The organism is Curvibacter soli, assembly GCF_029211125.1.
GTDB classification, from domain to species: domain Bacteria; phylum Pseudomonadota; class Gammaproteobacteria; order Burkholderiales; family Burkholderiaceae_C; genus Curvibacter_A; species Curvibacter_A soli.
Genome location: NZ_JARGEN010000018.1, coordinates 1 through 57671 on the forward strand (window position 1 = coordinate 1; position 57671 = coordinate 57671).

General features: G+C 69.0%; 45 protein-coding genes, 1 tRNA gene and 4 pseudogenes (1 of these 50 running past the window's edge). 23 read left to right on the forward strand and 27 right to left on the reverse strand.

Annotated features, from left to right (window positions below; translation table 11 throughout):
• Positions 1 to 44: 44 nt before the first annotated feature.
• The 6 genes from PY257_RS04105 to tolB form a co-directional block, all read right to left on the reverse strand.
• A complete protein-coding gene (locus tag PY257_RS04105) occupies positions 45 to 596 on the reverse strand; it encodes a hypothetical protein (protein WP_275739143.1) in 552 nt (183 codons plus the stop codon).
• Positions 597 to 732: 136 nt separating this feature from the next.
• Positions 733 to 808: transfer RNA gene (locus PY257_RS04110), tRNA-Lys, on the reverse strand.
• Positions 809 to 845: 37 nt separating this feature from the next.
• Entirely contained in the window at positions 846 to 1595 is a 750-nt protein-coding gene (locus tag PY257_RS04115) for a tRNA threonylcarbamoyladenosine dehydratase (protein WP_275739293.1), read from the reverse strand.
• Between the two features lie 68 nt (positions 1596 to 1663).
• The gene (gene ybgF, locus PY257_RS04120) at positions 1664 to 2452 is read right to left on the reverse strand and encodes a tol-pal system protein YbgF (protein ID WP_275739145.1); all 789 of its coding nucleotides are present in this window, start codon (positions 2450 to 2452) and stop codon (positions 1664 to 1666) included.
• Positions 2453 to 2460: 8 nt separating this feature from the next.
• Positions 2461 to 3003 carry a peptidoglycan-associated lipoprotein Pal gene (gene pal, locus PY257_RS04125; RefSeq protein ID WP_275739147.1) on the reverse strand — a complete coding sequence of 181 codons (543 nt, stop codon included), beginning with the start codon at positions 3001 to 3003 and terminating at the stop codon, positions 2461 to 2463.
• A 65-nt stretch (positions 3004 to 3068) separates the two neighbouring features.
• Complete coding sequence (tolB, locus tag PY257_RS04130) at positions 3069 to 4391, reverse strand: Tol-Pal system beta propeller repeat protein TolB (protein ID WP_275739149.1); 1323 nt, start codon at positions 4389 to 4391, stop codon at positions 3069 to 3071.
• Positions 4392 to 4504: 113 nt separating this feature from the next.
• Here tolB and msbA point away from each other — a divergent pair, with 113 nt between their 5' ends.
• On the forward strand, positions 4505 to 6286 hold the full coding sequence (msbA, locus tag PY257_RS04135) for a lipid A export permease/ATP-binding protein MsbA (protein WP_275739151.1): 1782 nt from the start codon (positions 4505 to 4507) through the stop codon (positions 6284 to 6286).
• A 163-nt stretch (positions 6287 to 6449) separates the two neighbouring features.
• Here the strand turns inward: msbA and PY257_RS04140 are convergent, their stop codons facing one another.
• From PY257_RS04140 to PY257_RS04175, 9 genes and pseudogenes are all read right to left on the reverse strand, one after another.
• A complete protein-coding gene (locus PY257_RS04140; RefSeq protein ID WP_275739153.1) occupies positions 6450 to 7664 on the reverse strand; it encodes an MFS transporter in 1215 nt (404 codons plus the stop codon).
• Between the two features lie 308 nt (positions 7665 to 7972).
• Positions 7973 to 8173: a hypothetical protein gene (locus PY257_RS04145; RefSeq protein ID WP_275739155.1), complete on the reverse strand. Its 201-nt coding sequence runs from the start codon at positions 8171 to 8173 to the stop codon at positions 7973 to 7975.
• 39 nt (positions 8174 to 8212) lie between these two features.
• Positions 8213 to 8407: pseudogene (locus PY257_RS16320) on the reverse strand (methyl-accepting chemotaxis protein); the annotation flags it as partial.
• 77 nt (positions 8408 to 8484) lie between these two features.
• A pseudogene (locus PY257_RS04150) lies at positions 8485 to 10041 on the reverse strand (methyl-accepting chemotaxis protein); the annotation flags it as partial.
• A gap of 125 nt (positions 10042 to 10166) precedes the next feature.
• Positions 10167 to 11645: a ribonuclease G gene (rng, locus tag PY257_RS04155; protein WP_275739159.1), complete on the reverse strand. Its 1479-nt coding sequence runs from the start codon at positions 11643 to 11645 to the stop codon at positions 10167 to 10169.
• 25 nt (positions 11646 to 11670) lie between these two features.
• Positions 11671 to 12141: a universal stress protein gene (locus PY257_RS04160; RefSeq protein WP_419095655.1), complete on the reverse strand. Its 471-nt coding sequence runs from the start codon at positions 12139 to 12141 to the stop codon at positions 11671 to 11673.
• Between the two features lie 44 nt (positions 12142 to 12185).
• Complete coding sequence (locus tag PY257_RS04165) at positions 12186 to 12959, reverse strand: 2OG-Fe dioxygenase family protein (protein WP_275739163.1); 774 nt, start codon at positions 12957 to 12959, stop codon at positions 12186 to 12188.
• A 66-nt stretch (positions 12960 to 13025) separates the two neighbouring features.
• Positions 13026 to 13739: a glycine zipper 2TM domain-containing protein gene (locus PY257_RS04170; RefSeq protein ID WP_275739165.1), complete on the reverse strand. Its 714-nt coding sequence runs from the start codon at positions 13737 to 13739 to the stop codon at positions 13026 to 13028.
• 568 nt (positions 13740 to 14307) lie between these two features.
• Positions 14308 to 15294, reverse strand: coding sequence for an asparaginase (locus PY257_RS04175; RefSeq protein WP_275739166.1), 987 nt, complete (start codon positions 15292 to 15294; stop codon positions 14308 to 14310).
• A 70-nt stretch (positions 15295 to 15364) separates the two neighbouring features.
• Between PY257_RS04175 and lexA the strand changes: the two genes are divergently transcribed.
• The 3 genes from lexA to PY257_RS04190 all read left to right on the forward strand — a co-directional run bounded on the left by lexA (position 15365) and on the right by PY257_RS04190 (position 17625).
• Positions 15365 to 16039, forward strand: a complete 675-nt coding sequence (lexA, locus tag PY257_RS04180; protein WP_275739168.1) for a transcriptional repressor LexA — start codon at positions 15365 to 15367, stop codon at positions 16037 to 16039.
• 351 nt (positions 16040 to 16390) lie between these two features.
• Positions 16391 to 16516, forward strand: a complete 126-nt coding sequence (locus tag PY257_RS04185; RefSeq protein WP_275739170.1) for a hypothetical protein — start codon at positions 16391 to 16393, stop codon at positions 16514 to 16516.
• Positions 16517 to 16617: 101 nt separating this feature from the next.
• Positions 16618 to 17625 (forward strand): D-2-hydroxyacid dehydrogenase family protein, encoded by a 1008-nt coding sequence (locus PY257_RS04190; protein ID WP_275739172.1) that lies wholly within the window; start codon positions 16618 to 16620, stop codon positions 17623 to 17625.
• Between the two features lie 112 nt (positions 17626 to 17737).
• Here the strand turns inward: PY257_RS04190 and PY257_RS04195 are convergent, their stop codons facing one another.
• Positions 17738 to 19708 (reverse strand): type IV pilus assembly protein FimV, encoded by a 1971-nt coding sequence (locus PY257_RS04195; protein ID WP_275739174.1) that lies wholly within the window; start codon positions 19706 to 19708, stop codon positions 17738 to 17740.
• A 77-nt stretch (positions 19709 to 19785) separates the two neighbouring features.
• Between PY257_RS04195 and PY257_RS04200 the strand changes: the two are divergent.
• A pseudogene (locus tag PY257_RS04200) lies at positions 19786 to 19911 on the forward strand (acyl-CoA dehydrogenase); the annotation flags it as partial.
• Between the two features lie 21 nt (positions 19912 to 19932).
• On the opposite strand, the gene PY257_RS04205 reads toward PY257_RS04200, so the two are convergent.
• The gene (locus PY257_RS04205) at positions 19933 to 20631 is read right to left on the reverse strand and encodes a hypothetical protein (protein ID WP_275739175.1); all 699 of its coding nucleotides are present in this window, start codon (positions 20629 to 20631) and stop codon (positions 19933 to 19935) included.
• A 130-nt stretch (positions 20632 to 20761) separates the two neighbouring features.
• On the opposite strand from PY257_RS04205, the gene PY257_RS04210 reads away from it, so the two are divergent.
• The 7 genes from PY257_RS04210 to PY257_RS04240 all read left to right on the forward strand — a co-directional run bounded on the left by PY257_RS04210 (position 20762) and on the right by PY257_RS04240 (position 28979).
• Complete coding sequence (locus PY257_RS04210) at positions 20762 to 21463, forward strand: glutathione binding-like protein (RefSeq protein WP_275739176.1); 702 nt, start codon at positions 20762 to 20764, stop codon at positions 21461 to 21463.
• Positions 21464 to 21589: 126 nt separating this feature from the next.
• Positions 21590 to 22894: a succinyldiaminopimelate transaminase gene (dapC, locus tag PY257_RS04215; protein ID WP_275739179.1), complete on the forward strand. Its 1305-nt coding sequence runs from the start codon at positions 21590 to 21592 to the stop codon at positions 22892 to 22894.
• On the forward strand, positions 22891 to 23715 hold the full coding sequence (gene dapD / locus PY257_RS04220; protein WP_275739181.1) for a 2,3,4,5-tetrahydropyridine-2,6-dicarboxylate N-succinyltransferase: 825 nt from the start codon (positions 22891 to 22893) through the stop codon (positions 23713 to 23715). Before dapC ends, dapD begins: the two co-directional genes overlap by 4 nt.
• Positions 23716 to 23760: 45 nt before the next feature.
• The gene (locus PY257_RS04225) at positions 23761 to 24924 is read left to right on the forward strand and encodes a PilT/PilU family type 4a pilus ATPase (protein ID WP_275739184.1); all 1164 of its coding nucleotides are present in this window, start codon (positions 23761 to 23763) and stop codon (positions 24922 to 24924) included.
• Entirely contained in the window at positions 24924 to 26114 is a 1191-nt protein-coding gene (gene dapE, locus PY257_RS04230) for a succinyl-diaminopimelate desuccinylase (RefSeq protein ID WP_275739186.1), read from the forward strand. Before PY257_RS04225 ends, dapE begins: the two co-directional genes overlap by 1 nt.
• Positions 26111 to 26998, forward strand: a complete 888-nt coding sequence (gene prmB, locus PY257_RS04235; RefSeq protein ID WP_275739188.1) for a 50S ribosomal protein L3 N(5)-glutamine methyltransferase — start codon at positions 26111 to 26113, stop codon at positions 26996 to 26998. The genes dapE and prmB overlap by 4 nt, the downstream gene beginning before the upstream one ends.
• Positions 26985 to 28979 carry an ABC-F family ATP-binding cassette domain-containing protein gene (locus PY257_RS04240; protein ID WP_275739190.1) on the forward strand — a complete coding sequence of 665 codons (1995 nt, stop codon included), beginning with the start codon at positions 26985 to 26987 and terminating at the stop codon, positions 28977 to 28979. The genes prmB and PY257_RS04240 overlap by 14 nt, the downstream gene beginning before the upstream one ends.
• A gap of 19 nt (positions 28980 to 28998) precedes the next feature.
• Here PY257_RS04240 and PY257_RS04245 read toward each other — a convergent pair whose 3' ends face one another.
• On the reverse strand, positions 28999 to 29901 hold the full coding sequence (locus PY257_RS04245) for a helix-turn-helix transcriptional regulator (RefSeq protein ID WP_275739192.1): 903 nt from the start codon (positions 29899 to 29901) through the stop codon (positions 28999 to 29001).
• Between the two features lie 352 nt (positions 29902 to 30253).
• Here PY257_RS04245 and PY257_RS04250 point away from each other — a divergent pair, with 352 nt between their 5' ends.
• Entirely contained in the window at positions 30254 to 31801 is a 1548-nt protein-coding gene (locus tag PY257_RS04250) for an IPTL-CTERM sorting domain-containing protein (RefSeq protein WP_275739194.1), read from the forward strand.
• Between the two features lie 74 nt (positions 31802 to 31875).
• On the opposite strand, the gene PY257_RS04255 is transcribed toward PY257_RS04250, so the two are convergent.
• From PY257_RS04255 to PY257_RS04265, 3 genes are all read right to left on the reverse strand, one after another.
• Entirely contained in the window at positions 31876 to 33195 is a 1320-nt protein-coding gene (locus tag PY257_RS04255) for an HD-GYP domain-containing protein (RefSeq protein ID WP_275739196.1), read from the reverse strand.
• A 172-nt stretch (positions 33196 to 33367) separates the two neighbouring features.
• Positions 33368 to 34009, reverse strand: coding sequence for a CoA transferase subunit B (locus PY257_RS04260; RefSeq protein WP_275739198.1), 642 nt, complete (start codon positions 34007 to 34009; stop codon positions 33368 to 33370).
• Between the two features lie 16 nt (positions 34010 to 34025).
• Positions 34026 to 34724, reverse strand: a complete 699-nt coding sequence (locus PY257_RS04265; protein ID WP_275739200.1) for a CoA transferase subunit A — start codon at positions 34722 to 34724, stop codon at positions 34026 to 34028.
• A 90-nt stretch (positions 34725 to 34814) separates the two neighbouring features.
• Here PY257_RS04265 and PY257_RS04270 point away from each other — a divergent pair, with 90 nt between their 5' ends.
• Complete coding sequence (locus PY257_RS04270; protein ID WP_275739202.1) at positions 34815 to 35387, forward strand: PAS and helix-turn-helix domain-containing protein; 573 nt, start codon at positions 34815 to 34817, stop codon at positions 35385 to 35387.
• A gap of 103 nt (positions 35388 to 35490) precedes the next feature.
• Here the strand turns inward: PY257_RS04270 and ligA are convergent, their stop codons facing one another.
• The 4 genes from ligA to PY257_RS04290 all read right to left on the reverse strand — a co-directional run bounded on the left by ligA (position 35491) and on the right by PY257_RS04290 (position 42704).
• Positions 35491 to 37650: an NAD-dependent DNA ligase LigA gene (ligA, locus tag PY257_RS04275; protein ID WP_275739204.1), complete on the reverse strand. Its 2160-nt coding sequence runs from the start codon at positions 37648 to 37650 to the stop codon at positions 35491 to 35493.
• Between the two features lie 8 nt (positions 37651 to 37658).
• Complete coding sequence (locus PY257_RS04280; RefSeq protein WP_275739206.1) at positions 37659 to 38753, reverse strand: cell division protein ZipA C-terminal FtsZ-binding domain-containing protein; 1095 nt, start codon at positions 38751 to 38753, stop codon at positions 37659 to 37661.
• Positions 38754 to 38772: 19 nt separating this feature from the next.
• A complete protein-coding gene (gene smc / locus PY257_RS04285) occupies positions 38773 to 42303 on the reverse strand; it encodes a chromosome segregation protein SMC (RefSeq protein WP_275739208.1) in 3531 nt (1176 codons plus the stop codon).
• A gap of 158 nt (positions 42304 to 42461) precedes the next feature.
• Positions 42462 to 42704, reverse strand: a complete 243-nt coding sequence (locus tag PY257_RS04290; protein ID WP_275739210.1) for a hypothetical protein — start codon at positions 42702 to 42704, stop codon at positions 42462 to 42464.
• Between the two features lie 340 nt (positions 42705 to 43044).
• On the opposite strand from PY257_RS04290, the pseudogene prpD reads away from it, so the two are divergent.
• The 3 genes and pseudogenes from prpD to PY257_RS04305 all read left to right on the forward strand — a co-directional run.
• Positions 43045 to 43260, forward strand: a pseudogene (gene prpD / locus PY257_RS04295) (2-methylcitrate dehydratase); the annotation flags it as partial.
• Positions 43261 to 43431: 171 nt separating this feature from the next.
• A complete protein-coding gene (gene glsA, locus PY257_RS04300) occupies positions 43432 to 44412 on the forward strand; it encodes a glutaminase A (protein ID WP_275739211.1) in 981 nt (326 codons plus the stop codon).
• Between the two features lie 167 nt (positions 44413 to 44579).
• Positions 44580 to 46226, forward strand: coding sequence for an acyl-CoA synthetase (locus PY257_RS04305; RefSeq protein WP_275739213.1), 1647 nt, complete (start codon positions 44580 to 44582; stop codon positions 46224 to 46226).
• A gap of 145 nt (positions 46227 to 46371) precedes the next feature.
• Here the strand turns inward: PY257_RS04305 and PY257_RS04310 are convergent, their stop codons facing one another.
• Entirely contained in the window at positions 46372 to 47265 is an 894-nt protein-coding gene (locus tag PY257_RS04310; RefSeq protein WP_275739216.1) for a LysR family transcriptional regulator, read from the reverse strand.
• Positions 47266 to 47409: 144 nt separating this feature from the next.
• Here PY257_RS04310 and PY257_RS04315 point away from each other — a divergent pair, with 144 nt between their 5' ends.
• The 3 genes from PY257_RS04315 to mmsB all read left to right on the forward strand — a co-directional run bounded on the left by PY257_RS04315 (position 47410) and on the right by mmsB (position 51145).
• On the forward strand, positions 47410 to 48933 hold the full coding sequence (locus tag PY257_RS04315; RefSeq protein WP_275739218.1) for a CoA-acylating methylmalonate-semialdehyde dehydrogenase: 1524 nt from the start codon (positions 47410 to 47412) through the stop codon (positions 48931 to 48933).
• 3 nt (positions 48934 to 48936) lie between these two features.
• Positions 48937 to 50103, forward strand: a complete 1167-nt coding sequence (locus PY257_RS04320; RefSeq protein WP_275739220.1) for an acyl-CoA dehydrogenase family protein — start codon at positions 48937 to 48939, stop codon at positions 50101 to 50103.
• 148 nt (positions 50104 to 50251) lie between these two features.
• Positions 50252 to 51145, forward strand: coding sequence for a 3-hydroxyisobutyrate dehydrogenase (gene mmsB, locus PY257_RS04325; RefSeq protein ID WP_275739222.1), 894 nt, complete (start codon positions 50252 to 50254; stop codon positions 51143 to 51145).
• A gap of 429 nt (positions 51146 to 51574) precedes the next feature.
• Here mmsB and aptA read toward each other — a convergent pair whose 3' ends face one another.
• A complete protein-coding gene (gene aptA / locus PY257_RS04330) occupies positions 51575 to 52933 on the reverse strand; it encodes an omega-aminotransferase AptA (RefSeq protein WP_275739224.1) in 1359 nt (452 codons plus the stop codon).
• Positions 52934 to 53021: 88 nt separating this feature from the next.
• On the opposite strand from aptA, the gene PY257_RS04335 reads away from it, so the two are divergent.
• The 3 genes from PY257_RS04335 to PY257_RS04345 form a co-directional block, all read left to right on the forward strand.
• Positions 53022 to 53969, forward strand: a complete 948-nt coding sequence (locus tag PY257_RS04335) for a LysR family transcriptional regulator (protein ID WP_275739226.1) — start codon at positions 53022 to 53024, stop codon at positions 53967 to 53969.
• Positions 53970 to 54021: 52 nt separating this feature from the next.
• Positions 54022 to 55851, forward strand: coding sequence for a M14 family metallopeptidase (locus PY257_RS04340; RefSeq protein ID WP_275739295.1), 1830 nt, complete (start codon positions 54022 to 54024; stop codon positions 55849 to 55851).
• 79 nt (positions 55852 to 55930) lie between these two features.
• Positions 55931 to 57671 carry the 5' portion of a heavy metal translocating P-type ATPase gene (locus tag PY257_RS04345; protein WP_275739228.1) on the forward strand. It continues 722 nt past the right edge of the window, so the window shows 1741 of its 2463 coding nt (coding positions 1–1741); its start codon is at positions 55931 to 55933; its stop codon lies off the right edge, out of view.

Here is a 57671-nt window from a genome sequence, read left to right on the forward strand (position 1 = left end):
CAGAAAAATAAACTTAATTAAATCAAGCAGTTACAGCATGTATTTTATCTTAACTTCGGTGGATTGCAGCAATGCCGCAGAACCAGGATTGGCATAGCGATCACGGCGTGAATACCGTTAGTTCGGCAATGCCCCATGTAGTCGCCTATCGTTCGCTGTCCGGCCAACGGAGCTGGGTTACAAAGCACATGCTCAAGTAAGTCATCGGCTTCGGGTTCTTCTCTTAGTCTGATTCCATCAGGCAGACCGTTCATCCACGTTGCAAGCAGTGCGTATTGCTCGTTGCGGCGCAAAAATTCCCAGGCCCAACGCCGCCAGTTTTGTTCACCAGGGACAGGATAGTCATCGGAGACTGCCCACTTCGCCCAGTATTCGATGCGACGCAGCCCCTCTTCAAAGTCAAAGTCTTCGTTGGCATCGTCTCCAACAAAGTCTTCCGACGCAGCACTGGGATCATTCATCGCCACTGTGGGCGCAGTACCCCTGGAGACGATCACTTGGCCGTCTGGCGCATAAGCTACCGACAAGTCCAGGCTAAGCGCATGGCGCAAAAGTTGGACGGCAAGTGGGGATGACTCCGGTTCAGCGTGCTTCATGCAGGCATGGTAGCAACTACGTGCGAAGTCATTGGCCGTCACTCCAGCCGGTAGCAATAGAGTAGCAATGGCGTTTAGACAAGAAAAAAGCACCTAGGCATTTCTGCGCTAAGTGCTTGATTCATAACCAAAATTTTGGTGGGACGTGCGGGGGTCGAACCCACGACAAACGGATTAAAAGTCCGCTGCTCTACCAACTGAGCTAACGTCCCCCTTGCCAACTAGGGGCCTAGCCAGCGAAGCCTGCGATTATATATTGCCGGCAAGCGCTTTCCGCCCGCGCGCAGCCAGCCCGTCTATCACCCACCCTGCTGCGCACAGCCCGAACGTGGCCGTCACGCTGACCACCGAACCATAGCCATGGCAGTTAAGCGTGCCATCCCCTTCCACGGCGCACGCAGCGTCGGGCGCGGCAACGGCTTCCCGGCTGAAAACGCATGCAATGCCGATCCTGCGACCTTCGCGCGGTGCACCATGGTGCTTGCGGAGTTGGTAGCGCAGTTGCGCCAGCAAGGGGTCGTGCGTGGTGTGCGCCAGATCGTCAATGTCCACCTTGTGCGCCAGGCGCTTGCCGCCTGCCGCGCCCACGGCCATGAAAAGCGCCCGCTCCGCGCGGGCCCATGCGGCCATGGCCGTCTTGGCCTGTGCCTGGTCGCAGGCGTCGATCACGGCGTCCACGGGATGGGCTGTGACCGTCGCACGCCAGTTGGCCGGGCTCACAAAGTCCTCCACAACGGCAACCTCACAGGCCGGATTGATCTGCGCGATGCGCTCGCGCATGGCCACCACCTTGGCTTGGCCGACGGTGGATGTGAGCGCATGGACCTGCCGGTTGATGTTGGACTCGGAAACGTGATCCAGGTCTACCAGCGTCAGGCGTCCTACGCCGCTGCGCGCAAGCGCCTCCGCGGACCAGGAACCAACACCGCCGATGCCGACGACCATGACGTGGGCATCGCGGACCGCCCGGGCGCCCTGCATGCCGTAGAGACGCTCCATGCCGCCGAAACGGCGCTGCAGGTCGGGCGCATCGTCGGTGTATGCATCCACGCCGGCGGCCTCGCACGTCACTTCAAGCGCGCCAGGCGCTCCTTGGCTGCGCCCGCGGCTTCCGACTGCGGATAAGCCTTGACCAGGTCTTCCAGTGTCTTGCGCGCGGCACGTACGTACTTGAGTTCGATCTGGCAGTTGGCGATCGACAAGGCCGCCTCGGGCGCGCGCGCATGGTCGGGCGCGGCGGAGAGCAGCGAGCGGAAGTTTGTGACGGCTTCCTTGTAGTCGCGCGTGGCGTACTGCGAGTTGCCGAGCCAGAACAGGGCTGACGGCCCATAGCCGCTCTTCGGGTAGCGGCGCAGGAAGTCGGCGAAGCCGGTCTGCGCGCCAGCGAAGTTGCCGCCGCGAAACAGCGCAAGCGCGGCTTCGTAGTCGCGCTTCTCGGCAGGGTTGGCCTGGAAGGCGCGACCGTCCACCGATACCGACACGGGCTCGAACTGCTTGAGCCGATCGTCCACGCCCTGCGCGATGTCCTTCTGGCGCTGCTGCAGCTCGCTCACGTCGCGCTGCAACTGTTCGTTCTGGCCGCGCAGCGTGGCCATGTCCGAGCGCAGCGTCTCGATCTGGGACTGCAGGTCGAGCAGGCTGCGGCGCAGTTGCGAGCTGTCATCGCCGGAGCGGCGCAGATCGTCGCTGGCCCGCTGGTTGGCAGACTGCAAGACATCGACGCGCTGGCGCAATTCGAGGATGGCGCGGCGCGCCTCGTCGTCCTCGAACAGCGCCGCCCGCGCCTGGGATGCGCACAGGCCCGCAGCCGCTACGGCCAGGGCAAGACAGGTATGCCGCAGAGAGGCTGCACGCATCGCTGGCATCAGCGGTAGGAGATTTCGGCACGGCGGTTCTGCGCCATCGCCTCTTCATCATGGCCGGGATTGGCGGGCTTTTCCTTGCCGAAGCTCACCGATTCGACCTGCGCCGCGCTCACGCCCAGCAGAGTCAGCGAACGCTGCACGGCTTCGGCGCGGCGCTGGCCCAGGGCCAGGTTGTATTCGCGCCCGCCGCGCTCGTCGGTGTGGCCTTCGATCACGACCTTGCGATTGGCGTTGGCCTTGAGGAAGCGGGCATGGGCTTCGACGACCGACTGGAACTCGGGCTTGACAACATAGCTGTCGAAGTCGAAGTACACGACGCGCGCCACGCCGATGGGCCCTTGGGCGTTGGCAACCGACTGGTCGAGGTTGACGCCGGCCACGTTGCTCTGCGCAGTGTTGCCGGGATTGGCGCCGCTCGTCGCGGTGGTGGCGGTGGCGGACCTGTCTTCCACGGGTACGTCGTTGAGCTTCACGCCCGAGCTGCAGCCGGCGAGCAGCGCCGTCAGAAGCAAGGCCGCGACTGTGCGTTGGCGGGTCATCATGATTGAAATTTCTCCTGGATGCCGGGTATGGCAAGTGATGTTGCAAAACGAGGAAAACAAAGCGCTTATTTCTGGAACGGGCCCCAATCGGGCTCGCGTATGTCTCCGCCCTGCCCAGCGAGGCGGGCCTTGATTTTTCCGTCCAGCGTGGTCGTCACGAGGGTCTCGCGCCCGCCCTGCTGGGTGGCGTAGACGATCAGGCGTCCGTTGGGCGCGAAACTTGGGCTCTCGTCGGCGGACGTGTCGGTGATGGAGTTGGCGGCCCCCGTGCCGAGTTCCATCACCTGGAGCTTGAACGCCCCGCCGATGCGCGAGATATAGGCCAGCCAACGGCCATCGGGACTGACCGCGGGGGAAATGTTGTAGCTGCCGGCGAAGGTCACGCGCTCCGCGTTGCCGCCGCTGGCGGGCATGCGGTAGATCTGCGGTGCGCCGCCACGGTCGCTGACGAAATAGATGCTGCGGCCATCGGCGGAATACACGGGCTCGGTGTCGATGCCCGCGCTCTGGATCAGCCGGCGCGGTTCGCCGCCGTTGGCATCGATGGTATAGAGCTGCGAGCCGCCGTCGCGACTCAGCGTCACGGCCAGCGAACGCCCGTCGGGCGACCAGGCCGGCGCGCTGTTGGAGCCGCGGAAGTTGGCCACCAGGCGGCGGCGGCCGCTGACCACGTCGTGCACATACACCACGGGCTTGCGCGACTCGAAAGACACGTAGGCCAACTGCCCGCCCGAGGGCGACCAGGCCGGCGAAATGATCGGCTCGGGGCTCGTCAGCGCCGCCTGTGCATTCTCGCCGTCGGCATCGGCCACCCACAGGCTGTAGCGTGTGCCGGCCTTGGTCACGTAGGCGATGCGGGTGGAAAAGACGCCCTTTTCGCCCGTGAGCTTTTCATAGATGAAGTCGGATACGCGATGCGCCACGAGCCGCAAGTCGCCCTGGGGTATCACGTAGCTCTGGCCACCCAGATCCTGCCCGCGCACCACATCCCACAGGCGAAAGCGCACGTCGTAGCGGCCATCGGCCAGACGCGTCACGCTGCCTGAAGCCAGCGCGTCGGCGGTCTTCTGGCGCCACTGCGCGAGGTCCGGGCGCGATGTTTCGTCGAGCGCCGCGCCCGCCGCGTCCACGCTGCGGAACTGACCGCTGCGCTCCAGATCGGCCTGCACGATGGCAGCGATTTTCTGCGGGGATTGGGCTTCGCCCTTGAACGGCGCGATCGCGATGGGGATCTGCGTCAGCCCCACACCCGTTACTTCGACCCGGAACTGCGCCAGGGCAGGTGCGAAAGGGGTGCAGGCCAGGGCGGCGGCAAGAATACGGCGGCGCCATTGCGGAGCGACCGCGGAAGAAGACAAGGCGCTGAGGCGGTCGGAGGAAATAGTCATCGGCAAGCGTGAACTGTGCTAACTCGCGAAAGCCCTGAATGTTACACACCGGGCATTCCACGCTGTGACAATCTGTAGGCTGCAGCGTTTCGCGCGCCTAGAATCTGCGCTTCATGCAAGCATCCGGCCTCCTTGAACCAACGGCTCATGTGCCCGTCGCATCGCGCTCCCTCTGGTCCCGCCTGAAGCGGCTTTCCACCTATTTCGCCAGCCAGCGCGCGGCCTGGGCCGTCGCCGTGCTGGCCGCGCTGGTGGCAGCGGTAACCGAGCCGCTGATACCAGCCTTCCTCAAGCCCCTGCTCGACCACGGGTTTACCGACGGCAGCATGCGCTTGTGGCAGGTGCCCGCGGCGCTGATCAGCCTGTTCGCGGTGCGCGGGATCGCGCAGTTCGCGTCGCAGTACGCGCTGGCGCGCATCGCCAACGAAGGCATGCTGGTGCTGCGCCGCGCGATGTTCCAGCGCCTGCTGTCGGCGGAGATGGGGCTGTTCTCACGCCAGTCGGCCAGTGCGCTGTCCAACACCGTGGTGTATGAAGTGCAAACCGGCGCCACGCTGCTGGTGCATGCGCTGCTGGGCATCTCGCGCGATGGTTTCACGCTGGTCGCGCTGCTGGGCTACCTGCTGTACCTGAACTGGCAGTTGACGCTGATCGTCGCGGTGCTCGTGCCGGGCGTGGCGTGGATCATGAAAGTACTCTCGCGCCGCCTCTATAAGCTCACCAAGACCAGCCAGCAGGCCACCGACGACCTCGCCTACGTGGTGGAAGAAAACGTGCTGGCGCACCGCATGGTGCGGCTGCACGACGCGCAGGAGAGCCAGGCCGCGCGCTTCGACCGCCTGAGCCGCAGCCTGCGGCAACTGGCCGTCAAGGCCACCATCGCCTCTGCCGCCATGACGCCGCTCACGCAGTTGCTGGCCGCGGTGGCGCTGTCCGCCGTGATCTGCGTGGCCCTGTGGCAAAGCCGCGGCACGGCGGGCGTGGCCGGCGTGACGGTGGGCAGCTTCGTGGCCTTCATCACGGCCATGCTGATGCTCATCGCCCCCATCCGCCGCATGGCCGAGATCGCCAACCCGCTGACGCGCGGCGTGGCGGCGCTCGAACGCGGCCTTTCGCTGATCGAGGACGTGAATCCCGAGGCCGATGGCCCGCTGGTGCCCGCCTCGGGTGGCACGGGCATCGAGCTGCGCGACGTGAGCGTGGTCTACAGGGAAGGCGCCGCGTCGGCGCTCGACCACGTGAGCCTCGCCATCCGCCCTGGCGAAGTGGTGGCGCTGGTGGGCGCATCGGGCTCGGGCAAGACCACCCTCGCCAACCTGCTGCCGCGCTTCGTGCTGCCCACGGGCGGGCAGGTGCTGCTCGATGGGCAGGACATCGCGCAATGGCAGTTGCGCCACCTGCGGGCCCAGTTCGCCATGGTGAGCCAGGACGTGGTGATGCTCAACGACACCATTGCCGCCAACGTCGCCATGGGCCAGGCGGTGGACGAAGCACGCGTGGCCCATGCACTGCAGGCCGCCAACCTGGGCGACTACGTGGGCGCGCAGCCGCAGGGCATGCACACCGTGGTGGGCCACAACGCCGCGCAGTTGTCGGGCGGCCAGCGCCAGCGGCTGGCGATCGCGCGGGCACTCTACAAGGACGCACCGATCCTGATCCTCGACGAAGCCACGTCAGCGCTCGACACGGTCTCCGAGCGGCTGGTGCAGGACGCGCTGCAGCGGCTCATGCATGGCCGCACCACGCTGGTCATCGCCCACCGCCTGTCCACCATCGAGCATGCGGACCGCGTGGTAGTCATGGAACGGGGCCGCATTGTCGAGGCCGGCACGCATGAAGAGCTGATGCGCCAGGGCGGCATGTACGCCTACCTGCATGCGAAATCAGCCGTCTGAGATGGAACACTCCCCCAGGCTCGCCCACTGCGTGTGGCCGCCAACCCCCTCGCCGGGGGCGATACCAGCGGCCCGGCAAAGCCGGTTGCGCGGTATCCCTGGCATTGGGCTGCGCCAGTTTCATGCGATACGGGTGGCGCGCGAGCGCCATGGATAACTGAAATCACTTGCGCGCTGCGAACTCCGTCGCATAGAACGCCAACGCCACGGCGATGAACGCCGCGCCCATGGCCGCCAGCGCGGGCCAGCCAGCCAGCGTGTACACGGCAGTCGACAGCCCCGATGCCACCGCACCGCACACGAACACCATGGTCATGAACAGGCCGTTGAGCCGTCCGCGCAGCTCTGGCGCCAGCATGTAGATGCTGCGCAGGCTCAGCACCTGGCAGACCTGCACCGCCGCGTCCAGCACCAGCGCGGCCGCCACCAGGCCCGGCAGCGAGCGGCTGTAGCCGGCCCAGCCCGCCAGCCCGAACGCCAGCACGGCGCAGGCGAGCGCCCAGCCTGTGGCGGCGCGCGTCAGCCCCCGGTCGGCCAGCCGGCCCGCCCATGGCGCGACCAGCGCACCCGCAGCACCGGCCAGCGCGAAGGCGGCGATGCCGTGCTGGCCCATGCCGAAGGCATGCGCCAGCAGCAGCGGCACGCCGGTCCAGAACGCGTTGAAGCCCGCAAACATCGCCCCCTGGTACGCGGCGCGGCGGCGCAGCAGCGGCGTGCGCCGCACGATGGAAGGCAGCGATGCCAGGATGCGCCCGTAGCTCTGCGCCGCCATGGGTCGCCGCTGCGGCAGCATGCGGTGCAGCACGGCCATCAGCACCAGCATGAGCGCCGCCGAGATGGCGAACACTGTCCGCCAGCCCCACAGCGCCGCCACGCTGCTGGCGAAAGGGCGCGCGAGCATGATGCCCGCCAGCAGCCCGCCCAAGATGTTGCCCACCACCTTGCCGCGCGTGGCGTCGGGCGCCAGCAGCGATGCGAACGGCACCATGATCTGCGTGGCCACCGTGCTCACGCCCACCAGCAGCGCGGCGGCCATGAAAGTGGCAGCCGACGTGGAGCACGCCACGCCCACCAGCCCCAGCACCACGCCGCCGAGCGCCACCACGATGAGGCGGCGGTTCTCCACCACGTCGGCCAGCGGCACGACCAGCAGCAGCCCGAGGCCGTAGCCGAGCTGTGTGAGCGTCATGATCAGCCCCGCCAGGCTGGCGGGCAGCGACAGCGCCTGGGCGATCGGCGCGATCAGCGGCTGGGCGTAGTAGATGTTGGCCACCGACAGCCCGCAGGCGGCGGCGAACAGGAGGGTCAGGCCCGCCGAGATGCCGGGGTGCAATGGAGCCGAGGCAGGCAATGGGGAAGAGGAGGAAGAAGACGCCATGTGGTGCATGCAGGGCGGCGCCAGAGCGCATCGCAGCTCGGGGCGCGCAGTTCACGAGAGGAAACGCAAGCCGCGAAAACTACCACGCACGGCAAACACCACGCTGTGGCGGGGGCTCCATTTCTTATGCATGAAAAATGGCTCCAGCGCCCGTATTTACTTGGGTAATAGCTATTATATTGATAGTAAAATCAGTGCAACACGATGGCAAAGCGGCCTGGGTGTGCCTTTTCCCCTTCACCGCGCAGAAGCAGCGGTCAACCGCCTCTGCCAAGTCGGTGCAGTGCAAGCCGGGCGTCCCGACCCCGTCATGCCTCATTGAGCAGGCGCGTCTGGATTGCCCGTGCCCGGTGTTCCGGGGCCGGAGCGCCGCCGTCGGCCTCCTCCAGCCGGAAGCTGCCGACCAGCTCGGCCAGCTGCCGAGCTTCCACGCTGAGTTCGCGCGTGGTCTGGGCGGCGTCGTTGACCATCGCGGCGTTCTGCTGGACGACGCCGTCTATCTGGGACACCGCGTCTGTCACCTCCGAGAGGCCCTTCTTCTGCTCGTCGCCCGCCAGGCGGATTTCGGCGATGGCCGTCCGCGTCTTGTGCACATTGGCTTGCAACTGCCCCATGTTCTGTTCCGCTGCGCGCACCAGTTGACCGCCGGTGCGCACGCTGTCCACGGATTCGCCGATGAGCGTCTTGATCTCCGCGGCGGCGGCGGCGCTGCGCTGGGCGAGCGCCCGGACCTCGGTGGCCACGACGGCGAAGCCGCGGGGCCCTGTTCGCCGGCGCGGGCCGCTTCCACTGCGGCGTTGAGCGCCAGGATGTTGGTCTGGAAGGCGATGCTGTTGATGACGCCGATGATTTCCGAGACTTTCCGCGAAGAGGTCTCGATCTCGTTCATCACGCCGACGACCTTGCGCATGGCCATGCCGTTTTCTTCGACGAATTCGACGGTCTCGTTGACCATCTTGTCGGCCACGTGGATGTTCTCGGCATTCTGCTGCACCGAGGACATGAGCTGCTCCAGGGCCGCCGCGCTTTCCTCCATGGCGGTAGCCTGCTGGCTCGTGCGCGACGCGAGGTTCTGGTTGTCCGCGTCCAGGCGGGAGACGGCCTGGGCCACAAAATCGCTGCTGCCGCGCACGCTGAGCAGGACCCTGGACAGCTTGTCGACGAAGCGGTTGAAGGCCAGCGCGACGCCGGCGATCTCGTCGCGCTGGGGGTCCACTAGGCGGCGGGCCAAGTCGCCGTCGCCATGGGAGATTTCGTCCAGGGCCTGCCGGGTCGCGTCCAGCCGCCGGATGACGTGCCGCCCCCAAAGCCAAGCGAAGGCCAGCACCGCGGCCAGCAGCGGCAGCAGGAAGACGAGGATGTCCCGCATGGTGGCGTTGGCAAGGTAGATATAGCGTTCCTCGGGCGTCGCCAACCCGATGACCCAGCCTGTTTCAGGCATGCGGAACAGCGCCACCTTGGAGGCGCCGCCCAGGCGCTCGTCATGGTCCAGGTCGACGGTGACCTTGTCCGAAAGTGACGGCAGCCGGGCCGCGACGGGTTGCAGCCATGTCTGTGCGCCGGCCAGCTTTTCCAGGGTGGTCATTTCCTTGGAGGCCAAGCCGGGAAACCACAGCAACTGCCCCGTGGCATCCACCGCGAAGGCATAGCCGCCCGTGGTGCTGCCGCGCTGCTCCAGAAAGCGCGCGATGCCGTCCAGCGCCATGTCGGTGGTGGCCACGCCGGCGAAGCTGCCGGACAACTGGTAGGGAACGCTGCACGTGACCATGGCGACATGCGAAACCGGGTCCTGGTAGGCATCCGACCAGACGCAAGCGTTGCCGGGCTTGCCACGGGCGCCCGTGTACCAGCCCTCGCCGTGGTAGCCGGCTCCGGAGGGTGCGTTGTAGTCGTCGCTGAAGACCAGGCGGCTCGAGGCGTCCCGCGCCCAGAAGAAACTGCGGCGCTCGACGCCTTGCGTGAACCTGCCGGGTTCCGGCCATATGCCGCCGCCCGCCAGCGCCGTGTTGCCCTGGTCGTCGATGATGGCGGGTGCCACGGTCTTGTAGACCTGCTCGTCAGGCGGCAAGGATTCCGCCAGCCGCGCGACGCTGACCGTCACGCCCTGGGTGCGGGCCAACTGCCGGGACATTTCCCCGACGATGGCGGTACCCGTCTGCTCGATGAGTTCGCCGCTGACCTGGATGACACGGGGCTGCACGCGCAGCGACATGACGCCCACGACCACCACCGTCGTCAGAAGCAGGAGAAAAACAACGCCATAGGTCATTTTTCTGGACAAACTTTTGGGGGTCTGGGTGAGGGTCATCGTCATGATTTCCTTCTTGAGAGAACGCGCGGAGCGAGATGGGGACGGGCCCGCGCCGGGCCCGCGCATCCATTCTTTACCAGCGGCGTGACAAAACCATCACGGAACCATCGGCGGCCCTCGAAGCCTGCCGCAAGGCCCGGTCCGGTTGTTCCAGCCGCTTGAGGCCCGCGTGTCCGACCGTGCCGATGCGCTCAGTGCAACACGATGTCGTACTGCTCCTGCCCCATGGCCGTTTCGGCCTGCAGCGAGATCGGCTTGCCGATAAAGTCCGACAGCGCCGCGAGGTGCTGGCTTTCCTCGTCGAGGAACAGTTCCACCACCTTGGGCGAGGCCACGATGCGGAACTCGCGCGGATTGAACTGCCGCGCTTCGCGCAGTATCTCGCGCAGGATGTCGTAGGTCACGCTGCGCGCGGTCTTCACCTGGCCCGAGCCGCGGCATACCTCGCAGGGCTCGCAGAGCATGTGGGCCAGCGACTCGCGCGTGCGCTTGCGCGTCATCTCCACCAGGCCGAGCTGCGAAAAGCCGCCCGCCGTGGTCTTCACGCGGTCGCGCGCGAGCTGCTTGCGCAGCTCCGCCAGCACGGCCTGCTGGTGGTCCTCGCGCCCCATGTCGATGAAGTCCACGATGATGATGCCCCCCAGGTTGCGCAGGCGCAGTTGGCGCGCGATGGCCTGCGCGGCCTCCAGGTTGGTCTTGAAGATCGTGTCGTCGAAGTTGCGGGCGCCCACATAGGCGCCGGTGTTCACGTCGAAGGTGGTCAGCGCCTCGGTCTGGTCCACGATGAGGTAGCCGCCGGATTTCAAATCCACGCGCCGCCCCAGGGCGCGGGCGGTTTCCTCGTCGATCGCGTAGAGGTCGAAGATGGGTCGCTCGCCCTTGTAGTGCTGCAGCCGCGCCGCCGCCGCGGGCATGAACTCGCGGCCGAACTCGCGCAGGGCCTCGAACTGTTCGCGCGAATCGATGCGGATGGTCTGCGTCTCCTCGCTCACCAGGTCGCGCAGCACGCGCTGCAGCAGGCTGAGGTCCTGGTGCAGCAGCGACGCGGCGGGCTGGCGCTGCGCGGCGTCCTTGATGCGCGCCCAGGTCTTGCGCAGGTAGGCGATGTCCTCGGAGAGTTCGGCATCGCTCGCATCCTCGGCATTGGTGCGCAGGATGAAGCCCCCGCCCCCGCCCCCGCCCGCCAGAGCCTGCAGGCGCGCGCGCAGCGCCTCGCGTTCTGCCGCCGGGATCTTCTGCGACACGCCCACGTGGTCGTCCTGCGGCAGGAAGACCAGCAGCCGCCCGGCCACGCTGATCTGGGTGGACAGCCGCGCGCCCTTGGTGCCGATGGGCTCCTTGATGACCTGCACCATGAGCGGCTGGCCTTCGAACACCTGCTTCTCGATTGGCACTTGCGGCTCGTTGCGGCGCGCCATCGCGGGCGGCTCTCCACCATCGTGGCGGTGCCACACGTCCGCCACGTGCAGGAAGGCCGCGCGCTCCAGGCCGATGTCGACGAAGGCCGATTGCATGCCCGGCAGCACGCGCGAAACCCGGCCCAGATAGACGTTGCCCACCAGGCCGCGCTCCAGCGTGCGCTCCAGGTGCAGCTCCTGCACGGCACCGTATTCCACCACGGCCACGCGCGTTTCCTGCGGCGACCAGTTGATGAGGATGTCGTGCTGCATGGGCCGGCTACTGCGCCATGTCCGGTCAGTCGCGCACCACCAGCACTGGCAGGTGGACGGCGGCCAGCACGCGCTGCGTGACGCTGCCGAGCACCAGCTTCTCCAGCCCGCGGCGGCCATGCGAGCCCATGACGATCAGGTCCGCGCCCACGGCGCTTGCGGTTTCCAGGATGCCCTGCTGCACGGCGTGGCCCTCGATCACGGTGGTGGTGATGGATACGCCGGCGTCCTCGAACTGCTTGCGCGTCTGCGCCAGCGCCTCGTTGGCCTCTGCCGTGGCGGCGCTCAGGTACTGCGCCTGGCCGTAGGCGAAATCGGTGCCCACGCCCGTGAACGGATAGGGATCGATGACGTAGATGGCCGTCACCGCGCTGCCGAACGCCTTGGCCAGACCCGCGGCCTTGCCGACTGCCAGAAGGGATGTTGGCGAACCATCGACCGGAACCAGGATGTGCTTGAACATGGAATGCTCCTTAGTGCTGCGTTGAAAACGAATCCAGTGTGGCGGCTTTCACGCGGCGAATCTTGATGCGCGTCAAATCAGATTCCCGCCACGCCGTCACCCTGGAAGCCGCCGGCGCGACAGGTGAGCACCAGCGTGTCGCGGTGGCCGCCGGCCTCGGTGGGCTGGATGGGGGTGGACTCGTGGATCATGCGCGCATCGTCGAGCAGCATGAGCGACCAGGGCTCGGTGAGCGTGAAGCGCTGTCCATGCGGGCCGTCGGCCTCGAACACGCGCGTCTCCCCGCCCTTGATGTCTGTGCGCGCCACCAGGAACACGGCCACCAGGTCCACGCCGTCGCGGTGGGCGCCCTCGGGCGTGGGCCTGCCGATGCCGTCGGTGGTATCGATGCGGAACTGGTGCGCTTCCACGAACCACGGGCCCGGGTTGCCGCGCCCTTGCGCCGCAGCCAGCGCGCCTGCCGTGCGCGCCAGCGCCTGCATGAGCCGCGTCCAGACGGGCCGGGCCACGAACTCGGCATGTATGGAGGCGAACCAGCGCTGCATGCCGCCATGCAGTGCGTTGTATTCCACGGGCTGCCAGTGCGCGCGGTGCGGCGCCTGCCGCACCGCGCCGCCTTGCGCGACGACGAAGCACGCGTGCCGCCGCCGCCGGTAGCGCCCGCCGTCGCGCAGATAGGCGTCGGGCGGCAGATCGTCCCAGCCGGGGCGCAGGGCATCGAGTTCCGCGATGCTGCAACCGGCCCACGCAGCCGCCGATGCCGGGTCGAGCACGGCGAAACCGGTGCCGCGCAAGGCGGCATCGAGCTTGTCAGGCGCAGTGAATGGCGGGGAGAACGTCGCGGCGGTCATGCGCGAAGCTTAACTCCGTCCGCCCTGCCCCGCCGACTCTCACTCAGACTTCAGCGGCGGATGTGGTCAGCGCTGCGCCGGCTCTGGCGCCACCCGGATGCGCGGGCCTTCCACCAGCACAGGCGTGCCGACCGCGAAGGCGCCCGCGCGCTCGAAAGTGCGCAGCGTGCCGTCCTGCATGCGCACGCGCGTCACGTAGACCGTCTGCCGCTTGATGTTGCGCTCGACGGCATTGCCGGCAAAGCCGCCGCCCACGGCGCCGAGCACGGTCATCGCCGTCCGCCCGCCACCGCCGCCGAACTGGTTGCCCAGCAGGCCGCCCGCCACGCCGCCGGCCACCGCGCCGACACCCGACGTGGGCACGGCACGCTGCTCGGGCGTGACGGACTCCACCGTGCCGCAGATGCTGCAGAGCGGTGCCGCGGCGGGCATGGGCGCAGCCGCCGCTACCGTGGCCGCAGGTGGCGCGGCGGCGCGGGCCGCTGCCGCAGTGCCGACCTGGGCGGGCGGGCTGGTGCGCACCGCGGGCCTGGTCGCGCCCACACCAGGCGGCGCGGTGACGACCGCCGCGCCATCGGGCACATCGAGTACAGCCTCGGGCTCCACCGCGGCCTGGGCCATGGCCGCCGCCTCGCCCGCAGGGCGCACATGGCTGAGCACCAGCGCCGCCGCCAACGCAACGACCGCAATGCCCAGGATGCCCAGCAGGGGGATCAGCAGCGGGCTGTGGCGCAGCCTTTCGGCAAAACCGCGCATGCCTGCATGGGACACTGCAGGCATGGGATGGAAAACCCCTGGGTGGTTGGTTTGCATGGCCTAGCTCCTATCCGTTTTCGGTATCGCCTATTTGTAGCCACTGCAGCCGATACATGCTGTAGGACGTTGTGAGACTTGTAAGAAGGTCCGCGTCGCATACGCCGCCCCGCTGCCGCCGCACCCCGTCCGTGCCGCGCATCATCCCAAGCCGGCAGAGCCGCAACCAAACAGGTTGGAAATGCGAACGCGACCATACCCCTCGGTCGCACGCAAGAGTTTGGGTGCGTTCCACCGATTCGCGCCCACTTGCGCACCTGCTCCTGGCAAGGCCAGGAAATGTTGTAACCCATTGGGTTGCAAGGCAATTTGCCTATCGCGTCATCGACGCGAAATGTACTTTCGTACATCGGAAATCCTCCACAATCTGTCAAGACTGACTTGGCCGCTCTTGGGTTGATCGGCTTGTGCCGCCACCGCCGCCTGTGCCGCATCTGCATCGTCCTTCGCCCAACTTGCGGACACTGGGGTGGTATTTCGCGGCGCTTGCGCGTTTCAAAAAGACTCCCGTGCGCCTTGCCTCAACTCTGCCGGATCAACAGTCCGGCGCAGCCAGTTCCAGCATCAGCGCGATGCGGGCCTTTACGGCGGACAGCCCGCGCGAATCCTGCCATGCCCCCTGCGCGCGCGGCGCGGGAATGACGCGCCCCTCCGCGCAGCGCGTGGCGCGCACCACGCGCACGCCTGCTGCCGCAGCGCGTGCGAGCGCCTGGTTCAGCAGATGGTGGATGGTGCCGTTGCCGGTGGCCGCGACAACGATGCCCTGCGGCGGCTGCGGTGCGGCCAGCAGCGCATCGACGATCCGCCCATCCGCGCCGGCATGGCTCGTGATGACCTCCACGCGCGGCTGCTCCAGCGTGCCTTCTTGCAGCCGCGCCAACAGCGCCGCGCGGCGCAGCAGCGGCAGCCCCTGCGCGACCGCAGGCCAGTCCCGCACCATGCGCACCTGCCCCGCCTCCACATAGCCCAGGGGCCCCGCATCGCCCGAACCGAAGGCGTCGAGCCGGTAGGTGTGCACCTTCTGCACGTCCACCGCGCCGTGGATGCGGCCCGCGCACACCGCCGTCACGCCGCAGGCGCCCGGTGCGCGCGCGGCGGCAAATGCGTCGGCCAGGTTCTGCGGCCCGTCCGGAGCCAGCGCGTCCGATGGCCGCATGGCGCAGGCCAGCACCACGGGCGTAGGCGGAGCCAGCAGCATCTGCAGGAAGAACGCCGTTTCCTCCAGCGTATCGGTGCCGTGGGTGATGACGATGCCCGCCACGCCCGCATCGCCGAGCCAATGGGCGCAGCGCAGGGCCAGGCTGCGCCAGACCTGCCAGTCCATGTCCTTGCTGTCGATCTGGGCCACCTGCTCGGCGACCCATTGCTGCGGCGCCGTTGCCAGCCCCGGCACCGCGCGCAGCAACTGCGCGACGGCGACCTGTCCCGCTGCGTAGCCGATCTCGTCGCCGCGCGTCTGCGAAGCCCCCGCAATGGTGCCGCCAGTGCCTAAAACAACGATTTTTCCAGAACCCACTTGCAATTCCCCAAATGCTGTTGAAAAATACAGTTACTGTGTTTAGGCACAGCTTTCGGACTTTTTGGAGCCCACCATGCGCGAAACGCCCAAACTCACGGCACGCCAGCAACAGATTCTGGACCTGATCCAGACCGCCATCACGCAAACCGGCGCCCCTCCCACGCGCGCCGAAATCGCCACGGCGCTGGGCTTCAAGTCGGCCAACGCCGCCGAGGAGCATCTCCAGGCGCTGGCGCGCAAGGGCGTGATCGATCTGGTCAGCGGCACCTCGCGCGGCATCCGCCTGCGCGCATCGGCCCTGCAGTCCCTGCATGCCTCGCGCGATTCGCAGTTCAGCCTGCCCATCCCCGGCCTGTCCCAGCTTGCGTTGCCGCTCATCGGGCGGGTCGCCGCCGGCTCGCCCATTCTGGCCCAGGAGCACGTGGACCAGACCTACTACGTCGAGAACAGCCTGTTCCAGCAAAAGCCCGACTACCTGCTCAAGGTGCGCGGCATGTCCATGCGCGACGCCGGCATCATGGACGGCGACCTGCTCGCTGTGCAGGCCACGCAGGACGCCCGGAACGGTCAGATCGTGGTGGCCCGGCTCGGCGACGAGGTCACCGTCAAGCGGCTGCGCCGCACGGGCAGCAGCATCGAGTTGCTGCCCGAAAACCCCGACTACCCCGTCATCGTCGTACACCCCGGCGAACCCTTCGCCATCGAAGGACTGGCGGTGGGCCTGATCCGCAACACCATGCTGATGTAGCCGCCCGAGCCACCCACTGCGCTGCTGCAGGTGGCGGGCGTACGGCAGCCGCGGCGGCTGCCGACCCTGCGGCAGCGCGGCCCACCCAGCAATCCTGCCTGTGTCCAACCTCTGAACCATTTGGAGATTCGCATGGGATTTGCCTTGCCCGTCCTACCTTTCGTCCCCTTTCTGCTGGGCCGCTTCCTCCTTCGCCAGCGCGCCTGCAAGCCGGTGCCATCCGTCGCCGCATCCATCCATTCAGCATCCCCGGCCAGGTGGAACCCTGCCTGCGGCAGGCTGGACGTCCCTCTGCATACTGTTGCCTCCCGCCCTGCCGCGCCGGCCCAGGCCAGCGCCCGCATCAGGATCGTGCGCATCCTCGAAGCCGGCAGCCTGCCCGCGCGGCCCGGTGGCCGCATGCTCATATCGGGACGCATGGCCGATGTGTGCTCCGCGCTGGACCGCCTGGCCGCCGCGGAAGCACTTGCGGAATAGCGCGGCACGCACGCCGCCCTGCCGCCTGCCAGACCCAGCGGCGGCGCAGCTAATGCCCTCGGCCACCGCGTGCGCGCAAGGGGCAAGGCACAATGCGGCCCATGAACATAGTGATCCTCGACGACTATCAGGATGCGGTTCGCAAGCTCCATTGCGCGTCGCGGCTGGACGCATATTCAGCGAAGGTCTACACCAACACCGTCAAGGGACTGGGCCAGTTGTCCGTCAGGCTCAAGGACGCCGACGTCATCGTGCTGATCCGCGAGCGCACCCACATCAATCGCCCGCTCATCGAAAAACTACCCCGGCTCAAGCTGATCGCGCAGACGGGCAAGGTCGGCCCGCACGTCGACGTAGCCGCCTGCACCGAGCACGGAGTCGCGGTGGCCGAAGGCGTAGGCTCGCCCGTCGCCCCGGCGGAACTGACCTGGGCCCTCATCATGGCTGCGATGCGCCGGCTGCCCCAGTACATCTCCAGCCTCAAGCACGGTGCCTGGCAGCAGTCGGGGCTCAAGACCGCGTCCATGCCGGCCAACTTCGGCATCGGCACGGTGCTGCGCGGCAAGACCATGGGCATCTGGGGCTATGGCAAGATCGGGCAACTGGTCGCGGGCTACGCCAGGGCTTTCGGCATGCATGTGAAGGTGTGGGGCCGCGAGGCCTCGCGCATGCAGGCGCTCAACGACGGACTGCAGGCCGCCATGAGCCGGCAGGAGTTCTTCGAGCAGTGCGACGTGGTGTCGCTGCACCTGCGGCTCAACGACGAAACGCGCGGCATCGTCACGGCCGAAGACCTGCAGCGCATGAAACCCACGTCCCTGCTGGTCAACACCTCGCGCGCCGAGTTGATCGAGCCCGATGCGCTGATCGCCGGGCTCAACCGGGGCCGCCCCGGCATGGCCGCTGTCGACGTCTTCGAGAGCGAGCCCATCCTGCAGGGCCACGCCTTGCTGCGGCTGGAGAACTGCATCTGCACGCCGCACATCGGCTATGTCGAGCAAGACAGCTACGAGCTGTATTTCGGCGCGGCGTTCGAGAACGTGGTCAATTACATCAAGGGCACGCCCAGCAACATCGTGAACCCCGGCGCGCTCCAGGTGCGGCGCTGACGCCCGCGCCTGGCGTTCGCACTATCCGGTTTTATGTAGAAAACGGCTCCAGCGCTTATTCCACCAGCGGTGGCAGCTATTTTTTCAATAGCAAACCCTGCGGCAGTAGGCGCTATGCGCCGGCCTCCTTCGCCGCCACGGATTTCTGCTTCAGCGCCTGGGCCTGCGCCTCGGCATCGTAGAAATCGAAATCCAGCAGGTTGCCGGGCACGGATGCGGATGCGCCATCCGCGCCGGCCGGCGCGGGCACCGGCGGCAGGTCGAGCTCCATCATCAGGAAGTCCGGGCCGGGCGGCTGCACAGGCGCGGCATCCAGAGTCTGCGCGGGAGGCCGCGGCAGTGCGGGCGACAGCCCCAGGGTCTCGGCGGCGATCTCGCGCAGCAGCAGCAATTCCTTGAACGCCGTCAGATCGAACGCCTCTCCCGCAGCGCCCGGCACGTGCCTGAACAGGAATGCGTCGAACACCTGGAGCACCTCCGGCGTTCCCCACGCCTGCAGCAAACGCCCGATGACGGCCGGGTAGGCCTCCACGCCCTTCCCCGGCTTGTTGAACCCGGCGAACGGCGGCACGAGCGCGCAGAAGCGCTGGTTGAAGCGGTGCCGCAGGCCGTTGTATTCCTCGACGCGGCTGAGCGTGTGGTAGACCGTGAGCAGGTCCAGCCAGGCCAGCGGGTTCATGGCTTCACGCCCCGCCAGACCGTCCTGCAGCAGCGCAATGGCCTCGTCGTACTGGCCCAGCGAAACGTAGAACTCGGCGTCCTGGCGCACATCCCCGGTCGATTCGGCATGCGAGAACCGGGACACCGCCACGGGCGCGGCCGGCGCAGCAAGCACCTGCGAGGCCGGCGCGTTGGGTGCGTTGGGCATGGCTGGCACGACAGGCTTGCGCCCAACGGCAGCCAGGGCCGCCGGAGGCTCTGCCTGCCGCGCGGCGTCTTCCTCGACCTGCGACAAGTCCACGTCCAGAGGGCTTGTGGAGACTGGCGCCGTGCGAAGGACGGAGGCCGGGGGACGGGAGGCCAAATCCTTCTCGATCTCTTCCAGCAATGCGCTGATAGGCTCCTGCGCCACGGATGCCTGCGCGCTCTTGTGCCACCACGGCGCGCGCCGGTCGCTGCCGCGCCTGCGCAGCAGCAAAAACCCGGTCCCCGCCATGCACAGCAACAGCAGCGCCGCCAGGGCGTAGACCACGGGGTTGCCGTAGCGCTCATCGCGCGCCTGCGCCAGTTGCGCCTGCAGATCCGCAATCGTCGCCCGGTCGCGGCCCGCGGCATTGCGCAAGGCCCGCACATCGTTCTCCACGGCCTGGAGCCGCTTTTCATCAGCTCCTGCCTGCTGCGGCTGCGCGTTCAGCGCCTTCCAGTTCGCCGCCGCATCGGCACGCTGCGCGCTGGCGCCGTCCACAGGCTGGCTGCCGAGCGCGGGCGTCAGGCGCAACGCCAGCGGCGCATCCTGCAGCAATTCACCCCCCAGCGGTTCCAGGTCCAGGCGGGGCTTTCCCGATACGGCTGATCGCGCCGTGGCGGCGGGGGCCAGGCTCCGCGCTCCCGATCGGCTGCGCGCCGCGGGCAGCGCACCCGCTTCGCCCGCAGCGCGGCGGGGTGCCGCGCGGGTCGGCGCCGGGGTGGCCTCTTGCGCGCTGGCCGCAGCAGGGCTTTGCGGCTGCGGCACGGCAGGCGCGGGAATGGCCGCCGACCCGGCACGCGCGGCGCTTTCGGTCGCGGAAGGCAGTTGCGGGAAAAAGTCATAGCGCCGCGAAACGGCACCGCCGCAACCAGCATGCAACACCACCGAGGCCAGGGGCTCGTCGATGGGTGCGGAGGTGACCACGCGCACCCGCCCTTCCCCCGCCGCGGCGACGACGCGCACGCGCGAGGCCGGTATCTGCGCATCGCCCGCATACACATCGGCGGAAACACACGACGCGGCAGCATCCGCCCCGGCGTCCATCTGCACGTCGAAAACAAGGTCCAGCGGCTGGCCCAGCACCACCGTTCCGCGCGCATCCCCCAGCGATAGCGCCGTGGCCCATCCGGCAACCAACCCCAACCCCGCTCCGAGCAGTGTATTTCTGAGTTTCACGGCAATTTCGTATTTGTATCCACCTGATTCTGGCATGAGTGCCCAGCTTTGTGCCCAGCGGCCCATCCCGCACCGGGGCGCGCATGCTGCGCTTCGCCGACGGGCCCGACGAAGTGCACCGCAATGCCATCGCCAAGCTCGAACTCGGCAAGTACGCGCCGAACCCGCGCGAGGTGAAGATGCCCTTCACGCCCGGCTGCTGAACGGCGTCGGGCGCCTTGCCGCTACAGCGGCAGATCGACGGCGGGCAGGTTGCGCAGCGCGGATGCGCTGGCGGCCTTGAGCACACCGGTGGCATAGGCCAGCGTGGGCAGTTGCGCGGGGCTGTACTCCTGGCGCAGGTATACCTTGCCGCGCAGCAGCATCAGGATGAGCGGCGTCTGCGCCTGGGCGGCGGCCCCGGCGGGCCAGTCCATGAGCGCGGCCACCACCTCGGGCGTTACCCAGAGCTGTCCATGCTCGCGCAGGTCGGCCACCACGGCGTAGCTGCGCCAAAACTCGTCGGGCGCGGAAGACCAGCCGACCTCCTCGAACATGGCGAGCCAGCGCATTTCCTCGGGCAGGCTCGTGCCCATCGTGGTCTGCAGGTTATCGGTGTAGAGCGAATAGGCACGGGTTTCGAGCGCTTCCTTCAGCGGGCGGTTCATGACCATGATGGCTGCCTCGGCATTCGCGTCGACATCGGCGCGCGCCCGCAGTTCGCGGCCCCGGATGAACTCGCGCGAAGGCGCGGTGCATTCGAGCCGCCAGGCATGGCCGTCGATGTCGCCGCCGATGCCGAAGCCGTCGCTGCCCGGCTCCGCCGCGTACGACAGGCGCTGGCTCACGGCCCAGGCCGCGATGGCGCCGGGCGCCGCAGATGCCACGGGCGCGGCGGCACCGTCCTCGGGCTTGTGGATTGCTTTCTTGATGCGGTCGAACACGGGCAGCCTCCTCGCGGGTTCCTCAAGCAGATGATTATTGGCCCAAACGCCCGCATGCGGGAAAATCCCGTGGCAGGCAGGGCGTGACAAATGCCACTACGATGCGCCGGCCCCCTATGCTGCGCCTGCCATGACAACCTCCATCCAACTCTATTCCTGGCCCACGCCCAACGGCCACAAGATCCACATCATGCTGGAGGAATGCGGCCTGCCCTATGCGGCGCATGCCATCGACATCGGCCAGGGCGACCAGTTCAAGCCAGACTTCCTGGCGATCAGCCCCAACAACAAGATTCCCGCCATCATCGATCCGCAGGGGCCGGACGGCCAGCCCATTTCCGTGTTCGAGTCGGGCGCCATCCTGCTCTACCTGGCGGGCAAGACAGGCCGGTTCCTGCCCGCCAGCGACCGCGGCAAGTTCGAGGCGCTGCAGTGGCTCATGTTCCAGATGGGGAGCGTCGGGCCGATGCTGGGGCAGGCCCACCATTTCCGGCTCTACGCACCCGAGAAGATTCCCTACGCCATCGACCGCTACACCAGCGAGGCGCGGCGCCTGTACGGCGTGCTCGACAAGCGGCTGTCCCAGCGCGAATGGGTGGCCGGCGATGCCTACGGCGTGGCCGACATCGCCATCTTCCCGTGGCTGCGCAGCGCCGAAAACCAGGGCGTGGACTGGGCCGACTACCCGCACGCCAAGCGCTGGTTCGACGCCATCGCTGCACGCCCTGCGGTGCAGCGCGGCGTGCAGGTGCTCGCGCACCTGCGCAAACCCCTGACTGGCAGCAAAGAGCGGGACATTCTGTTGGGCAAGACGCAGTATCGGAGCCGCTGAACCCGCTGCGCGGTCGGCTGAACCATGGTTTGCGCAAAAGGAATGGGAATGCGGCCCCACCGCCAGCAGAGGCCGGGCATTCCGATGAAGCATGTGCCGCGCAAGTCCTGTGGATAATCGCCAGCCATGAATCCCCTGCTCTCGCGCCTGCAGCCCTATCCCTTCGAGCGGCTGCGGCAGCTCTTCGCGGGCGTCGCGCCCAACCCGGCCTACCGCCCCATCAGCCTTGGCATCGGCGAGCCCCGCCACCCCACGCCGCAGTTCATCAAGGACGCACTTTGCGCCAGCCTGGCCGGGCTGGCGGCCTACCCGGCCACTGCCGGCGAGCCGCGCCTGCGCGAAGCATTCACGGGCTGGCTCGGGCGCCGCTACGGCATTGCGCTGGACGCGGCCACGCAGGTGCTGCCCGTGAACGGCTCGCGCGAGGCGCTGTTCGCCTTCGCGCAGGTGGTAATTGGCCCGGAAGCGTCCGAGCGGCCCTGCACGCCGCCGGGCCGCCCCAAGGCGGGCAGCGCCCCCTCGGGGGACAGCGAACCACACGAAGTGGGGAGCGTGGGGGCCCCGGTCGTGGTCTGTCCCAATCCGTTCTACCAAATCTACGAGGGCGCGGCGCTGCTCGCGGGCGCCGACCCGTACTACGCGCCGAGCGACCCGGCGCGCAACTTCGCGGTGGACTGGGACAGCGTGCCCGCCGCCGTGTGGGCGCGCACGCGGCTGCTCTACGTCTGCTCGCCCGGCAACCCCACGGGCGCGGTGATGCCGCTGGCCGAATGGGAGAAGCTGTTCGCCCTGTCGGACCGGTACGGCTTCGTCATCGCATCGGACGAGTGCTACAGCGAGATCTACTTCCGCGACGAACCGCCGCTGGGCGGCCTGGAAGCGGCAGCCAAGCTGGGGCGCGGCGATTTCAAGAACCTCGTGGCCTTCACCAGCCTGTCCAAGCGCAGCAACGTGCCCGGCATGCGCAGCGGCTTCGTGGCGGGCGACGCCGCGCTGCTGAAAGCTTTTCTGCTCTACCGCACCTACCACGGCAGCGCCATGAGCCCGGTGTTCCAGGCCGCCAGCATCGCCGCCTGGAACGACGAGCAGCACGTGGTGGAGAACCGCGCGCTCTACCGCGCCAAGTTCGCCGCAGTCACGCCGCTGCTGGCCGCGGTGATGGACGTGGCCCTGCCCGACGCCGGCTTCTACCTCTGGGCCGGTGTGCCGGCGCACCTGGGCCTCGACGACGCGGCCTTCGCGCGCGAACTGCTGGCTCAATACAATGTGACGGTGCTCCCGGGCAGCTACCTCGCGCGCGGCAGCGCAGGCGCCAATCCCGGCGCGGGCCGCGTGCGCATGGCCCTGGTGGCCGAGACCGCCGAATGCGTGGAGGCGGCCCGGCGCATCGCGCAGTTCATCCAATCCTTCCCCGCCAGCAACACACAATGACCCAGCAACTCCAGACCCTCATCGACACCGCGTGGGAAAACCGCGCCAGCATCTCGCCCCAGGCCGCCCCCCAAGAGGCCGCCGAGGCGGTGGAGCACGTGATCGCGGAGCTCGACGCCGGCCGCCTGCGCGTGGCCACGCGCGAAGGCGTGGGCCAGTGGACCGTGCACCAGTGGATCAAGAAAGCCGTGCTGCTGTCGTTTCGCCTGAAGGACAACGCGCTGATGCACGCGGGCGAACTGGCCTTCTTCGACAAGGTGCCGACCAAGTTCGCCGGCCAGTCCGAGGAAGCCCTGCGCGCCAGCGGCGTGCGCGTGGTGCCGCCCGCCGTGGCGCGGCGCGGCAGCTTCATCGCCCGTGGCGCGATCCTGATGCCCAGCTACGTGAACATCGGCGCCTACGTGGACGAAGGCACGATGGTGGACACCTGGGCCACGGTCGGCAGTTGCGCGCAGGTCGGCAAGAACGTGCACCTCTCCGGTGGCGTGGGCCTGGGCGGCGTGCTGGAGCCGCTGCAGGCCAACCCGACCATCATCGAGGACAACTGCTTCATCGGCGCGCGCTCCGAGATCGTCGAGGGCGTGATCGTGGAAGAGAACTCCGTCATCAGCATGGGCGTGTACATCGGCCAGAGCACCCCGATCTACGACCGCGCCACCGACGCCGTGAGCTATGGCCGCATCCCCGCCGGCTCGGTGGTGGTGAGCGGAAACCTGCCCAAGGCCGGTGGCAAGTACAGCATGTACGCGGCAATCATCGTGAAGAGGGTGGACGCCAAGACGCGCTCCACCACCAGCCTGAACGACCTGCTGCGCGACTGACGCACCCGCCCACGCAACGCACCGACCGAAGAGAGGGGAAGCACCATGGGAATGATGGAACAAATCCTGCGGCTCATGAATGCCAAGCAGGCGTCCGACGTGTACCTGTCGGCCCACGCCCCCGCGCTCATCAAGATCAACGGCCAGTGCGTTCCCATCAACAACCAGATCCTGCCGCCCGAGGCGCCGCGCGCGCTGCTGGCCGAAATCGTGCCGCCCGACCGCATCGAGGAGCTGGAGGAAACCGGCGAACTCAACATCGGCGTCGGCCTGCCCGGCGTAGGGCGCTTTCGCATCAGCGCCATGCGCCAGCGCGGCAACTACGCGGTGGTGGTGCGCTTCATCCTGCTCGAAGTGCCGCAGCTCGCCACGCTGAGCCTGCCGCCGTTGATGGGCGACCTCATCATGGAAAAGCGCGGCCTCATCCTGGTGGTGGGCGCCACGGGCTCGGGCAAGAGCACCACGCTGGCCTCGATGATCGACCACCGCAACGACCAGTTGGCGGGCCACATCCTCACCATCGAGGATCCGATCGAATTCCTTTTCCGCAACAAGAAGGCCATCGTCAACCAGCGCGAGGTGGGCACCGACACGCAGTCGCTGCAGGTGGCGCTGAAGAACGCGCTGCGCCAGGCGCCCGACGTGATCCTGATCGGCGAGATCCGCGACCGCGAAACCATGTCGGCCGCCATCGCCTACGCCCAGTCGGGCCACCTGTGCCTGGCCACCATGCACGCCAACAACAGCTACCAGGCGCTCAACCGCATCCTGAGCTTCTACCCTGCCGAAGTGCGCCCCACCATGCTGGGCGACCTGGCTGCTGCGCTCAGGGCCATCGTCTCGCAGCGCCTGGTGCGCACGATAGACGGCGCGCGCCTGCCCGCCGTGGAGGTGATGCTCAACACCCGGCTGGTGGCCGAGATGATCGAGCGCGGCGATTTCTCCGGCATCCAGGAGGCGATGGAGAAATCCATGGCCGAAGGCTCGCAGACCTTCGAGCAGGCGCTCGCCGACATGGTGCTGCGCAACGTGATCGACCGCAAGGAGGCCATCGCCTACGCCGACTCGCCCACCAACCTCATCTGGCGCCTGCAAAACGACTTCGCCCAGGCCAGCAAGGCCGCCCAGGCCCAGGCGCTGGCCCAGCAGGAATCCGACGACGAGCCGTCGTTCACCGAAATCGTCCTCGATGTGAAACCCACCGCCTGATGTACCGCACCCTGCACCTGGCCGAACAGCTCATCGCCCGCCCCTCCGTCACGCCGGATGATTCCGGCTGCCTGCGCATGATCACCGCGCGGCTGGAGCCACTGGGTTTCGTGTGCGACATCATCGAGAGCGGCCCGGCGGATTTCCGCGTCACCAACTTATGGGCAAAAAGGCCCGCAGCGCCCGTGAATAAAGCGCCAACAGCTCCTGAAAAAGTAGCAAATACGCTGGTCTTCGCCGGCCACACCGACGTGGTGCCCACGGGGCCCCTGGAGCAGTGGAGCAGCGACCCGTTCACGCCCACGCAGCGCGAGGGCAAGCTCTATGGCCGCGGCGCCAGCGACATGAAGACCTCGATTGCCGCCTTCGTGGTGGCGGTGGAGGAATTCCTGGCCACCCAGCCCGAGCCGGCCATCGGCCTCGCCTTCCTGCTCACCAGCGACGAGGAAGGTCCGGCCAACGACGGCACGGTGGTAGTCTGCGACCGCCTGGCCGCGCGCGGCGAGCGGCTCGACTGGTGCATCGTGGGCGAACCTACGTCCTTGCGGCGCACCGGCGACATGATCAAGAACGGCCGCCGCGGCAGCATGGGCGGCAAACTCACGGTGCGCGGCGTGCAGGGCCACATCGCCTACCCGCAACTGGCGAAGAACCCGATCCACCTCGCCCTGCCTGCGCTGGCCGAACTGGCCGCGACCGAGTGGGACCGGGGCAACACCTTCTTCCCGCCCACGAGCTGGCAGATCAGCAACATCCACGCGGGCACCGGCGCCACCAACGTCATTGCTGGCGCGCTGGTGGTCGACTTCAACTTCCGTTTCTGCACCGAATCGACCGCCGAGGGGCTGCAGCAGCGCGTGCATGCCGTGCTGGACCGCCACGGCCTGGACTACGACCTGCGCTGGACCATCGGCGGCCAGCCCTTCCTGACCCCGCCGGGCGCACTGGTAGACGCGCTGTGCCAGGCCATCGAGGCCGAGACCGGCCTTGCCACCGAACTCTCCACCACCGGCGGCACCAGCGACGGCCGCTTCATCGCCCGCATCTGCCCGCAGGTGGTGGAATTCGGCCCGCCCAACGCCACCATCCACAAGATCGACGAGCACATCGCCATCGCCGACATCGAGCCGCTCAAGGCCATCTACCGCCGCACGATCGAGAACCTCGACGCCGCGGCGCGCCATGCATGACCCTCATTGAACTGATCGAAGCTGGCGCCCGGCGGCTGGACGCTGCCGGCGTGGCCTTCGGCCATGGCACCACCAACGCCTTCGACGAGGCCGCCTGGCTGGTGCTGTGGTGCCTGGGGCTACCGCTCGACGATCTGGATTCCGTACGAAATAGGCCCGTAACGCAGGCGGAACAAGCGCTTGCAGCTACACTTTTGGAAGCACGCATCGCCACTCGCCAGCCCGCCGCCTACCTCACGCGCGAAGCCTGGCTGCAAGGCGTGCCGTTCTACGTGGACGAGCGCGCCATCGTTCCGCGCAGCTTCATCGCCGAACTGCTGGCCGACGGCAGCATCGACCCGTGGCTGGGCGAACGGACACGCAATGTGCTCGACCTGTGCACCGGCAACGGCAGCCTGGCCGTACTGGCCGCCATGGCCTGGCCCGACGTGGCGGTGGACGGCGCCGACATCTCCGACGACGCGCTGGCCGTGGCGCGCATCAACGTGGACCGGCATGGCCTGCAGGACCGCATCACGCTGCGCCACTCCGACGGGCTGGCACAACTGCCCGGCCCCTACGACCTGATCCTGTGCAACCCGCCCTACGTGAACGCGCGGAGCATGGCCGCCCTGCCCGCCGAATACCAGGCCGAGCCCGCGCTGGCGCTGGCCGGCGGCAGCGACGGCATGGACTTCATCCGCCGGCTGCTGGCCGACGCGCCCGCGCGGCTGTCGCCGCACGGCGTGCTGGTGCTGGAGATCGGCAACGAGCGCGGCAACTTCGAGGCCGCGTTCCCCACACTCGAAGCGGTCTGGCTCGCCACCAGCGCGGGCGAAGACCAGGTGCTGCTGGCGACGCGCGAGGCGCTCGCTACCCAACCCTTGCCCCATGATCACCCTTAAGAACGTCATCCTGCGCCGCAGCGCCAAGGTGCTGCTCGACGGCGCCAGCGCCACCATCAACCCGGGCGAGAAAGTCGGCCTGGTCGGCCGCAACGGCGCCGGCAAATCCACCCTGTTCGCGCTCTTCAACGGCACGCTGCACGAGGACGGCGGCGACTTCTCCATCCCGAAGCAGTGGCGCATGGCGCAGGTCGCGCAGAACATGCCCGAAACCGACGAAAGCGCCACGCAGTTCGTGCTGGGCGGCGACACGCGGCTGACCGAGCTGCACGCAGCGCTGAGCGCCGCCGAGGCCGCCAACGACGGCATGGCGCTGGCCCACGTCTACACCGACCTGGCCGACGCGGGCGACCACGACGCCGTGCCGCGCGCACAGGCGCTGATCCTGGGGCTGGGCTTCCAGGCCCATGAGCTGGACGCGCCGGTCAACAGCTTCTCGGGCGGCTGGCGCATGCGGCTGCAACTGGCGCGCGCGCTGATGTGCCCGAGCGACCTGCTGCTGCTCGACGAACCCACCAACCACCTGGACCTGGATGCGCTGGTGTGGCTGGAGAGCTGGCTCAAGAAGTACCAGGGCACGATGATCGTCATCAGCCATGACCGCGAATTCCTCGACGCGGTGACCGGCGTAACGCTGCACATCGAGCACGCCCGGCTCACGCGCTACGGCGGCAACTACAGCAAGTTCGAAGAACTGCGCGCGCAGCAGTTGGAGCTGCAGCAGGTCGCCTTCGCCAAGCAGCAGGACAAGATCGCGCACCTGCAGAAGTTCATCGACCGCTTCAAGGCCAAGGCCAGCAAGGCCCGGCAGGCGCAAAGCCGCGTCAAGGCGCTGGAGCGCATGGAGAAGGTGGCGCCGCTGCTGGCCGAGGCCGATTTCACCTTCGAGTTCAAGGAGCCGGGCAACATTCCCAACCCGATGATGTCGATCACAGACGCATCGTTCGGCTACCAGGCCGAGGGCGAGGCGCCCAAGACCATCCTGCGCGGCGTCAGCCGGTCGGTGCTGGCGGGGCAGCGCATCGGCATCCTGGGCGCCAACGGCCAGGGCAAATCGACGCTGGTGAAAACCATCGCCCACGACATGGCGCCGCTGGCCGGCACCATCACCGAGGGCAAGGGCCTGCGCATCGGCTACTTCGCGCAGCAGGAGCTCGACGTGCTGCGCCCGCAGGACACGCCGCTAGAACACATGGCGCGTCTGGCGCGCGAAATGGGCGCCGACGCCAGGGAGCCCGCGCGCGAGCAGGACCTGCGCAGCTACCTGGGCAGCTTCAACTTCAGCGGCGACATGGTCAAGCAGGCCGTGGGCACCATGAGCGGCGGCGAAAAGGCGCGCCTGGTGCTGGCCATGATGGTCTGGCAGCGCCCCAACCTGCTGCTGCTCGACGAGCCCACCAACCACCTGGACCTGGCAACGCGCGAGGCGCTGGCCATGGCGCTCAACGAGTTCGAAGGCACGCTGATGCTGGTCAGCCACGACCGCGCGCTGCTGCGCGCCGTGTGCGACGAGTTCTGGCTGGTTGGCCGTGGCGTGGTCAAGGACTTCGACGGCGACCTCGACGACTACCAGCGCTACCTGCTCGACGAATCCAAGCGCCTGCGGGAAGCGGCGCGCAGCGCCGCTGCGTCGGACAAGACACAACAGGAGCCGGCCGCCCCCGCCCTGCCCCCGGCCGCCGCGCCCGTGGCCGTGCCAGCCACCGCCGCTCGCGAGACCCGCGACCAGCGCCGCCAGGATGCGCAGGCGCGCCAGCAATTGGCCGAAAAAACCCGCCCGCTCAAGCGCGAGCTGGAACAGACCGACCGCCGCATGGCAGCGCTGGGCGCGGAGAAAAGCGCGCTGGAGCAGAAGCTGGCCCAGCCCCTGTCAGCCGCCGAGATCGCCGAATGCGGCAAGCGCCTCAAGCGCGCCGCCGAGGAACTGGAGACGCTGGAGCAGCGCTGGCTCGAACTGTCGCAACAGATCGAGGAAATCTGAAAGCTGCCCCACCCAGGGCTCAGGCGGCCCGCGGGCTCGCGTTGGCACGCACAGACGGTGCCGGCGCCTCGCGCACCTGCTCGCCCTGCGGCCCCCAGTGCGAGCCCGGCAGCGTCCACAGCGGAGGCAGTTGCGCGAACAGCGGGCGCTGACTGATGGCCAGCGTGGCGGCCAACCGGTTCTCCACCCCCAGTTTCTCGAACAGCGTGCGCACGTGCGTCTTCACCGTATCCACGCTCACGTGCAACGCCTGGGCAACGGCCTCGTTGGAATTGGATTGCGCCAGCAGCAGCGCCACGTCCCGCTGGCGCCGTGTCAGGCCGGGACACAGGTAGGCCAGCCGCGCATCGGGCGCCAGCGACGCCGCCGTGCGCTCCAGCGCCTGGCGGTACAGCCGCTCGACATGGCCGCGCAGGGCCTGCAGCAGGTCGCGCTCCGCGTCGGAGAACGCCGGCCGGCCCAGCAAGCGGTGGCACGAAACCGACAGCACGTAGCCATGCAGCGCCACCACCACCGCCATCGCGCGGTGCGCTTGGAACGGCAGGAACACCTCGCGGGCGATCGGCAGCGCCATGAATTCTTCATCCGTGAAGAAATCCGACTCGCGCAACGCGCGCTCGCCGAACAGCGCCGGATCGTTGCGCCAGAACGGGTGGCTGGCGGCATGGCGCGCGTGCAGCGCCCGCAGGCTCTGCGCGCGCTGCGGGTCCTGCTGTGGCGGATTGTGCAGGAAGCACACCCGGAAGTCGTTGCTGCCGCCGTGGAACTCGCCATAGCTCACCTGCTCGCACGCAATCAGCGACTCCAGGCAGGCGAAGATGGCCGGCGGCAGCGCGTGCAGGTCGAGGTCCGCCGAATACAGGCGCACCAGCGCGTGGTCGAAGGCGGCCTGGAGGCCGGGGGGAAAGGCGGAAACGGACATCGAAAATTCACTCTTTTGGGTGATTGCCGAAGGCAGGAGCGTGGGCCGATGATGTCACGTTTCGACACGCGGTGCATCCGCAGTTCATGCCATGTCTGCCGCCCCTCCGGCAAAGCCCCAGGCGCCACCGCCATGCACCCCCACCGGCCGCGACGCGCGCGCCACTCTCGCTGGCGGCTGCGGTGGCGCAGCGGGGTTTTGGCATAGGGGTAGGGAGTATGTTCTCCATCCGCTCTATTTTGCTGCTGCTCGCGCCATGCCATAGGGGAGTATGCCCCGTCCAGCAGACCGAACGGCCAGGGCCGGCGCGGCGGAGCGCGCAACGTTTCTTCACCCACGGAGTTCCAGCACCATGCCTCGTACCCGACACCTGCCGCCACGCGCGGCTTCACCGTCCCTGCCGGCCACGCCGGCGGCCACCCCGCGTTCGGCCCGTCCGCCGCGCCATGCCGCCGCCCTGGCCCTGCTCTGCGCCCTGGCCTGTGCGGGCAGTGCCTGGGCCGGGGGCGGCGGCGGGGCGGGCGGCGGACAGGGCAACGGCGGCAAAGGTGGCCGCGGTGTGGACAGCGCAGGCGGCTTCACCGGCAGCAGCCTTGGCGGCGCTGCCGGGGCCGGCGGCGTCGGCGGCGTCGGCGGTGCCAACGGCGGCGGCGGTCCTGGCGCAGCAGGGGGCGCTGGCGGCAGCGGCGGGGGGGCCGCTGGCGGTACCGGCGGGGGCATCGCCGGCGCTGCCGGCACCGCCGGCGACGGCCTGACCGGCGGCGCGGGCGGCGCGGGCAACTCGGGCGGCGGCGGCGGCGGCGGCGGCGGCGGCGGCGCCTGGAACCTGAACGGCACCGCCGGGCTGACCGTGACCGGCCCCACCCAGGGCGGCGCGGGGGGAGATGGCGGCGCGGACGCCAATGGCGGCAGCGGCGGCGGCGGCGGCGGCGCCGGCCTGGTGGTGGGCACGGGCAATGCCGGCCTGGTGATCCAAGACAGCGCGACCGGCGGCGCGGGCGGCATGGGCGGCGCCGGCTTCGGCTTCACCAACGGCGGCAGCGGCGGCGGCGGCGGCGCGGGCCTGTACGTGGCGGGCAACAACAACAGCCTGACGGCGCAGGCGCATCTCACCGGGGGCAACGGCGGGGCGGGCGATCTTGCGGGCCTGGCCCCTGGAACGCCTGGCGATGGCGGCGACGGCATCCAGGTGGCGGGCACGGGCAACACCCTCCATGCCGGGGCCATCACCATCACCGGAGGGACCGGATTCAGCCCCCCTGCGGCCGTGCGCTTCACCGGCACGGGCAACACGCTGGACCTGGACGGCACCATGGCCATGGGCGACCTGGACCTGGCGGCGGGCAGCACGCTCCAGGGCACGGCGGAGGTGGATGGCAGGCTGTGGATGCTGTCGGGCGGCACGCTGGCGCCCGGCCATCCGCCGGGCACGCTGGGCACGATCAGGGTGACGAACTATGCCTACCTGTACGGCGTGGTCTACAACGCCGAGATCGACGCCAGCGCCGTCCCGCCCGCCGCGAATGCCGACCTGCTGGACGTGAGCAGCAACGCCTACCTGACCGCGGCCACGCAGTTCAACATCACCAACCTGGCGGGCACGTTGGCGCCCGGCCAGAGCTTCACGCTGCTGAAGTCGGGCTTTCTCAGTATCGTCGGCGCCCCCACGCTGGGCACGCTGCCGCCGGGGGTGACGGGCACCTTGGCGGTGGTCGGGGGGAAGGACGTGGTCTTCACCGTCACCGCCGTGGGCGTGCCGGGCGCGGGCGGCGTGACGGGCGTGCCCGCGCTCTCGCCCTGGGCGCTGGCGCTGCTGGGGCTGCTGCTGGGCGCCAGCGCCACGCGGCGCTGGCGCACCAAGGTGAACGGAGGCCGTGCTCAACGCAAAAATGGCCCGTAGGCCGCATGGTTCCAGCGGCTACAGCTCCCGAATCAGGAGCATCCGCGAGGCCGTCCGGCGGCCTTGGAACGTGTTTACGTGCCTGTGGCGGAGCCGTCACGCGCCAACACCCATTCGCACCAGTCGGCCGACAGCCGGTCCGAAGGCGAGCCCCGGTCCGCCATGCGGGGCCAGCGGCGCTGGCAGGTATCGACGATGCTGCGCATCTGCCAGAGGGCTTCGCGGCCCATGAAAGCCAGCTCGGCCATGCCCTGCGGGTCGTCTTCGAGGTGCTGCAGCAACTCGGCCACCTGCTCGGGGTGGCTGCCGGCCTCGGTCAGCATGCGCTTGATGTCGTCGAGCCGCTCCTCGATGAAGGCCTGGGCGCTGCGCGGCGCGGGCCTGGCCGGCTGCGCCGCCCTGAGCTGGCTCCAGGTGTCGAACGACTGCGCCAGGTCCTGCATGTACTGCCGCGCCAGCGCGGCATGCTGGGCCACGTCGCCGTCCTGCATGGCCGCATCGCGCAGCAGCGGCAGCAGCAGCGCCGTCAGCGCCGCAGGAAACTTGCGGTGGTTGAGCCTCAGCATCAGGTAGATGCGCTGGGCTGGCTGTTCGTCGTACTTTTCGAACAGCGAAGCCACCGTCACCGCCAGCAGCAGCACCGCGCCCTGCGCGGAAATCTGCGCGTCCTGCAGGCCGCGCGGGTAGCCGCTGCCGTCGATGCGTTCGTGGTGCTCCAGCACGGCTTTTTCTGTGGCCGACGAATACAACTGCTGGCTGCGCATGAGCAGCATCGACGTGACGGGGTGCGCCATCAGATGGCTGCGCTCCTGCCCCGTCATGTGGTGGCCCGGGGCGATCCACGCGGGGTTCATGTGCAGCATGCCGATGTCGTGCAACATGCCCGCCGCGGCCAGGGACACGCGCTCCCACTCGTCCATCTCGGCGCGGATGGCCAGGAAGATGGCGAGCAGCGTGGTTTCCACGCTGTGGACGAAAAGCTTGGGCTGCTCCTCGCGCATCACGGTGAGCTTGAAGGCCATGGGCGCGGGCAGCGGCAGCTTGCGCAGCGGGGCGATGAGCCGCTCGGGCTGCGGCGCCATGGCCTGCGCCAGCAGGCGCGGCAGCGGGCGCTCGGCCAGCATGGCCTGCGCCGCCTCGATGATGCCGTCCACAGTTACGGCGTTCTCGACCGTGAGCTGGTTATCGATGGGGCTGCGCAGGCGGTGCTGCACCAGGCGCTCGTAGAGCCGCTGGTCGATGCGCGTGCCAGTATCGACGAGCTTGACGCCGTTGTCGGTGTAGATCGACTTCTGCGCGGACACCGTGCAATGGCCCGCCATGACACCCACCGTCCTGAGGTAATGCGTGTGGTCGATGTCGCCGGGGGTTTCGGGCGTGACGGTGTCGTTCATGCAATGCGTGGAAAACCGGCTGCACGGCGCGATGGGCTCATCGCTGTGGCGCGGCTGTCGAAAATCTTAACTGATCGACACCCCCGTGCAAGGCTCCAGCGGACAGGGTTGTCATAAAAAGAACAGGGGCCCCGCGGGCCCCTGTTGGCGATGCCGCGCGCGCAAAGCGGCGTCAGCGCAGCAACGGCACGCCGGTCTTGGCCTGCAATGCCTCGAAGTCGACGCCGGGCGCCAGCTCGACCAACTTGAGCCCTGCGGGCGTCACGTCCAAGACGGCCAGGTCGGTGATGATGCGGTCCACCACGCCCACCCCGGTCAGTGGCAGGGTGCACCGGGGCAGTATCTTCAGATCCACGCTGCCGTCCTTCTTCTTGGCCACGTGCTCCATGAGCACGATGACGCGCGGCACGCCGGCCACCAGGTCCATGGCGCCGCCCATGCCCTTGACCATCTTGCCGGGGATCATCCAGTTGGCCAGGTCGCCCTGCTCACTCACCTGCATGGCGCCGAGGATGGAAAGGTTGATCTTGCCGCCGCGGATCATGGCGAACGACTGGTCGCTGCCGAAGATCGAGGAGCCCTTGATGGTGGTGACGGTCTGCTTGCCGGCGTTGATGAGGTCCGGGTCCACCTCGTCCTCGGTCGGGAACGGGCCGATGCCGAGCATGCCGTTCTCGCTCTGCAGCCACACCTCGATGTCGGCGGGCACGTAGTTGGCCACCAGCGTCGGGATGCCGATGCCGAGGTTCACGTAGAAGCCGTCCTGCAATTCTTGCGCCGCGCGCGCGGCCATCTGGTCTTGGGTCCAGGGCATGTTCTTGTCTCCTTCTTCAGGCGGGCCGGGTGGTGCGCTTCTCGATGCGCTTCTCGGGCGTGGGGTTGTGCACGATGCGGTGCACGTAGATGCCGGGCAGGTGGATGTCGTCGGGCGCGAGTTCGCCCACCGCGACGATCTTCTCGACCTCCACGATGCAGATGCGGCCCGCCGTGGCCGCTGCGGGGTTGAAGTTGCGCGCCGTGAGGTTGAAGCGCAGGTTGCCCGACGTGTCGGCCACGGCGGCCTTCACCAGCGCCACGTCGGGCACCAGCGAGCGCTCCATCACGTAGGTTTCGCCGTCGAACTCGCGCAGTTCCTTGCCTTCGGCCACGATGGTTCCTACGCCGGTCTTGGTGAAGAACGCCGGGATGCCCGCGCCGCCGGCGCGCAGTTTCTCGGCCAGCGTGCCCTGGGGCGTGAACTCCAGCTCCAGTTCGCCCGCAAGGTACTGGCGCTCGAACTCCTTGTTCTCGCCCACATAGCTCGCGATCATTTTCTTGATCTGCCGCGTCTCCAGCAGTTTGCCCAGCCCGAAGCCGTCCACGCCGGCATTGTTGGCAGCCACCGTCAGGTTTCGCACGCCGCTGTCGCGCAGCGCATCGATCAGCGCCTCGGGGATGCCGCACAGGCCAAAGCCGCCGACCGCGAGCAGTTGCCCGTCGGCCACCACGCCGTCGAGCGCGGCGGCGGCGGAGGGAAAGAGTTTCTTCACGCATGTCTCCTGAACATATTCCAGGGCGTTACGATACTACCTAGCACCATAAGTAGAAGTCCCTAACGTTAGAAGTCCCTGGGTACAACTGTGGAAAGCGTCTCGCCGCCGGTCGACTACCAGCTTGCTTTCGAGCTGGCCCCCATCGGCATGGTGCTGTCGCGGCGACGCTCCATTGTGGACTGCAATCAGCAGCTCTGCGAGATGTTCGGCGCCGCGCGCGAGCAGTTGCGGGGCCAGTCACTGCGGGTGCTGTACCCGAGCGCCGACGAATACGAGCGCATGGGCCAGCGCATCGCGCCCATCCTCAATGCCCACGGCCACTATGCCGACGACCGCGTGATGCGCCGCATGGACGGCCGCCACAAGGACGAGACGTTCTGGTGCCACGTGACGGGCCGCGCCCTCAACCGCGAGGACCCGCACGAGGCCGGCATCTGGACCTTCGAGGATCTGAGCCTGCGCCGCCCGGTGAAGGCCGGACTGACGGCCCGCGAGCGCGAGGTGGCGGCGCACCTGATGACCGGGGGGCTGACCTCCAAGGAGATCGGCCGCGCGCTCGGCATCAGCCACCGCACGGTGGAGATCTACCGCGCGCGGCTGATGCGCAAGTACCAGGCATCCACCACGGCGGACCTGGTGTACAAGCTCATGGCGGGTTGAGCCTGAGTTTTTGATACTCCCAGGGAGTATTCATCAAAAACTCTCTTTATATCTGCGCTGGCAGGGTGCATATAGGGGAGTATATGCACCGCCCACTGTAAATTCACCGCTGCGGCGGCACCAGCAGCGCCTGCATGCCCGCCTCGTCGAGCACCTGCACGCCAAGCTCCCGTGCCTTCGCCAGCTTGCTGCCCGCCTCCTCGCCCGCGACCACGTAGTCGGTCTTCCTGCTGACCGAACCCGCCACCTTGGCGCCCGCGGCTTCCAGCAATTCCTTGGCCTCCTCGCGGCTCAGCGTGGGCAGGGTTCCTGTCAGCACGAAGGTCTTGCCCGCCAGCGGCAGCACGGCGCGCGGCGCCGGCGGGCCCTCGGGCCAGTGCACGCCGCAGGCGCGCAACTGCTCCACCACCTCGCGGTTGTGCGGCTGGTCGAAGAAGGTGCGGATGGCCCGGGCGACGATGGGGCCGACGTCGTTGACCTCCATCAGCGCCTCCACACTCGCATCCATGACCGCGTCCAAGCTGCCGAAGTGGCGCGCCAGGTCCTTGGCCGTGGCCTCGCCCACGTGGCGCGCGCCCAGGCCGAACAGGAAGCGCGGCAGCGTGGCCTGCTTGGATTTTTCCAGCGCCGCCAGCACGTTCTGCGCCGATTTTTCGGCCATGCGATCCAGCGCGACCAGCGACGACAGGCCCAGGCGGTACAGGTCGGGCAGCGTGCGCACGATGCCCGCATCGACCAGTTGGTCCACCAGCTTCTCGCCCAGGCCCTCGATGTCCATGGCGCGGCGCGCGGCGAAGTGCAGGATGGCCTCCTTGCGCTGCGCCGCGCAGAACAGGCCGCCGGTGCAGCGGTGGTTGACCTCGCCGTGCTCGCGCACCACGGCGCTGCCGCACACCGGGCACTGGCGCGGCATGCGGAAGTTGGGCACATAGGGCTGGCGGGGGATTCGGCGCAGCGCGCCCTGCGGCGACGGGCCACCCCTGGCCGCGAGAGCCACCTCGGCGGGCAGCGAACCACGCGCAGCGGGGAGCGTGGGTGCCACGATGCCCACCACCTCGGGAATCACGTCGCCGGCGCGCCGCACGATGGCCGTGTCGCCCACGCGCACGTCCTTGCGGCGCAGCTCGAACAGGTTGTGCAGCGTGGCGTTGGTGACCGTCACCCCGCCCACGAACACCGGCGCGAGCCGCGCCACGGGCGTGAGCTTGCCGGTCCGACCCACCTGCACGTCGATGGCCTCCACGCGCGTCATCTGCTCCTGCGCCGGGTATTTGTGCGCCACGGCCCAGCGCGGCTCGCGCGTGACGAAGCCCAATTGCCGCTGCAGCGCCAGGCTGTTGACCTTGTAGACCACGCCATCGATGTCGTAGGGCAGGCCGTCGCGCGCGGCGCCCATCCGCTGGTGGAACGCTACCAAATCAGTAGCGCCATGCGCAATGCACACCTGCGGCGCGACCGGAAAACCCCATGACCCCAGTGCCTGCAGCAGCGCATAGTGGGTGCCGAAATCCGGCCCGCCCGCCTCGGGCGGCGTGACTTCGCCCAGGCCGTAGGCGAAGAACGACAGCGGCCTGCGCGCGGCGATGGCCGGGTCGAGCTGGCGCACCGCGCCGGCAGCGGCGTTGCGCGGGTTCACGAAGGTCTTGTCGCCCCGCTCGCGCTGGCGCTCGTTGAGCTGCTCGAAATCGGCGCGGCGCATGTAGACCTCACCGCGCACCTCCAGCAGCGGCGGCACGGGGATGGCGGCAGCCGCCGGCAGCCGCAACGGGATCTGCCGGATGGTGCGGATGTTGCGCGTCACGTCCTCGCCCACCTCGCCGTCGCCGCGCGTGGCGGCCTGCACGAGCAGGCCGTGCTCGTAGCGCAGGCTCATCGCCAAGCCGTCGAACTTGGGCTCGCACACGTATTCGACCGGCGGCGCGTCCTCGGCCAGGGCCAGCTCGCGGCGCACGCGGGCGTCGAACGCCTCGGCGCCCGTGGCCTCGGTATCGGTCTCGGTGCGGATGCTGAGCATGGCCACGGCGTGGCGCACCGGGGGGAACTGCGCCAGCGCCGCGCCGCCCACGCGCTGGGTGGGCGAGTCGGGCGTGATCCAGTCGGGGTGCGCGGCCTCCAGCGCCTGCAGTTCGCGCAACAGGCGGTCGTACTCGGCGTCGGGCACCTCTGGTGCGTCTTGCACGTAGTAGGCGTGGGCATAGCGGTCGAGCTGCGCGCGCAGCGCGGCCACGCGCGCCTTATCGCCGGACACATCCTGCGCAGCCATGGCCTGCGTCAACTGAACACGCGCCGCGCCAGCACCGAGCCGGCGCCCAGATCGTGCCGGTCGAGCTTGTCGTAGAGCTGCTCGACCTCGGCGCCGATGTGGTCGAGCGCCTGCGGCGACAGCGCCTGGCCGTTCTGGTCGGTCACCACGCCGTCCATGGCACCGGCCAGCGCGGCGGCGGCCTCGCGCAGGCGCTGGAAGGGCTGCTCGCCGCGCGGCACCTGGGGCACGTCTAGGCTCAGCACCACTTCGCGCACGGCGGTCTGCGCCGGGTCTTCCGACATCGCGGCCTGGCTGTCGAAGGCCAGGCTGAGCACCGGCGACAGGCCCGCCGCGGGCGCGGGCAGCACCATGCGCCCGGGGATGGCGCCGGGCAGGAAGCCCAGGCGCTGCGCGTTCTGCTGGATGTAGCCGGGGCTCCATGCGGCCTGGCGCGCGCGCAGCACGAAGGCCAGTTGCGCGTCGTGGTCGCCCGCGAACTGGTCCAGCTCGCGGGCGCGCGCCACCACCTGCAGCATGTCGGGGAAGTCGGGCTCGGCGCCGATGGCGTCGGCGAAGGCGCGGGCCTTCATGACGAATTCCGAATACTCGATCTCGTTGAGCGCGCCGGTGCGGTTGGCCAATTGCACGCCGGCCTGGAAGTTGGTGTAGCGCTGGCCCGCTGCGGGCTGCTCCCACTGGCGCGTGGCGGCGTTCAGGCCCTCGATGGCGAAGGGCTTGCTGCCGGCGCGGCGCGTGGGCGGCAGCGCGGCCAGCGCGGCTTCGCCGGCCACCACGTGCTCGGGCTGCATGGGCGCGATGGCGTCGATCAGCAGGTCGAGCGCGCCGCGCCGCTCGGTCGGCGGGGGCATGCGCAGCAAGGGCTCCGGCCCGGCATCGGCCATGCCGGGGGCGGTGCCGATGTCGAAGGCGGGCTCCTGCCGCTGCGCCAGGGGATCGGCGCCGTCGGCGGGGGCATGCGCGTGCGGCAGCGGCACGGTGTCGCGCGCGTCGGGGTCGGCCTGCTTGGGGGCGTTGCGGCGCGAGGTCCAGGCGTTGTAGGCCACCATGGCGGCCAGCCCAAGGCCGCCGGCGATCGCCAGGCTGATTTGCAGGGTACTCATGCGTGCTGTTCTGAGTGTGTCATGCGGCTTGCGCCATGTGCAGCGCGGATTCCATGTCCACCGCCACGATGCGCGAGACGCCCTGCTCCTGCATGGTCACGCCGATCAGTTGCTCGGCCATCTCCATGGCGATCTTGTTGTGGCTGATGAACAGGAACTGCGTGCCCTTGCTCATCGCGGCGACGAGCTTGGCATAGCGCTCGGTGTTGGCGTCGTCGAGCGGCGCGTCCACCTCGTCGAGCAGGCAGAACGGCGCCGGATTGAGCTGGAAGATGGCGAACACCAGCGCGATGGCCGTGAGCGCCTTCTCGCCGCCCGAGAGCAGGTGGATGGTCTGGTTCTTCTTGCCCGGCGGCTGCGCCATGACCTGTACGCCGGAGTCGAGAATCTCGTCGCCGGTGATGATCAGCCGGGCCTGCCCGCCGCCGAACAGCTCGGGGAACATGCGGCCGAAATGCTGGTTGACGGTATCGAAGGTGCCCGAGAGCAGTTCGCGCGTCTCCGCGTCGATCTTGCGGATGGCGTCCTCCAGCGTGTTCATGGCCTCCGTCAGGTCGGCCATCTGTGCGTCGAGGAAGGTCTTGCGTTCGCGCGCGGCGGCCAGTTCGTCGAGCGCGGCGAGGTTCACCGCGCCCAGCGCCGCGATCTCGCGGTGCAGGCGGTCGATCTCGCCCTGCAGGCCGGCCAGGCGCACGCCGCCCTCGGCCACCGACTTCGCCAGCGCCTCCAGGTCGGCCTGGGCCTCGGCCAGCAGGCTGCCGTACTGCTCCAGGCCCAGGCGCGCGGCCTGTTCCTTGAGCTGGAATTCGGTGATGCGCTGGCGCAGCGGGTCCAGGGCGCGTTCGAGCTGCAGGCGGCGCTCGTCGCTGGCGCGCAGCTTGGCGGTCAGGTCGTCGTATTCGCTGCGGCGCGCGGCCAGCGCCTGCTCGCGCTCCAGCTTGAGGTTCAGCGCATCCTGCAGGCCGCCCTGCGCGGCGGCGTCGGACAGGCGCGACTGCTCGTCGCGGGCCCGCTGCTCCTCGTCGGCCAGCGACGCGGCCTGCTGCGCCGCCGTGTCGATGGTGCGCGCAAGCTCGGCGCGCCGCGCCTCCAGGCTGCGCTGCGAGAAGGCGGCCTCCTGCGCGCGGCGCTCCAGCGCGCGCTGCTGCTCGCGGCATTCGTTGAGCTTGCGCTCGCACTCGATCACGCGGTCGCCCAACTGCGCGTGGCGCTCCTGGCTGTCGGCGAGCTGCATGTCCAGCTCCTCGAAGCGCGCCTCGGCGGTGGCGCGGCGCTCCTGCAGATCGTCGAGCAGGCCGTCCACCTCGCCCAGGTCGGCGCCGATCTGCTCGCTGCGCACGCGGGCCTGCTCGGCCAGTTGCGACAGGCGCAGTGTTTCCACCTGCAGCTCGTGGGCGCGGCCCTGCGTCTCGGCGGCTTCGCGCCGGGCCGCGACCAGGCGCTGCGCGGCGTCGGCATAGGCAGCCTCGGCGCGCACCAGGGCCGTGCGAGCCTCCTCGGCGATGAGGGTCTGCGCGCGCAACTGTTTTTCCAGGTTCTCGATTTCCTGCGCCCGCGCCAGCAGGCCGGCCTGCTCGGAATCGGGGGCGTAGAAGCTCACGCTGTGCGCGCCGACCGCATGGCCGCTGGGCACGTAGATGGCCTCGCCGGGCTGCAACTGGGCACGCTGGGCCAGCGCTTCGTCGAGCGTGGGGGCGGTGTAGCAGCCGTGCAGCCAGTCGGCCAGCACGGCGCGCAGGCCGGCTTCATGCAGTTGCAGCAGCTCGGCCAGGCATGGCAGACGCGCAGGGCCCGCGGGCGCGGCGGCGGCGGCGGGCGGGCTGTAGAACGACAGCTTGGCCGGCGGCGCCTCCTGCCCGCTGCTGCCCAGAAAGCCGCGCACCATGTCGAGCCGGGAGACTTCCAGCGCGCCCAGCCGCTCGCGCAGCGCGGCCTCCAGGGCGTTTTCCCAGCCGGGCTGGATGTGGATGCGGCTCCACAGCCCTTGCAGGCCCTCCAGCCCCTGGCGGGCGAGCCAGGGCGTGAGCTTGCCGTCGGTCCGGACCTTCTCCTGCAGCGCCTTGAGCGCTTCCATGCGCGCCGACAGATCGGCCTGCCGGGCGCTCTCGGCGTTCACGGCCTGCTGGCGCGCGCGCCGGTCCTGGTCGAGCTGCGGCACGCTGTCCTGCAGTTCGGCAAGCCGGGCCTCGGCCTCCGCGGCGGCCTCGCGCGCGGCCTCGAACTGCTCGCGCAGGTTGGCCAGCCGCGCTTCGTCCGGCGCGGCCAGGGCGTTGCGGTCGGCGGCCAGGCGCTCGCGGCGCTGGCCGAGCTGGCGCGACTGCTCCTCGATGCCGCGCTGCTCGGCGGCCAGCACCTGTATCTGCTGCTGCACCTGCGCGACGGCCGCGCGTTGCTCACCGCTGCGGGCCTGCGACTGGCGCAGCGCTTGCTCCAGTTCGGGCAGTTGCTGCGCCTGCTCTTCCACCTGCGCGGCCAGAAGCTCGGCTTGTTCCTCGGCGCTGGCGCCCTGCTCGGCCAGGGTTTCGAGTTCGGCCTGCGCCTCCTGGCGGCGCACGGTCCACTGGGCGATCTGCCCGGCCAGTTGGCCCAGGCGCTGCTCCACGCGCTGGCGGGCTTCGACCACGTAGCGGATCTCGGCCTCCAGGCGCCCGACCTCGGCGCTGGCCTCGTAGAGCTTGCCCTGGGCCTGGTTGACCTGGTCGCCCGCGGCGTAGTGGGCCTGGCGGATGGTCTCCAGGTCGGCTTCCACGCGGCGCAGGTCGGCCATGCGCGATTCGAGGTCGTTCACGGCCTGCAGGCCGTCGGCCTGGATGCGGGCCTGGTCGGCCTCGGCCTCGGCGCGCTTGAGGAACCATAGCTGCTGCTGCCGCAGCGTGGCGTCGCCCTGCAGCGCGTGGTACTTCTGCGCCACCTCGGCCTGCCTCTCCAGCTTGTCGAGGTTGGCGTTCAGCTCGCGCAGGATGTCGTCCACCCGCGTCAGGTTCTCGCGCGTGTCCGAAAGGCGGTTCTCGGTCTCGCGGCGGCGCTCCTTGTACTTGGAGACGCCGGCGGCTTCTTCGAGGAACAGGCGCAGCTCCTCGGGCTTGGATTCGATGATGCGGCTGATCGTGCCCTGGCCGATGATGGCGTAGGCGCGCGGGCCCAGGCCGGTGCCCAGGAACACGTCCTGCACGTCGCGGCGGCGCACCGGCTGGTTGTTGATGAAGTAGCTGCTGGTGCCGTCGCGCGTGAGCACGCGCCTGACGGCGATCTCGCCATACTGGCTCCACTGCCCGCCGGCGCGGTGGTCGGCGTTGTCGAACACCAGCTCCACGCTGGAGCGGCTGGCCTGCTTGCGGGTGGTGGTGCCGTTGAAGATCACGTCCTGCATCGACTCGCCGCGCAGCTCGCTGGCCTTCGATTCGCCCAGCACCCAGCGCACCGCGTCCATGATGTTGGACTTGCCGCAGCCGTTGGGGCCCACCACGCCCACCAGTTGGCCGGGCAGCACGAAGTTGGTGGGTTCGGCGAACGACTTGAAGCCGGAGAGCTTGATCGAGTTGAGGCGCACGGGTCGGTGGGGTCGGTAGGGTCGGTCACGGGGGGCCGTCGGCCCGGGTGGCGAGCTCCGGATGATAACCCCCGCGCCTGGCACTCCCCGGGGGGCGCAGCCGCCGCAAGGTTACAAGTCTTTTCGGCCTCCAGCGCAGGTGGTTCCTGCGCTGGCAGCTATTTTTTTGATAGCAACTCGCCCATTCTGTCCGCCTTCGCGCAGCCGGCGCCACAGCGTGGCGCGGCTGATGCCCAGAATCGCGCGGCCTGGCGCTGGTCGCCCTGCGCCGACTGCAGCACCTCGCGCACGCGGCGCAGTTCGGCGGCGCGGCGCGCGTCCTTCAGCAGCGCCTGGGTTGCGCGCGGCGGCAGGGCCTGGGCGCATTCGGGGAACACCTCGGCCAGCCGGGCGCGGTTCACGGCGCCATGGCCGTCTGGCAGGTTGCTGCGGGCAGGCCAGCAGGCGCTCGGCCAGGTTTTCCGGCGCACGCAGGTTGCCGGGCCAGGCGTAGCCCGCCGCCTGGCCGAGCAGCGCGGCCAGAGCCTGCGCACCAGCCCGATCGGCCACCGGCGCCGCCGCGCCGAGGGCATCCCGCTGCTTGAACCTGGAAACGGCAGTTGACCGCTTCGTATCCCTTGCCAGGCCGCATGCAATCGAGCGTTGACGGCTTCGATGGCGTTCGCCTCGTGGGCGAGAGCGCCATGCACCTGCCAGCACCGCGCTCGGCGCGCCATGCGGCGTTGCTCCTCCTTGCGGGCACCAAGCCCGCCGCGTCGTCGCGCCTTGCCTGGCACCCCGATCACGGCACCGGCAGGCGCATCCAACTGCCGTTTCCAGGTTGAAGCCAAGTTCCGCACCAACCTCGCGCGGCGCTTCCCGAAGCAGCAGCAGGACGCGAGCCTGGCCCTGTCCCTGGATCAGCAGAAGCTCGAAGCCACGCCCGTGCACGAATATGTGGACCTGTACGTCAGCTAACGGCACTTGCCACAAAATAGGCCGCCAGCGCTTTATCCACGGGCGCTGGCAGCTACACAATCCATAGCATCCATGGCCACGGCGCGGCGCCGCCGCGCGGGCACCGCATAGACACCGCATGGATATTGCTAGGCTGTGAAAACCTCTTTTCCCCCGATGGCCGCACAGCCCATGAACACACCTGCCACTCCCGCCGACGAACTGCAAACCATCCTGCAAAGCGCCTACGCCAGCAGCGCGGGCAACACCAGCGGCGCGCTGGCCGACTACATCCCCGAACTGGCCAAGGTGGTGCCCGACTCTTTCGGCCTGGCCATCGCCAGCGCCACGGGCAGCCTCTGCGCGGTGGGTGACGCCGAGGTGCCGTTCACCATCCAGTCCGTCTCCAAGGCATTCACCTACTGCATGGCCATCGAGCTGGCCGGGCGCGAGGCCGTGCTGGCCCGCGTGGGCGTGGAGCCCAGCGGCGATGCCTTCAACGCCATCGAGTTCGACCCGCACACGCGCCGCCCCTTCAACCCCATGGTGAACGCCGGCGCCATCACCGTGGCCGGCATCCTGTACGACCGCCTGGGCGACGGTGCGTTCGACGCCGTCCTGGACCGCTTCTCGCGCGCCGCCGGGCGCCGGCTGGACATGGACGAGGCCGTGTACAGCAGCGAATCGGCCACCGGCCACCGCAACCGCGCCATCTCGCACCTGCTGCTGGCCACGGGCGCGGTGACGAATCGGGTGGAGCCCATCGTGGACCTGTACTTCCGCCAATGCTCCATCCGCGTGACGGCGGTGGACCTGGCCTGGATGGGCGCCACCCTGGCCCACATGGGAGAAAACCCCGCCACGCAGGACCAGGTGTTCGACCTGCGCGCCGTGCGCGACACACAGACCGTGATGTTCACCTGCGGCATGTACGACTACTCGGGCAACTGGGCCTTCGACGTCGGCATCCCGGCCAAGAGCGGCGTGGGCGGCGGGCTGGTCGGGGTGGTGAACCGGCAGCTCGGCATCGGCGCGTATTCGCCCCGACTGGACGCCAAGGGCAATTCGGTGCGCGGCGTGGCCGCGTTCTCGGCGCTGTCCGACGAGCTGGGCCTGCATGCCTTCGACTGCACCAACCGGGGCTCTCTGCTGGTGGAGCGCTACATGCACTGAATGCATGCCATGCAGGCCGCCAGCGCAGGAAAATCCAGCGTGTGCAGCTATTGAAAAAATAGCATATCCATGGGCCCGGACACCTGGTCACCTTCCCCGGCATGCAACCCGCCGGTGGTACAGTCCACGCCGGCCAAGGAACCGAGACATACAGGAGAAGCGTCCGCATGCCGCAACCCAGGAACCCCTTCAACCAAGGGCTGGACAAAAACCAGGCCAACTACGTGCCGTTGTCGCCGCTGAGCTATATCGAGCGTTCGGCCTACGTGTACCCCGCCCGCACCGCCATCGTCTACGGCGAGCGCCGCCAGACCTGGGCCCAGACCTATGAGCGCTGCCGCCGCCTGGCCAGCGCCCTGGCCGCGCGCGGCGTGGGCACGGGCGACAGCGTGGCCACCATGCTGCCCAACGTGCCCGCGATGTTCGAGGCGCACTTCGGCGTGCCCATGGCCGGCGCCGTGCTCAACACCCTGAACACCCGGCTCGACCCCGAGGCCATCGCCTTCATGCTGGAGCACGGCGGCGCCAAGGTGCTGCTGACCGACCGCGAGTTCTCCACCGTGGTCGAGAAGGCCCTGGCCCTGATGAAGACCCCCCGGCCCTGCGTGGTGGAGGTGGACGACGACACCGCGCCCGAGGGCCCGCGCCTGGGCGAGATCGCCTACGAGGACCTGCTGGCCCAGGGCAACCCGCAGTTCGCCTGGAGTCTGCCCGGCGACGAATGGGATGCCATCGCCCTCAACTACACCAGCGGTACCACCGGCAACCCCAAGGGCGTGGTCACCCACCACCGGGGCGCCTACCTGAACGCGGCCAGCAACGTCATCAGTTGGAGCCTGCCGCACCACGCCGTGTACCTGTGGACGCTGCCGATGTTCCACTGCAACGGCTGGTGCTTCCCATGGACCATGGCACTGATCGCCGGCACCAGCGTGTGCCTGCGCCGCGTGGACCCGGCGCTGATCTACCCGCTGATCCGCGAGCACCACATCACCCACATGTGCGGCGCGCCCATCGTCTACAGCCTGCTCATCAACGCGCCCGCCGAGCTGCGCCAGGGCCTCGCCCACACCGTGCACGGCCTGATCGCCGGCGCCGCGCCGCCGGCGGCGGTGATCGAGGGCTGCGAGGCCGCGGGCATCGACATCACCCACGTCTACGGCCTGACCGAGGTGTACGGCCCCGCCGCCGTATGCGCCAAGCAGGAGGAATGGGCCGCGCTGCCGATTGAGGAGCGCGCCCGCCTCAACGGCCGCCAGGGCGTGCCCTACCCGCTGCAGCAGGCCGTGACCGTGCTCGACCCAGAAACCATGGAGCCCGTGCCCGCCGACGGCGAGACCATGGGCGAGATCTTCTTCCGCGGCAACGTGGTGATGAAGGGCTACCTGAAGAACCCCGAAGCCACGCGCGAGGCCTTCGCCGGCGGCTGGTTCCACACCGGCGACCTGGCCGTCATGCAGCCCGACGGCTACGTGAAGATCAAGGACCGCAGCAAGGACATCATCATCTCCGGCGGCGAGAACATCAGCTCGCTGGAGTTGGAGGACGTGCTGCACCGCCACCCCGCCGTGATGCTGGCCGCCGTGGTGGCCCAGCCCGACGAGAAATGGGGCGAGGTGCCCTGCGCCTTCATCGAGCTGAAGCAGAACGCCGACGTGACCGAACAGGACCTGATCGCGTTCTGCCGCACCCACCTGGCCCGCTTCAAGGTGCCCAAGCGCATCGTGTTCGGGCCGCTGCCCAAGACCTCCACCGGCAAGATCCAGAAGTTCGTGCTGCGGGGGCAGGTGAAGTCGGTGAGCGCGATCGAGTGAGGGTGAAAATGGCTGCCGGCGCTTGATTCATCGGCGCTGCCAGCTATGGATACAGTAGCAATTCAGGCAGCGGCACGCGTAGCTCTTGCCGCACGTGAGGCAAGGGAAAGGAATGCCCATCGCTCGCATTTTCATAGCGTCGCCATCACCCCGCGGGCACCAGCACCCCGCCCTGCCCCGCCACCGTCTCGCGCACGAACGCCCAGGCTGCCTGCATGCGCGCCAGGTGCTTGCCTTCCTCCGGCATGCTCATCCAGAACGTGCGCGTGAACCGCGCCTGCTCTGGCAGCACGCGCACCAGTTCCGGGTCGTGGCCGGCGATGAAGGCCGGCAGCACGGCCAGCCCGGCGCCGGCGCGCACGGCCTGGTACTGGGCCAGGATGCTGGTGCTGCGCAGGGCGAAGCGCTCGGGGCGGTGCAGTTCGTCGAGCAGTTGCAGCTCCTTGGTGAACAGCAGGTCGTCCACGTAGCTCACGAAGCTGTGGCCCTGCAGGTCGGCGCGGGTGGCGATGGGCGGCTGCGCCTGCAGGTAGCCGCGCGCGCCGTAGAGCTGCAGCACGTAGTCGCACAGCCGGGCCACCACCACGGTGCCGCGCGTGGGGCGTTCCAGCGAGATCACGATGTCGGCCTCGCGGCGCGACAGGTGCACCAGCCGGGGCAGCGCCAGCAGGTCGATGACGAGGCCCGGGTGCAGCCGCCCCAGCCGCGCCAGTTGCGGCGCCAGCACGATGGTGCCGAAGCCCTCGGTGGCGCCGATGCGCACCAGGCCCGTGGGGCCTTCCGCCGCGGCGGGGGCGGCGCTTTCCACCGCGCGGGCGGCGGCCTCCATGGCTTCGGCCTGGGGCTGCAGGCGGCGGCCCGCCTCGGTCAGGCGGTGGCCGTCGGCGGCGCGGGCGAACAGGCCCGCGCCCACCTGCTTTTCCAGCGCCTGGATGCGCCGCGCCACCGTGGTGTGGTCCACGCCCAGGCGACGCGCGGCGCCCACCAGCGTGCCGGCGCGTGCCAGCTCCAGGAAGTAACGCAGGTTGTCCCAGTCCATTGGGCCTCCGCCTGTGACGGCTTTGCATAAACGCAAATCCAGAGTGCGTAATTCTCTATTGTTCTGACAAATATGCACAGCTAGTATTCACCACGACGGGCATGCCGCCCGGCTATTCCCTATCCCCATCAGGAGACAAAGCACATGAACGCACCCGCACCGGTGGCCGCGCTGGCCCCCACCGTCAAGCTGCTGATCGGCGGCGAGTTCGTCGAATCCAAGACCACCGAATGGCGCAACGTGGTCAACCCCGCAACGCAGGAAGTCCTTGCGCGCGTGCCTTTCGCCACGCCCGACGAGATCGACGCCGCCGTGGCATCGGCCAAGGATGCGTTCAAGACCTGGCGCAAAACCGCTATCGGCGCGCGCTCCCGCATCTTCCTGAAGTACCAGCAGCTCATCCGCGAGAACATCGCCGAGCTGGCCGCGATCCTCACGGCCGAGCAGGGCAAAACGCTGCCCGATGCCGAGGGCGACGTCTTCCGTGGACTCGAAGTAGTCGAGCACGCCGCCGGCATCGGCAACCTGCAACTCGGCGAACTGGCGAACAACGTGGCCGGCGGCGTCGATACCTATACGCTGCTGCAGCCGCTGGGCGTGACGGCCGGCATCACGCCGTTCAACTTCCCCGCGATGATCCCGCTGTGGATGTTTCCCATGGCCATCGCCACCGGCAACACCTTCGTGCTCAAACCCTCGGAGCAGGACCCGATGGTGACGATGCGCCTGGTCGAGCTGGCACTGGAGGCCGGCATTCCGCCGGGCGTGCTCAACGTGGTCCACGGCGGCGAGGCGGCTGTGAACGCGATCTGCGACCACAAGGACATCAAGGCCATCAGCTTCGTCGGCTCGACCAAGGTCGGCACGCACGTCTATAACCGCGCGAGCCTGGCGGGCAAGCGCGTGCAGTGCATGATGGGCGCAAAGAACCACGCCATCGTGCTGCCCGACGCCAACAAGGAGCAGACGCTCAACGCCATCGTCGGCGCCACCTTCGGCGCCGCGGGCCAGCGCTGCATGGCGCTGTCGGTCGTGGTGCTGGTCGGCGAGGCGCGCAACTGGGTCGCCGATTTCGTCGAGAAGGCCAGGACGCTCAAGGTCAGTGCCGGCATCGAGAAAGGCACCGACGTAGGCCCCGTGGTGTCGGCTGCGGCGCGCGCCCGCGTCGAGGGCCTGATCGAGCGCGGCGTGGCGGACGGCGCCACGCTCGAACTCGACGGCCGCAACCCGCGGGTCAGCGGCTACGAGAAGGGCAACTTCGTCGGCCCGACGGTGTTCTCGGGCGTAAAGCCCGGCATGGCCATCTACGACCAGGAAATCTTCGGCCCCGTGGCCTGCCTGACCGGCGCCGAGACGCTCGACGAAGCCATCGCCTTCATCAACGCCAACCCCAACGGCAACGGCACGGCCATCTTCACCCAGTCGGGGGCCGCGGCGCGCCGCTTCCAGGAAGAGATCGACGTGGGCCAGGTCGGCATCAACGTGCCTATCCCCGTGCCGGTGCCGCTGTTCTCGTTCTCGGGCTCGCGCGCCTCCAAGCTCGGCGACCTGGGCCCATATGGCAAGCAGGTGGTGCTGTTCTACACGCAGACCAAGACGGTCACGGCGCGCTGGTTCGACGACAGCACCACGTCGCACGGCGTGAACACCACGATCAGCCTCAAATAGCCGATGGACTTCGAGCTGACCGAGGAGCAGCATGCCTTCGCGCAGACGGCGCGCGACTTCGCTCAGGCCGAGTTCGCGCCGCAGGCCGCGCAGTGGGATGCCGAGGGCGTCTTCCCGCGCGAGTCCATCGCCAAGGCGGGCGAGCTGGGCTTCTGCGGCCTGTACGCGCCCGAGCGCATCGGCGGCCTGGCCCTGCCCCGGCTGGACGCCACGCTGGTGTTCGAGGAGATGGCGGCCATCGACCCTTCAACGACCGCATTCATCACCATCCACAACATGGCGACCTGGATGCTCGGCACCTGGGGCGGCGACGCGGTACGCGAACGCTGGGGCGCAGCCCTGACCAGCGGCGCCCAACTCGCCTCCTACTGCCTGACCGAGCCCGGCGCGGGCTCGGACGCCGCGTCGCTCAAGACCCGCGCCACGCTGCAGGGCGGCGAGTACGTCATCGACGGCGCCAAGGCCTTCATCTCCGGCGCCGGCGCCACGGACGTGCTGGTGCTCATGGCCCGCACGGGCGACGCCGGTTCGGGCGCGGGCGGCATCTCGGCCTTCGCCGTGCCCGCCGACGCGCCGGGCATCGCCTACGGCAAGAAGGAGCACAAGATGGGCTGGAACAGCCAGCCCACGCGCACCATCAGCTTCGACAACGTGCGCATCCCCGCCAGCCACCTGCTGGGCCGCGAGGGCGCAGGCTTCAAGATCGCCATGAAGGGCCTAGACGGCGGGCGCATCAACATCGCCACCTGCTCGGTGGGCGCCGCGCAGGGCGCGCTGGGCGCGGCGCAGCACTACCTGCACGAGCGCAAGCAGTTCGGCAAGCCGCTGGCGGGCTTCCAGGCCCTGCAGTTCAAGCTGGCCGACATGGCCACCGAACTGGTGGCCGCGCGGCAGATGGTACGGCTGGCCGCGGCCAAACTGGACGCGGGCGCGCGCGACGCTTCCACCTACTGCGCCATGGCCAAGCGCTTCGCCACCGACGCGGGCTTCACGGTCTGCAACGAGGCGCTGCAGTTGCACGGCGGCTACGGCTACATCCGCGAATACCCGCTGGAGCGGCTGGTGCGCGACACGCGCGTGCACCAGATCCTCGAAGGCACCAACGAGATCATGCGCGTCATCATCGCGCGGCGCATGCTCGAAGGCGATGCGCCGGATGCAATACGCTAGTGCAGTGTTCGATGCTTGGCGGCACAAATGAAAGCGCGGTTTTATGTGCTGCTTAGCGTTGAACACTGCACTAGTATTTTGATAGCTTCCAGCGCTTGATATACAAGCGCTAGCGGCCAATTTGACATCTGTTCCGAAGGAGACAAGCATGAGAATCGCATTCATCGGCCTGGGCAACATGGGCGCCCCGATGGCCATCAACCTGCACAAGGCCGGCCACCAGGTCAGCGCCTTCGATCTTTCCGCCGATGCCTGCCGCAAGCTGGCCGACGCGGGCATCGCCATTGCAGCCAGCGCCGCCGCATCCACGCACGACGCCGAGGCCGTCCTCACCATGCTGCCCGCCAGTCAGCATGTGGAAGGACTGTACCTGGGCCAGAACGGTGACGGCGGCCTGCTGGCCCAACTGCCCGCGGGCACGCTGGTGATCGACAGCTCGACCATCGCCGCCGCCAGCGCGCGCAAGGTGGCCGACGCCGCCCGGGCCCGCGGCCTGGATTTCATCGACGCGCCGGTCTCGGGCGGCACCGGCGGCGCCATCGCGGGCACGCTGACCTTCATGGTCGGCGGCGAGCCGACGGCGCTGGAGCGCGCACGGCCACTGCTGGAGAAGCTGGGCCAGAACATCTTTCACGCCGGCGGCGCAGGCGCGGGCCAGACCGCCAAGATCTGCAACAACATGCTGCTGGGCATCCTGATGATCGGCACCAGCGAGGCGCTGGCGCTGGGCGTGGCCAACGGGCTGGACCCGAAGGTGCTGTCGGAGATCATGCGCCGCAGCTCAGGCGGCAACTGGGCGCTGGAGAAGTACAACCCCTTCCCCGGCGTGATGGAAGCCGCCCCCGCCAGCAAGGGCTACGCGGGCGGCTTCGGTACCGACCTGATGCTGAAAGACCTGGGCCTGGCGCAAGAGAGCGCCACCGCCGTGAAGGCGGCCACGCCGCTGGGCGGGCTGGCGCGCAGCCTGTACGCCGCGCACAGCCTGGCCGGCCATGGGGCGCAGGATTTCTCCAGCGTGATCCGCTTGCTGCAAAAGGGCTGAGCCGCCTGGAGCGGAAAATCGGCATGGGGGGCAGCCCTTTACAGGCTGCGCCCCTGCCACACCACCCGGCATGCGGGTCCGCACCCGGCGGTTGGAATGGTTGAGGTAGCACACAGGCAAACCCTCCTGCACACCCCCGGCTTCACCATTTCGAGTCTGGAAAAAATCGATCGCTAAAAACCGCAGTTGACATCGGCGCAACGGACGTGCGCCATGCGCCGCACGAATGAGCGCGCAGCGCCGTGGCTGCCGGAAATGTGGAATACGTCATCGGGAATCGGAGGGGCCCAGCAAGGCACCATCCACCAGTTGTCGCCGAGCTGCGGGCGTGGAGCCGCGGCATGCGCCCTGGCACCCGGCCGGCCCCGTATGGCATCTCCAGCCACCACCCGTTCTCCGGGCGGTAGATGGCCTTCTTGCCAACAACTGTCAGGCCACCTCGGCCAGCGCGTCGCCCAGGGCGCTGACAAGGCGGTCGATCTCGGCCCGCTCGCTGATGAACGGCGGCGCGAGCTGGATGGTGTCACCGCCGTAGCGCACGTAGAAGCCCTTCTTCCAGCAGGCCATGGCGATCTCGTAGGGGCGGCGCGCCGCATCGCCGTCGCGGGCGGCGATGGTGATGCCCGCGGCCAGGCCGTAGCTGCGGATGTCGGCCACGTGCCTGGCGCCTTTCAGGCCGTGCACCGCGCTCTCGAAATACGGCGCCAGCGCCTTGGCGCGACCCACGCCGTCCTCCTGCGCCAGCAGGTCCAGCGCCGCGATGCCCGCCGCGCAGGCCACCGGATGGGCCGAATAGGTGTAGCCGTGGGCGAACTCCACCAGGTGCCCGGGCCCGCCGGCGGCCATGAAGGTGTCGTAGATGTCCTTGCTGGCCACCACGCCGCCCAGCGGCTGCGTGCCGTTGGTGACCTGCTTGGCGAAGTTCAGGATGTCGGGCTTGACGCCGAAAGCCTCCGAGCCGGTGATGGCGCCGGTGCGGCCGAAGCCGGTGATGACCTCGTCGAAGATCAGCAGGATGTTGTGGGCGGTGCAGAGCTCGCGCAAGCGCTGCAGGTAGCCCATGGGCGGGATCACCACGCCAGCGGAGCCCGAGAACGGCTCCACGATCACGGCGGCAATGTTGCTCGCGTCGTGCAGCGCGATCAGGTCCAGCAGCCGGTTGGCCAGCGCCTCGCCGCCCTCAGGCGGCTGGCCCTTGAAGAACGAGCCCGCGGGCGGCTGCGTGTGCGGCAGGTGGTCGGCCTCGATGCCTTGGCCGAAAACCTTGCGGTTGCCGCCGATGCCGCCGACCGAGATGCCGCCGAAGTTCACGCCGTGGTAGCCCTTCTCGCGCCCGATCAGGCGGGTCTTGGTGCCCTGCCCCTTGGCGCGCCAGTAGGCGCGGGCCATCTTCAGGGAGGTGTCGGCAGCCTCCGAGCCCGAGCCGGTGAAGAACACGTAATCCAGCCCCTCGGGCGTCAGTTCCTTGATCTTGTTGGCCAGCTCGAACGACAGCGGGTGGCCGAACTGGAACGCGGGCGCGTAGTCGAGCCGGGCGATCTGGCGGCTCACGGCCTCGACGATTTCGGTGCGGCCATGGCCCAGGCCCGTGCACCACAGGCCCGACAGGCCGTCATAGATCTTGCGCCCGTCGCTGTCGGTGAAATAGGCGCCCTTGGCCTCCACGACGATGCGCGGGTCGGCCTTGAACTGCCGGTTGGCGGTGAAAGGCATCCAGTGCGCTTCGAGCCAGGCAGCGTCGGTGCGCGCGGCGGGTGCCTGCGGCGAGGTGGCAAGAGGGGTCGTCATGGCGGGCTCCTGGGGTTGTCGGATATGGCATTGTGGCGCGGTATTCAGTGGTAAAAATGACGCAATATCAATCTTCACTTGCCGATCCATGCAAGTAACTGTCCCCGAGAAGAACCGCGCCGTGCTCGGCCAGCTCAGCGACATGGACCTGCGCCTGCTCAAGGTGTTCAAGAGCGTGGTCGACTGCGGCGGCATGGCCGCGGCGGAGCTGGAGCTCAACATCGGCACCAGCACCGTGAGCCGCCACGTCAAGGACCTGGAAACCCGCCTGGGCCTCACGCTGTGCCGGCGCGGGCGCGCGGGCTTCGCGCTGACCGCCGAGGGCCAGCGCGTGTACGACGAGACCCAGCGCCTGCTGGCCGCCGTGGACGGCTTTCGCAGCGGCATCGACGACATCCACCACCGCATGGGCGGCCAGTTGGAGGTGGCGGTGTTCGACAAGACCGCCAGCAACCCCGAGGCGCGCATCGGCGCGGCCATCGCGCTGTTCGCCGGGCAGGCCCCCGAGGTGAGCCTGAACCTGCACGTGGCCTCCATCAACGCCATCGAGCGCGGCGTGATCGACGGGCGCTTCCACGTGGGCGTGATCCCCGCCCACCGGGCGTCCAAGAGCCTGATGTACCAGGATCTGTTCGGCGAAACCATGCTGCTCTACTGCGGCGCCGGCCATCCACTGTTCGGCCGCGACCATGCGCGCCTGACCTGGGCCCGGCTGCGCGAGCACCAGTTCGCGGGCCTGGGCTACCACTCGCCCAACATGGAAGTCAGCCACCGCGAGCGCCTGCCGCGCAAGGCCACCGGCTTCGACCAGGAGGCCATCGCCACGCTGATCCTCTCGGGCCGCTTCCTGGGCTTTCTGCCCGACCACTACGCCGAAGGCTTCCAGCGCGCTGGACGCCTGCAGGCCATCGCGCCAGATCGCTTCCGCTACGCCTGCCGCTTCGTGGGCATGGCACGGCGCTCGCCCCAGCCATCGCGCGCCACGCAGGTGTTCCAGCGCTGTCTGGTGCAGGCCCATGGCGTGGCCTCCGGGTAATATCCCCGCATCTTCGACGCAAGCGCCCCGCAGAAGGAACACCATGACCGCCATGCCCGCCGCCTCCCCACATGCCGCCGACAGTGCCCGCCATGCGGCAGTGCGCCGGCCATGGGCATTGGTGGCCGGGGCGTTGCTGCTCGCGGGCTGCGCCAGCACGCCGCTGCCGCCCTGGCCCGACGCGTCCAGGAAGCCGCCGGCCAGCGCCGCCGCCACGCCAGCCCGCCCGGCCCCGATGCCGGCACCCGCACCTTCGGGCGCGGTCGTCACGCCCATTCCCGCCACTCCGGCGCCAGCCACGGCCGTGCCGGAGGCAACTGATCAGCCCGCTGCCGAAAGCGCCGCCGTGGCCGCGCGCTTTCCCGACCCGGCAGTGCGCTACAGCACGCCGGGGCTCGCCCCGGACCGGCGGGCGTTCACCACCAATGCAGAGGCGCACAACTGGCTGTCGACCCAGGCCCTGGGCTCGGTGGGGCGCGCGCCTACCCTGGCCGCGGTGCGCATCATCGGCACCTCGCAGCGCGGCCAGCCCATCGAGGCGCTGGTCGTCACGCGGGCCACCGGCACCGATCCCGACAGCCTGCAGACGTCCAAGCGCCCCACCGTGCTGCTCATCGGCCAGCAGCACGGCGACGAACCGGCGGGCGCCGAGGCGCTGCTCGTGGTGGCGCGCGAGCTATCCCAAGGGCTGCTGGAGCCGCTGCTCGACCGCATCAACGTCGTGATCGTGCCGCGCGCCAACCCCGACGGCGCCGACACCGGCACACGCACGACCGCCAATGGGGCCGATATGAACCGCGACCACCTCGTGCTCAACACGCCCGAAGCCCAGGCCCTGGCCCGGGTGAGCCGGGACTACTTTCCCATCCTGGTGCTCGACGCGCACGAATACACCGCGGGCGGGCGCTACCTGCAGAAGTTCAACGCCGTGCAGCGCTATGACGCGCTGCTGCAATACGCCACCACGGCGAACGTGCCCGAATTCCTGACCAGGGCATCCGAGGAGTGGTACCGCCGCCCCATGGTCGCCGCGCTCGACACCCAGGCCCTGGCCTCGCAGTGGCACTACACCACGTCCACCGACCCGCAGGACCTGCGCCTGTCCATGGGCGGCGCGCAGCCCGACACGGGGCGCAACGTGAATGGCCTGAAGAACAGTGTGAGCTTCCTGGTCGAAACCCGCGGCGTGGGCATGGGCCGCGCGCACATCCAGCGCCGCGTGCACACGCAGGTGACCGCCATCGCCAGCGCCTTGCAAAGCACTGCGGAGCGCGCCGACAAGCTGCGGGAAGTACGCTCGTTCGTCGAGCGCGACATCGCCGCGCAAGCCTGCCGCGGCGCCGTGGCGGTGCAGGCCGAGCCCACGCCGGAGCAGCGCGACATCACCTTCATCGACCCCGCAACGGGCGCAGACAAGGTGGTGAAGGTGCAATGGGAATCGTCCCTGGCGCTGCGCACCGTCAAGTCGCGCGCCCGCCCCTGCGGCTACTGGCTGGCGCCATCGGCGGCCGACGCGGTGGAGCGGCTGCGGCTGCTGGGCCTGCAGGTGCTGCGCGTGGCCGAACCCGGCTCGCTGCTGGCCGATGCCTACCGCGAGACCGCTCGCGCCACCGGCCCGCGCCAGAACGCGCGGGGCGCCATCGCCGACGCGGCGGACAGCGTCGGCACGGTGCGCGTGGAGGTCGCGCTGGCTCGCAGCGCGCTCGACGTGGCGCCCGGCAGCTTCTACGTGCCGCTGGCCCAGCCGCTGGCCAACCTGGCCGTCGCGGCGCTGGAGCCTGACACGCAGAACGGCTTTTTCGCCAACCACGTGATCGACAGCCTGGACGCCACCGCGCGCGTGATGGCACCGCCCTCGCTGGTGCTGGAAGAAATGCGCTGACCCGCTGCCTGCCCCCACGCGGGTTGTCGGCACAATGGCGCTTGACCTTCCCATCAGGGCAAGGTCGAGACTCGCCGTCATGACCCCTTCCCCTTCCCCTTCCCCTTCCCCTTCCCCGCACCCCTCGGCCAGCGCCAGTGCGCCCGCCATCGACTGGCCACTGGCCATCGATGGCATGACCTGCGCGGCCTGTGCGGGCCGCGTGGAGCGGGCCTTGCGCAAAGTGCCAGGCGTCCGGTCCGCCGAAGTCAATCTGGCAACGGAAACGGCCCACGTGCAGGCGGAACCTGCGGTGACAGCTACAGATTTAGGAGCAGCCGTAGCCAAGGCCGGCTATGCTGTGGCCGAACGATCGCTGCAGTTGCGGTTGCGCATTGACGGCATGACCTGTGCGTCGTGCGTGGCGCGCGTGGAGCGGGCGCTGCAGAAGGTGCCCGGCGTGGTCGGCGCCGAAGTCAACCTGGCGACCGAAACAGCCACTGTCCGCTTCGTCGGCAGGAGCGCGGATGCGCAGCCGTGCATCGCCGCCGTGGAGCGCGCGGGCTACGGCGCGCGGCCAGTGGCGCCGGATGCGCCGTCCGGCGCGCCCGCGCTCGCCTCCTGGCGGCCCGTGGCGGCAGCCGCGGCGCTGTCGCTGCCCCTGCTGCTGCCTATGCTGGCCACGCCCTTCGGCGCGGACTGGATGCTGCCCGCATGGCTGCAGTTCGCGCTGGCGACGCCGGTGCAGTTCGTGCTGGGTGCGCGGTTCTACAAGGCGGGCTGGAACGCGCTGCGCGCGTTCGCGGGCAACATGGACCTGCTCGTGGCCCTGGGCACCAGCGCCGCCTACGGGCTCAGCGTGTACCTGTGGCTCGCCCATGGCAGCCATGGCATGCCGCCGCACCTGTACTTCGAGGCTTCGGCGGTGGTCATCACGCTGGTGCTGCTCGGCAAGTGGCTGGAGGCGCGCGCCAAGCGCCAGACCACCGCGGCCATCCGCGCCCTCCAGGCCCTGGCGCCCGAAACAGCCCGCGTGCGGCGCGCGGGCGAGGAAGACCGCGACCTGCCCATCGTGCAGGTACGCGCGGGCGACGTCGTGGTGGTACATCCAGGCGAGCGCATCCCCGTCGATGGACAAGTACAGGAAGGCGCGAGCCATGTGGATGAATCGCTCGTCACTGGCGAAAGCCTGCCCGTGCCCAAGCAGCCCGGCGACGGCGTGACCGGTGGCTCCGTCAACGCCGAGGGCCTGCTGCTCGTGGCGGCCACCGCCGTGGGTGCCGAAAGCACGCTGGCGCGCATCGTGCGTCTGGTCGAATCCGCCCAGGCCAGGAAAGCCCCGGTGCAGCGCCTGGTGGACCGGGTGAGCGCCGTCTTCGTGCCCGCGGTGCTGGCGATCGCCTGCGCCACGCTGCTGGGCTGGGGCCTGTCCACGCACGACTGGCAGGCCGCCACGCTCAACGCCGTGGCGGTACTGGTGATCGCCTGTCCCTGCGCGCTGGGGCTGGCCACGCCCGCGGCCATCATGGCGGGCACCGGCGTGGCGGCGCGCCACGGCATCCTGATCAAGGACGCGGAGGCGCTCGAAACCGCCCGCGCCGTCGACACCGTGGCGTTCGACAAGACCGGCACGCTGACAGAGGGCCGCCCGCGCCTGCTGGCCGCACAGGCGGCGCAAGGCCCGCTGGCCGCACTGCTGGCGGCCAGCGCCGCCATCCAGAGCGGCAGCGAACACCCGCTGGCCCGCGCGGTGCAGGACGCCGCGCGCAACGAGGGCCTGGCGCCCCCGCCCGCATCCGGCGTGCAGGCCGTGGCGGGCCGTGGCATGGCGGCCACCGTGC

Excerpts from the sequence above, each read along its gene's own strand:
- dapD (WP_275739181.1), top strand. The coding sequence starts at position 22,891 with ATGACCCAGCAACTCCAGACCCTCATCGACACCGCGTGGGAAAACCGC.
- PY257_RS04210 (WP_275739176.1), top strand. The coding sequence starts at position 20,762 with ATGACAACCTCCATCCAACTCTATTCCTGGCCCACGCCCAACGGCCAC.
- PY257_RS04255 (WP_275739196.1), bottom strand. The coding sequence starts at position 33,195 with ATGAACGACACCGTCACGCCCGAAACCCCCGGCGACATCGACCACACG.
- dapE (WP_275739186.1), top strand. The coding sequence starts at position 24,924 with ATGTACCGCACCCTGCACCTGGCCGAACAGCTCATCGCCCGCCCCTCC.
- PY257_RS04335 (WP_275739226.1), top strand. The coding sequence starts at position 53,022 with ATGCAAGTAACTGTCCCCGAGAAGAACCGCGCCGTGCTCGGCCAGCTC.
- PY257_RS04315 (WP_275739218.1), top strand. The coding sequence starts at position 47,410 with ATGAACGCACCCGCACCGGTGGCCGCGCTGGCCCCCACCGTCAAGCTG.
- PY257_RS04310 (WP_275739216.1), bottom strand. The coding sequence starts at position 47,265 with ATGGACTGGGACAACCTGCGTTACTTCCTGGAGCTGGCACGCGCCGGC.
- msbA (WP_275739151.1), top strand. The coding sequence starts at position 4,505 with ATGCAAGCATCCGGCCTCCTTGAACCAACGGCTCATGTGCCCGTCGCA.
- PY257_RS04170 (WP_275739165.1), bottom strand. The coding sequence starts at position 13,739 with ATGCCTGCAGTGTCCCATGCAGGCATGCGCGGTTTTGCCGAAAGGCTG.
- PY257_RS04240 (WP_275739190.1), top strand. The coding sequence starts at position 26,985 with ATGATCACCCTTAAGAACGTCATCCTGCGCCGCAGCGCCAAGGTGCTG.
- PY257_RS04115 (WP_275739293.1), bottom strand. The coding sequence starts at position 1,595 with ATGGAGCGTCTCTACGGCATGCAGGGCGCCCGGGCGGTCCGCGATGCC.
- rng (WP_275739159.1), bottom strand. The coding sequence starts at position 11,645 with ATGCAGCACGACATCCTCATCAACTGGTCGCCGCAGGAAACGCGCGTG.
- PY257_RS04245 (WP_275739192.1), bottom strand. The coding sequence starts at position 29,901 with ATGTCCGTTTCCGCCTTTCCCCCCGGCCTCCAGGCCGCCTTCGACCAC.
- glsA (WP_275739211.1), top strand. The coding sequence starts at position 43,432 with ATGAACACACCTGCCACTCCCGCCGACGAACTGCAAACCATCCTGCAA.
- ybgF (WP_275739145.1), bottom strand. The coding sequence starts at position 2,452 with ATGCGTGCAGCCTCTCTGCGGCATACCTGTCTTGCCCTGGCCGTAGCG.
- PY257_RS04165 (WP_275739163.1), bottom strand. The coding sequence starts at position 12,959 with ATGACCGCCGCGACGTTCTCCCCGCCATTCACTGCGCCTGACAAGCTC.
- PY257_RS04305 (WP_275739213.1), top strand. The coding sequence starts at position 44,580 with ATGCCGCAACCCAGGAACCCCTTCAACCAAGGGCTGGACAAAAACCAG.
- mmsB (WP_275739222.1), top strand. The coding sequence starts at position 50,252 with ATGAGAATCGCATTCATCGGCCTGGGCAACATGGGCGCCCCGATGGCC.
- PY257_RS04260 (WP_275739198.1), bottom strand. The coding sequence starts at position 34,009 with ATGCCCTGGACCCAAGACCAGATGGCCGCGCGCGCGGCGCAAGAATTG.
- PY257_RS04250 (WP_275739194.1), top strand. The coding sequence starts at position 30,254 with ATGCCTCGTACCCGACACCTGCCGCCACGCGCGGCTTCACCGTCCCTG.
- PY257_RS04320 (WP_275739220.1), top strand. The coding sequence starts at position 48,937 with ATGGACTTCGAGCTGACCGAGGAGCAGCATGCCTTCGCGCAGACGGCG.
- dapC (WP_275739179.1), top strand. The coding sequence starts at position 21,590 with ATGAATCCCCTGCTCTCGCGCCTGCAGCCCTATCCCTTCGAGCGGCTG.
- prmB (WP_275739188.1), top strand. The coding sequence starts at position 26,111 with ATGACCCTCATTGAACTGATCGAAGCTGGCGCCCGGCGGCTGGACGCT.
- PY257_RS04225 (WP_275739184.1), top strand. The coding sequence starts at position 23,761 with ATGGGAATGATGGAACAAATCCTGCGGCTCATGAATGCCAAGCAGGCG.
- PY257_RS04340 (WP_275739295.1), top strand. The coding sequence starts at position 54,022 with ATGCCCGCCGCCTCCCCACATGCCGCCGACAGTGCCCGCCATGCGGCA.
- PY257_RS04105 (WP_275739143.1), bottom strand. The coding sequence starts at position 596 with ATGAAGCACGCTGAACCGGAGTCATCCCCACTTGCCGTCCAACTTTTG.
- ligA (WP_275739204.1), bottom strand. The coding sequence starts at position 37,650 with ATGGCTGCGCAGGATGTGTCCGGCGATAAGGCGCGCGTGGCCGCGCTG.
- tolB (WP_275739149.1), bottom strand. The coding sequence starts at position 4,391 with ATGACTATTTCCTCCGACCGCCTCAGCGCCTTGTCTTCTTCCGCGGTC.
- pal (WP_275739147.1), bottom strand. The coding sequence starts at position 3,003 with ATGATGACCCGCCAACGCACAGTCGCGGCCTTGCTTCTGACGGCGCTG.
- PY257_RS04140 (WP_275739153.1), bottom strand. The coding sequence starts at position 7,664 with ATGGCGTCTTCTTCCTCCTCTTCCCCATTGCCTGCCTCGGCTCCATTG.
- lexA (WP_275739168.1), top strand. The coding sequence starts at position 15,365 with ATGCGCGAAACGCCCAAACTCACGGCACGCCAGCAACAGATTCTGGAC.
- PY257_RS04280 (WP_275739206.1), bottom strand. The coding sequence starts at position 38,753 with ATGAGTACCCTGCAAATCAGCCTGGCGATCGCCGGCGGCCTTGGGCTG.
- PY257_RS04190 (WP_275739172.1), top strand. The coding sequence starts at position 16,618 with ATGAACATAGTGATCCTCGACGACTATCAGGATGCGGTTCGCAAGCTC.
- aptA (WP_275739224.1), bottom strand. The coding sequence starts at position 52,933 with ATGACGACCCCTCTTGCCACCTCGCCGCAGGCACCCGCCGCGCGCACC.